Raw genomic sequence first — 57,671 nt, forward strand, 5'->3', positions numbered from 1 at the left:
CCGCCAAGACTTGCCCCGTTTGGCGTGGCGGAAACAGTGGGCGTAGTTGGCGATTGCTGGGCTGCTTGGCAATTGCTCAAGAGCGCTATCAATCCGCCGAGCAAAAGCATTCGATACACCTTCTGCATAACTTCCTCATTCATCAACGTCTATGGTTGTGGATAAACATAAATAACCTTAAAGACGTACAACCAAGTGCTGCGTACAATGCCGCTGAAACTGGCCAACGCCAACCAATGCTGATCAATGCGCTCGACAAGATACAAATCAGCATTCAGTTGCAAGGCTAAACGCTGGCCAAACCAATCGCTCTTGCGCAGCGTGAATTCATCAGCAAGCAGCAGTGATTCGCCCAACCGCCCTTGACGGCTCACACTAACCAAGCGTGAGTTAATCGCGTGGCTTTGGCCGATAAAGTAGACGTTACTATCGCCCGACCATTGGCCTTGAAATTGCCGCAACTGGTCGCGCCACAACTCCAAGCCCGTGCTGCTATCGAACATCAACAACGTGCCATAGCGCCAAGGGTAGCTTCGCTCAAACAGCATCATCGTTTGACCATCAGGCGCGATATCGATGCCAAGGGCCTTGGTATTACTGGTCGGCATCAGCATTTGGGCTTGGTGAGCCAAAATTGAATAGCTCTGAAGTTGATCGTCCCAATCGCGATAGACGACGGTGGGCGCACCAGCCATGTACCAAAGCTGGAGCATATCAGCCGAATCGAGCAAATGTGTGGCTTGGCTTGGCTCGTTGGCTGAGGCTTGCCACACCAAATAGCGATCATTCCCAAATCCAGGAGTGTAGCCAACAATCGTTGCCTGCTGCCCATCCCAGTAAATCGGTGTTAGGTAAGTTGCGTCGGGCAGCTCAGCAAAAATTCTGGTTTGGCCAGTTTGCAGATCGAAGGCAAGACATTGATTGAAGCGCGAATCTTCGTTCATATCGAAACGATAGCTGTAGCAGAGCAAAATACTGCGATTATCGGGCGCACTGACCCCTTCCAAATCACTCCAACCCAGAACATTAGCAAGCTCCAAATCAAGGGTGATCGTCGTTTGGTTAGTCGGGTCAAGAATCTGCAAGCTTGCGTCTGCCCGCGCAATTAACAATGGCGCTGCATTCCAACGGGCAAGGCTATAGATATTCGCTTGCTGCCAAATGCCACGCAAACCTTCAGTCGTAAGCTGCCTGGTTTGCTCCTCGTCGTTCAGCAACGCCAAGGGTTGGACTGCTAACGGCACAGGCGCAAGCGGAGCCTTAGCCGCAATCGCGCTATCGACGGGTTTGAGCGCCGGTGGATCGACTGCTGGCATGAGCGAGCGCTTAGGAATAAGCGCAAAACTCGCATAATTTGGTTGCTCAGCCATAGGGCTAGTCGCCAGATCCATGAAGAAGCTTTGGTCGGTTGCCAGCTCGATAATTTCAAAGAGGTCAGTGTTATGCAGCAGGATTAAATGTTGATTATCGAGAAAGCGAATCCGTTGCCTACCATCTCTATGCTCAGAATAATCCCCATAATAGACTAATGGGCGTTGCCACAAACCAAGCGGGTTGCCAGCCCGATCGTAGGCAAAAATCTCGAGCGCTGAACCCAGGGTGTCGGAGCTATCGATAACCACAACTACAGTCTTGAGGTCAGGCGAAACTACTAGCTGTTGAAGCCGATCAAGCTGTGCTAGGTGCGAAAATTCGGTTTGGTTGAGCGTTTGACGCTTGAGCAGATCGATCTCGCTGATTATGCCCGCGCCAAAAACCAGCGCCCGCTGCCCATCGGCTGCCACCGCAGCAAACTCTAGTTGGCTAAAGAATGGTTCGCCAAAACCATCACGAGCTGCATCAAAGCCAAACAACTGGCCATCGGCCAAGAGCCATGGGCCAGCAGCGGTTGGCAAGACCTGCGGTTGTTCGTGTACCAACGGCGCTTGATACTGGCGCAATACCACGCCACTGCGGCTATCCAGCCCGCGCAAACGTACCGTTGCAGGCTGAAATGGGTCATTGGTGGTTTGTTTTTCCAGCAACCAGACCAGCTGCGCAAAAGGATCATGAACCACATCCACAATCGTGGTTTCGAATTGGGCTGCTTGGCTGTGAATGGGCACGTGCCATAAACGCTGATTATCGCGCAGCGAACGGGCTTCGAGCCAAACAGAATTGCGACTCAACAGCACCTCACGCTCGCGATCAAGTGTGATCGTCACATTCCAAGCGGCGAGCGTGCCTCTGGGTTCGGGCTGATTAACGCCATCCCAAAATTTAAGCTCCGCCTTGCTGCCAACCAATAAGAGCTGCTGATCGCCCAGCGGCGTACTTGGGGTTATGGCTGCCTGTTGCGTTGGCTCGGGCGCTGGCGATGCTGGAGTTTGGGTGGTTAACATCAGTGTGATCAATAAACCAACCCCAGCCAGCACTGGCAATATGTACCAGTTGTGCCATGAACGACCAATTTTGGTGTGCTGCGAATGCTCTTCCATCAACAATCCTCTCAGGGTATACAGTTTTACGCATTGGCTTAGCGGGGATACACATAGCGTACCCTGCTTCTAGGCGTGGCTTCGAGTTGGATGCGCCAAGCAAGCTCCCAATCTGCATCAGTTAGCTCAAATTGGGCAATCGGTTGGCGGCGCTAAAGGCGCAGGAGTTGCCAAAGAGTCAAGCACATAATTTGGCGTGGGCGTTGGGTCGACTATTGCGTGAAACGCTGGGCCTAAAGGCTCAACCGCTGCCCCAACGACTTCGCCCAGCCAATAAATCTGTTGGGTATGCGCTTCAATCGGAGCTACGAAACTCTCAGTTGTGTCGGTTGAGCTATTCCAGCGATACACCAACGAGTGGTAAAAAAGCAGCTCTACGCTGGTCGGCGCTTCAAGCCATTGGTCAGCAATGCTTGCTGGGTAAAATAAGGTAGACGAATTCTGAAAACGCCGTGTTTGCAGTTCACCATCGGTTAATCGGTAGACCGAATAGTAATTCCGCTGTTGATTAATATCGACTTCTTTTGCATTTGTATCACTCTTAACCAGCAACATGGTCTGATCAAGCGCTAAGATACTCCCGAATATCTCGCCCTTGATCGGTTGCTTTAAGCGCACTCTGCGCTCGGCCCCAGTCGCCCAATTGATCAAGCCCAGCTCGTCGCTAGTGCGAAAAATAGCCAATTCAGTTTGTTGGCCATCGCCCATAAGCGTGTTGTTGTAGCTCATTCCAAAGCTGGTCTGCAGGTTGGTCGCCGTGTCTAAGCGATAGAGTTGGCGCTGCTGCACAAACCAAATCTGGCCAGCAGCGGTCACCACTGGCGCGCTATCCGGCTGAAACTGAAGATCGTTGCTTGGAGCTAACGCCCGACCATCAGCCAAGGCCAAATAGCTTAAGTGCCAAAGATTGGGCTGTTCGCCTTGCTCAAGCAAATACATGCCAGTTTTGGCCTGATCAAGCGCAAGCTTGCCGCCAAATTGATTGGGCAATAGCTGGTAGCGCCAGCGCTCACGCTTGCTCAGCAAATCGATTGCAATCAATTGCCGATTGCGGGGGATCAGCACAGTTTGCTGGGCTGGCAACAGCGCAACCAAGCCCTCGCTATTGGCATCAATCGCAGCAATTGGCACTAATTGATTGGGATCGGCACGGTTCAAATAAACCTGCGAGCCAGCAGTATCGCGATTGATTAGATAGATATGGCGCTCAAACGCAGGTTCTGGAATTGCGGTTACAGTTGGCAATGGCGAAGCAGTGGCAAAAATAGCACGGGTCGCGACCGCCAGCGGAACAGCATCTGGCTTAATCGGTTCGGGCTTAATCAGCTCAGGGTCAAGCGTGGCTAGTGGGCCAAGTTGGTTGATTGGCAGCGCTGTGCGAGCTTGAGCACTTGGCGTGGCACGAGGAGTTGTGCTTGGAAATAGAACAATCGTGGCGGTCGGGCTGGGTTTAATCGTGGGCGAGGCAGCAAGCGCCACGGCTGTTGGCTGCTTGGTAGGGCTAGGTTGGGCTTGATCAACAGCGCTTAAACCAAACAGCATACGCAGAACTAAGCCAAGCCCAATTACTGTGCAACTCAGCAGCAAAACCTGCCAACGGCGCACGTCATTACGAGCCTTGGCGGCAGAACGATCATCCATCAGCAAACCCTCTCACTCGTGCTTGACCATGGGGAATAGTACGATCAAGCCTAGCGTAAGCGTCATGGGTTGCACAATGATAGCAAGCTGATGCCAAGCTGAGTCGGGGGCTGAGGATCATAACCTGTGATCCAATCCCCAGCCCCTCTATTCAATTAACGTGGATACACATAATAAATCTCTTCGGAAAGGCCAACATCCTCGCTAATCCGCCAATCAATCTGCAATGCTTGGCCATCCCAGCTAAGTTGTTCAAGGCTTGGTTGCCACAAATGCTGGGCCAGTAGCGTTTTGCCATCGTTATACAAGGCTACTGGTTTTTTGAGCGGATCACGCTTTGTACTAAATACGAGGCTTGGTTGTTGGGCGTTATAAACGCCAAGCCGTTGTTCGCGGACAATATTCCCAAAATCCAGCAACAACCAACGGCCATCAGGCGACCATAAAAATGGGCTTTCGCTACTCTCGGAATACGCGCCTGAATCTAGTTGATACCAGCGTTGCTGCTCAAGCTGGTATAAGGCCGGAGCACTACTGCCATCAGCTGTTGGCAACATAAAAGCAAAGCTATTGCCTTCGGGCGAAAAACTCAGCGCATCGGCGGCTAATGGCAGCAAGGGCAGAGCAATATCGTGGCTCTGCTGCTTAACCAAATCGAGCACTCGCAGCAGCATCGTTTTATTAGCAGCCGCCAGCGGGTAGATGAGCCAGCGTTGATTGGGCGCAACATACACCCGGGCCAGAATCGCATTGCTCACATCAGGAATGTTGGCCACAATCGCGGGAATTTCAGCGATTTTTTCGGCTTGGAATGGCGGCCCGAGCTGCACCCGCCAAAGCGGTTGCGGGTTTTTGCTGGTTTGCAGAAAATAGATGCTATCGCCTTGCCAAGCAAGTGGCTTAGCCCATTTCAATTCTGGCCAGGTGCGTGAATCGGCGAGCACATTCCATTCGCCAGTTTGGGTATTGATTTGCAGCAGTTGACTTGCCCCGATAAATTGATCGTTGCTGCGCATATCTTGGCCTACCACCACCATGCTTTGATAATTTGGCGCAAGCATGCTGTCGATAAAACTTTCGTCGTTCAGAATCTTTTCAAATTTCCATTCGACAATTTGCTGGCTCACCGGATCAAGCAATTGCCATGTTGTTAATTTGGGGTGTTGCAGCACTAAGGGCGGCTGATTATAGCGCTCAAACAGCCTAGCGCCTTCCTCAACCAATACTTCAAGCGTTTGATCAGACGATAGCCGTTGCAAGCGTAAATCTAGGCCAAGCCGATCGCCAAAAATTGCCACTGGCTGAATGCTTGGAGGCTGAATCGTTGGCAAATTCGGCTGATCATACATTGGCACCATGGTTGGTAATGGGGTAACCGCCGCTTGATATTCGCTATTCGCCAGATTAATCGCCGGGCCAGCGATCTCACCCAGCCATGCGATGCGATGATCGCCCCACACTGAAGCCGGAACAACCTCGGTCAAGCTATTGGTTGCTACATTCCAACGGCTAACCAACCGCTGCTCACGCTCCCAATCGAAGCTTGAGATGAACCATTGATCGGCAGTTATGCCGGGATAGATTGAGCTAAGGCTGTCAAATTCGCTAATCCCAAGCAACTGCCCAGTTCGCAGGTTGTAGACCGAGCTGAAATACCGATCGTCAACGCGTGGATCATCGCTACTGATCATGCTCTTAACCACCAAGGTTTGTTGGTTATGCGAGAACATGGCGCTGAGCAGATTGCCTTGAAACGGCGGATTTAATGCTACTTGCTGCTCATTGCCACTCGCCCAATCGATCAGGCTCAACGTGGTTGGTGCACGAAACACGCCTAAGAATGGTTGTGTGCCATCACCAACAATCTCATTCTTATTAAGCGCACCAACATCGCGTTTAGCCATGGTTATGGGGTCAAATTGAAACAGTTTATCCTCTTCGATGCCCCAAATCTTGCCATCGCTGGTCATGATATGGCTATGGCCTGGGAGAGTTAATGAGCTTGGGCCAGCAAGCAGTTGAGCATCCTGAATTGTGTGATGGCTCCACGCCCAACTTGCATCAACGCTACTCTGATCAAGCACATAGACCCCGCTGCCAGTTTGATCGATCGTCAGCATCGCTTTATGTTCATACTGGTTTTTGGGCAATAATTGCATACTCCAACGCGGCTGGCCCGTTTTGATGTCAATTGCAAATAAGCTTTGATTGCGCGGCAGCAGCAAGGTTTGTTGCTCGGGCAACAGTGCCATAAAGCTTGCTGCATACTCATCGACGGTCGCAATTGGCACAAAGCCTGTGGCCGCAACTCGTACCAATTGATATTGCTCTGTATCAGCACGCACAATAATTGCATAGCTATGAGTTTGGCCAACTGGCGTAGCTTGCGCAGTGAGGGTTGGCAACGGCGTAGGCGTTTGAAGCCCAAGCGTTGCTGCGGGAATCGTCGTTGTTGGTTGTTGAATAACGGGCACAATCGTTGGCAACAACTCAGCATCATGCAGATCCTTGGTTGGAACGCTGGTGAATGCTGGCTCAATCGTCGCTAAGCGAAACTCGCCTGGGTCTGCTGGCAAAACTTGGATTGGCGGCGCTGATTGCTCTGGTTGCCAGGCAGGAAATGGTGCAGCGATCAAGGTCGGGCTAGGTTGAATACTTGGCGTAGCTGAACCAAGCAAGGCCACCGCACTCGCTTCAACATGCGCTTCATCAAGCGTACTTGGCATGAATGTGAGCACCAGCATCAAGCCAATTAAGCCCAGCGCACCAAGCACTGGCAATACCCGCCACCAATTACGATCCTTGCTCAGTTTCACTCGTTCCCGTTGTGGTTGCATCGATATTGCTCCTCTATTCAATCATGAGTGGCTATAGGCTATGGGCTTTGGGAACCGCGAAGCACACGAAGGTTTCCTTTTTTAGCCACGAATTGCCCGAAGCATAGATTGTAGTCACAGATTTTTTGCCTTCTGCCTTTTGCCTTTTGCCTTCATCCCCGATCCCCAACCCCCGATCCCCAACCCTCAACGCGGATACAGATAGCGAATCGTCTCAATATTGATTTCCATTGGAGCCATGCGCCACTCAGTTTGCCATTCTTGCTCCCGCCATGTCAACTGGGTAAAGGCCGGATTCCAAGGTTGGCCAGTTATGAGCGTTTTTCCATCGTTATCTAAGGCTAATAATCGATGCTCAGTCGGCTCAATCTGCGAACGCAAAGCTAGGCTTGGTTGCTGCGTATTATAGATGCTCAGGCGACGTTTAAGCCCAACATAACCAAAATTCACCGCTAGCCACTTACCATCAGGCGACCATAAAAACTGGTCTTGGCTATGAGCATAAAAGCCTGCATCAAGCTGATACCAGCGTTGCTGCGCAAATTCATACAAGCCAACATAGTGATCATGCTTGGGGTTCAAGCTTGGTAGAATTAACCCAAAACGCTCACCATCGGGCGCAAAGCTCAAGCCCACCAGATCGATCAATGGCAGCGTCAATTCATGGCTTTGTTGCGCGACCAAATCGAGCACCTTCACCAACATGGTTTGCTTATTCGCCGTTGCCAGGGGATAGAGCAACCAGCGTTGGTTGGGAGAAACAATGATCCTGGCATAGATTGGGGCACTTGTAACTGCTGGATCATTGGCAACAACGCTGGGAATTTCGGCCAGTTTTGTGGCTTGAAACGGTGGGCCTAATTGCACCCGCCAAAGCACCTGCGGGTTCGGCCCAGCTTGGAGAAAATAAGCGCTATCGCCGTGCCATGCAATTGGTTTAGCCCATTGCAACTCAGGCCATGTCCTTGAATCAGCGAGAATATTCCATGCGCCGGTTTGCACATTAATCTGAACTAACTGACTGGAGCCAGTAAATTGATCACTGCGCTGTAAATCTTGGCCCACAATCACCAGCAAGCTGCGATAATCGGGTGCCAGCAAGGGGTCAAAATCCAACTCACCAGTACTAACAATTTTTTCAAATTGCCATTCCACAGTTCGTTGGGTGCTTAGGTCGAGCATTTGCCACTGGCGTGATTGGGGGCGTTGTAGCACTAAGGGCAACTGATTGTAACGCGGAAACGTGCGCACCACAAAATCGGCAAGTAACTCCGTGTGCAAGTCGCTATCGATCCGCTGAATGCCACCGTTAGCAGCAATCAAGGCCACGGGCTTGGTCGTAGCAGGCACGATCGTTGGCAAAGCTGTCTGTTCATAGATCGAAACAGGGCTAGGCAAGGGCGTAACCGCTGCTTGAAATTCACTTGCAAGCGGTTCAATTGGCACACCGCTAACCTCGCCAAGCCACAGAATGCCATTATCGCCAATGATCGTTGGCTCAACCACTTGGGTCAACGTATTGGTTGCCATATTCCAAAGGCTAAGATCGCGTTTGGAACTCACATAATCAGGCGTGATTACTAACCATTGATCGGCACTATTGGTTGGATAGAGGCTGCTAAACATATCATGCTTGATCGTGGCAATCAATCGGCCAGTTTGCAGATCATAGGCTAAATAGTCATCATTTGCGCTGAACGAACTGGTAGGCGGAGCCGCACTATCAATAACTAAGATCGTTTGATCGTTGGATAAAAAGCCTGCTCTGGGCATCCACTCAAATGGGCTTGCGTCTAATTCAACTGAACGCTCATCGCCAGTTGCCCAATTGATCAGGCTCAATGTTGTTGGGCTACGAAATACGCCCAATAACGGTTGGCTGCCATCGCCCAAAATTGTAGCATTGGAGAGTGAACCAAATTCTTGGTAGGCTTGGGTTGCAGGGTCATAGTGAAATAGGGTTTCCGGTGTGGAAAACCAAATATGGCCAGTGCTAGTGCGCAACAGTTGATCAACTGCTGGCAATTTAAAATTTTGGGCTGGTTGCAGCAAAATTCCATCATTCAACCCAAGGTGACTTAAACGCCAGGTCATCGTTGCTTGATTAATTTCAATCAGATAGACCCCAGTGCCAGCCTGATCAAGCGTCAAGTGACTTGTATAATCAAGCGCCGTTTTGGGCAACAAACCATAGCGCCATAGTTCGCGACCAGTCGCCAAATCAAGCGCAACCAATTGCTGATTGCGCGGAATCAAGACACGTTGTTGCGCAGGCAACAAGGCCATAAAGCGGTCGGCATAGGCATCAACGGCAGCAATCGAAACCAAATTATTGGAGTCGATTCGCACGAGGTTATGGCCCGCAGGATTATGCACAATCGCATAGCGCTGACTTTGGCTGGCTGGCGTTGAGCGCGCAGTTGGCGCTGGCAACGGCGTAACGGTTGCGGCTGGTAGATTGGTTGGTGCTGGCTCAATCACTGGCACAATCGTAGGTAAGCGAGTCGGATCACCGGGCAAATTAGGAGGAACGGTTGTCAGCGCAAGTTCTGGTTGCACCGTCACCAAACGAATCTCGCCCAGTTTATCGGGCACGAGCCGAATTGATGGTGGCTCTGTAGGGCGGGTAGGAAACGGCGCAGCAATCAAGGTCGGGCTAGGTTGAATACTTGGCGTTGGCGAGCCAAGCAAGGCCACAGCGCTTGGTTCAATTGGTGGCGCATCAGGCTCATTGGGCATCAATGTCAGCGCCAGCATCAAACCAATTAAGCCCAGCGCCCCCACCACTGGCAACACCCGCCACCAATTGCGATCCTTGCCAAGTTTGACTCGCTCTCGTTGTGGTTGCATCGAAATTCTTCCTCTCTATTCAATCATGAGTGGCGATGGGCTATGGGCTTTTGGCGTTAACCATAGCCTGATCCCCTCACCCCCTAGCCCCCTCGCCCGCCCACGGGCGAGGGGGAACCACGCGGCACTTACTCCCCTCGCCCGCGTTCAGTGGGAGAGGGGCTGGGGGTGAGGGCATGCTACTTATTCCCAATCTAATGAACCCACATATAGCCGATAGCTCATAGCCCGATCCCCGATCCCCGATCCCCAGCCTCCATTCGCCTTACAAGCCTGCAAACAAATCGTGCTCGTGGCCGTTGGGGGCTGGCACAACCCGACTAAATTGCTCGCGGCCAAGAAAGCGCTGACGCAACAAACGTGGCAGTTTAAAGCTCAGCGCCATTTGGCCAAGTTGGCTGCGATGAGCCTGCCAAGCAGCAACTTTTTGGTCAATCACACTTGAGCAATCAACACTGGCGGTTGGCGGATTAACCGCATCCAAGATCTTTACAAAATCAACATCGCCATTATTGCCACCCTTACGTGGGTCGCGGCCCGAAAGTCGCCATGCCCGCACCATCAATTTAATCATCAAGGGATTAAAGGTCGAGTAATAGAGTTTGCGCGGAGTCCAAGTTGGCAAGCCAGCATCAAGTTGTTCGGGCAACCACGAGCCAGCGCCAGCGCGCTCGAAGGCCATATGGGTCGCATGGTGGATGGCAATATGATCGGGATGGCCATAGCCGCCATATTCATTAAAGGTAATCACCACCTGTGGTTGAATTGCTCGAATTGCGGCGGTTATTTTGGCGGCAACTGCTTCGACCGGGGCTTGCACCAAAGCTTCGGGGTGCTCGTTAGCGGGCGTGTTAGCCATACCCGAATCACGATAATTTAAAAAGTGATAGGCGGCCAAACCCATCGCATTAGCTGCATCGCCCAACTCGGTTGCCCGCAGCGTAGCAATATCGCCGTAGCCATGCAACAAACTTTGGTCAACATCGCCAGCCTCGCCACGGGTGGCACAAATATAATGCACACTAACCCCGTGATGGGCATAATAGGCAATCGTGCCAGCGTTGCCAAAACTCTCGTCATCGGGGTGAGCATAGACAAACAGCAAGCGGCGGGTCATTGGCGCAGTATTCAGCCAATGCGATTCAATCCCATAAGCGCGCAGATCGCATGGAAAATGCATGGGAGCGTTCCTCACACAAACAATAGGTATGGTCGGACGCTTTGGGCTGTTTGTCAAGAACGTGGCAATATTGGCCTGCAACGTATACCAAGCCTATAGTATACTTAAGCTACGCTGTTCTCCAACTAATCTAGCTTCGTTCCGGCCCAACATTGCTCAATTACGCTAGTTTCGTTCATCCTATGGTGAGAGTTATGCATTGGTGCTCGTTGATTCCAAGCACATTAAGCGATGCTCAAGCACGCCAACAGTTATTGCTGGTGATGCTGAGGGGTGTCTTTTTTGTTTTTACGCCCGTTCAAATTCTGTTAAGTTTGATGCAGGCAAGCATTAGCTGGCCCCGCCTAGCAGTCATTGGGGTGGTCAATCTGATCTGTGTTTGGCTCTGGAGCTTAGTCAAACGCAACCAGCTTGATCACGCAGCCAAGCTGTTTGTTGGCTTATTTTGGCTAGTATTTAGCGGTTTGATGCTCACCACTGGCGGAATTGCGTCGCCTTCGATCATTGCCTATTTTTTTGTTATTTTTGCTGCCAGCTTTTTGCTCAGCGAACGCGCTAGCTTGCTGGTTGCCCTGCTCAGTTTAGGTGTAACTTTAGCCGCAGTAGTGCTCGAAAGCCAGCAACTGCTGCCAAAGCCATTAATTGTTTATACGCCATTTTCGCGCTGGCTCAGCTATAGTTTTTACTTTGGCTTGATGCTGGTTTTTCAAATTGTCAGTGGGCGCTTGGTTTATAACGCCTTGCAAAAAGCCCAAACTGAGTTGAACGAACGCCAACGAATCGAAGCTGAATTACGCCATTCTGAAGCCCAATATCGCCTACTTTTCGAAACTACGCCAATTGGGATTGGTATGGCCAAAATGGATGGCACAGTCATCGCGGTCAATCCAACTGGCAGCCACATGCTGGGCTATAGCAATGAAGAATTTATGCAATTCAAGCTCGAACAGTTGTATGCTTATCCCAATCAGCGTGCCGACATCATTCAAATGGCCCAACAACACGGCAAAATTCGCGATTTTGAAATGGCGTTTCGCCACCGTGATGGTGATTTAGTGTGGGCCTTGGTCAATGTTGATCTGCAATCGATCAACGATGAGTTGGTGACCATTTCGACCTTGCGCGACATTACCGGCCAACGCACTGCTGAACAGGCTTTACGTACCAACGAGGCTCGTTTTCGCGCAATGTTTGAGCACGCAGCAATTGGCATTGTCCTAATTGATACCAATGGTGTGGCCTTCCGCGCCAACCCGACCGCCTGTATGTTGTTCAATTTTAGCGAACGCGATTTGCAACACGAGCCGTTTATCAACTTTACCCATCCCGATGACCGTGAATTTGAAATGAGCTTAAACCAAGAGTTGCTTGCTGGGCAGTGCGATTCGTATCAAATTGAAAAACGCTTTTTACGCTCCGATGGCGGGATTGTGTGGGGTCGTTTGTGTGCCTCGTTGGTGCAAGATAGCGACGATAACCCACTCTTTACCATCGCCATGATCGAGGATCTTAGCTCATACAAAGCAACCCGTGAGCAGCTCGACCTGCAAATGCAAACCCTCACTGCGCTCTACTATAGCTCGCAACGCTTAACCACCAAGCTCAAAGTCGAAGAACTGGCCCGCGATGTTGCGGATAGCTGTGTTAATATTTTTGGCGCGCAACGGGCTTGGCTCACGCTCAATCAAAGCGATCAATTGCTTGACCACACCAATCACAACGACCCGCAGCTCCCAAGCATCCAAATTGAAATAGAAACAGTCGAGCCGCTTGACGACAGTGTTAGCCAGACCATGGCTTTTCCATTGGTCAGCCATAATCACACCTTTGGCATGCTCAATTTGCAAAGCAACCAAGCCGATTTCTTTCAAGCTGAACGCAACGATATGCTGCAAACCTATGCCAGCCAAGTTGCCGCCGCCTTGGATAATGCGCTGCTCTTCCAGCATTTGCAACAGATCAATCATGAAGTTACCAGCGCCTACGATATGACGATTGAAGGCTGGTCGCGGGCCTTGGATCTGCGCGATCACGAGACCGAAGGCCATACCCAGCGCGTGACGTGGATGACCGAACAGCTTGCAGCAGCAATGGGCAAATTCAGCGCAGAGGAATTAATTCATGTGCGGCGCGGCGCGTTGCTCCACGATATTGGCAAAATGGGCGTGCCCGATGCAATTTTGCACAAGCCAGGCCCGCTCGATGATGATGAATGGGTGATTATGCGCCGCCATCCAGTCTATGCCTACCAGTTACTCGCGCCAATTCTCTATTTGCAAGGCTCGCTCGATATTCCGCATTATCATCATGAACGCTGGGATGGCACGGGCTATCCCAAGGGCTTGCAAGCAGAAGCGATTCCCTTGGCTGCACGGGTGTTTGCCGTGGTCGATGTTTGGGATGCCTTGCGCTCTGATCGTCCGTATCGCAAGGGCTGGTCGGATCAGCGGATTATGGAATATCTCGCAACGGAATCGGGCAAGCATTTTGATCCAATGGTGGTTGAGGTATTTTTGCAATTGCTTAAAACTATGAGCGTTGCCGAGGTACGCAACCCAGTCAGCGAGCAATGAAAAACAGGCGAGCTAGCACACTAGCCCGCCTGTTGAGCAAATTTTAGCCTAATGCTTCGAGCAAGAGCGCTGCTTCGTCGGCGCTAATCTTGCCACTTTGCACCATCTTCAAAATCGCCAAGCGTTCTTGGGTTTTATCAACTGCTGGAGCTTCGGCTGCTGGAGTTTCAGCTGCTTGGGCAACAGGTGCGGCCTGCGCTGCAGCTGCTGCTTGCTCTGGCGTAATCCGCACGGTATCGCCGGTGTAGGCCACGTGTTGGCTTGATGATGATCCATCATCTTCACTAATCGAGACGCGATGTGGCGCATTTGGCGCTGCTGGTGGCGCTGGCGCATTTGGCGCTGCTGGTGGCGCTGGCGGGCGTGGCGCATTTGGCCGAGCAACATTTTTCTCGATATTGCCCAAGGCTTGGCCAATCGCCTCGTAAGCGCGGCTAATGCCTTCATCAGCAGCTCGTTTGGCTTGCTCTTTCAAGCGCTCGATTCGCTCAGGGTCGAAACGATATTCGCGTTCGTTGATCCGCACGCTGACACGTTCGGCGGCTTTGGCAGCCCGTTCAGCAGCGCGTTCGGTGGCTTGGCGGGCGCGTTCAGCAGCCTTTTCGCCCTTGCCACCATGCCAATCGCGGCTGAGTTCGCTGAATTGGGCGGCAATATCACGGCCCATCGAGGCTAGGTCATCGGTGAAATCGCGAATTGCGCGGTTGAAATCATCGCTCTTCCAATTCCAGTTGCCGCCCCAATTGCCGCTGCCCACGCTCTTCGATTGGCCTGCTGCCGCAGCGCCACGAATGCTCAAATCGCCTTGTACATTGACTTCGAGCCGAGCCGAGCCATTGCCCCAGGTCAGGCTAATGCCACCAGGCTCACGGTCGGCCATGCCGGAAACATCGCCTTGCACAAAGCCGTTGACGGTCAAATTGGCATCGTCGGTAACTTCCAAAATCAGATCGCCACTCGCATTGGCGTGATAGACGTGCTCAGGGAACCAATTGACACCTAATTTCAAATCGCCATCAACGTGAATTGGCGCAAGGCTCTTGATTAGGCCACGCAAGGTTGCATCGCCACTCACCCGAGTAACTGCCACATCACCAGTAATATCGCTAGCGCTCAAATCGCCATGAATATTGCTAATCGTCAGGTTATGCACTTGGCCGATTTTTGCATCGCCATTGACATTTTTGACTACCACAGTATCAGCGTTCTCATAGATTTTGAGATCGCCATCAATGTTGGCGATGGTAATGTTGGCGCTTTTGGTTAATACCGCATCGCCCTGCACCGAAGCACCTTCGAAGGTTTGCACATCGCGAATATTAAGATCGCCTTCAATTTGGCGGGTGTGAACTGCCGCAATCCCACTAATATCCAGGTCGCCTTGCACTACTTCTAGGGTCAAGGTTGTGCCATGGGGCAAGCGCAATTCCAAATCATCGGAGCAGCGCTCGATCGAAAGATGGCCTTCTTGGGCGCGAAAACTAATCTCATCTTCAGCAACATCAAACCAGGCTTCGGCGAGATCGTGGGCAATAACCCGTAAGTTTCCTTCACAAATGCGAACCGCCACGGTTGGATTCGTACCAATATTAATACGTTGTTGCATCGCTCAGACTCCTTATTCAACCACAATTTCAATACGTTCGCCGTCTTCAAGATCTTCCATATCAACGATTTTGCCAGTCATACCGCCGCGAATTGCTTCCAACATTTCGTCAAAGTTAAGCGTCGTATGTTTGTTGGAAGCAAAGCGTGCACCGAGTTTCAAGCCAATGCTAATCAAGCCAACTGGAATATTGACATTGATTTTGTGATGGTTGGACTTCAAATCGGTTACCCGAATGCGCACCCATTGAGCACGCACTGGGCGAGAAATTCGATTGTTTGGCTCCATCACGCCAAGCAAACGTGCGCCTTCTTCGGCAGTCAATTGGCCATTTTCAATCAGGCGCAAAATGCGCATGCGTTCTTCGGTTGCCATTGAATACCTTCCTAGCCTTGCAGCAGTTTGAGCGCTTCTTCAGCACTCAGTTCGCCGGTTTCAAGTTGCCGCAACACCTCGCGCGAATCAGGTCGCGAAATTGAGGGCGGCGCACCCAAAGCAGCAGCGATTTCGTCCATGCGCATTCGCGCTGTCGTATACGACACATTCAACGAGCCTGCGACTTGGTTGACGTTGCCCCGATGTTGGGCCAAGAGTTCCACAAAGCTGAGTTGTTCGCGGGTCAAACGTCCCAAGCGCCCGAGCGTAAATTGGCCTTCAATCGCCGTGTTGCAAATTGCACATTCCAACCGAGTGCTGGTGAGTTCGCCCATACAAACTGGACATTGAGTCAAGATAGGATTCATCAATACCTCGCGAAGTATCAGTTCATCTACGAAAAAGTGTAACCTATCCTGATAATAATTGTCAATCTATCTTATATTAATTTTAGATTAGAAAGTTTTAGCTAAAAAATGGCTGGTATTAAGATCCCCTCACCCCAACCCCTCTCCCGCCCAGCAGGCGAGGGGCTTTAACCGCGTGGTTCTCTCCCAATTCCTTGGTGCATCACGGATGCTCTCCCTCGCCCGCATTCAGTGGATGACGAAACTTCAACTATTTCGCTCCCCCTCGCCCGCGTTCAGTGGGAGAGGGGGCTGGGGGGTGAGGGAATAAACCAAAATGAGACCTTCGATCGACTTGTTTTGAGGCCTAGAACAGGTATAATGGCAAAACATTTGAGCGACATCGAGCTTGCTAGCGAGGAGCATCTGTGGAACCGATATATATCGCCTTGGACTTGGAAACAACTGGCTTAGAACCAGGGCGCGATGAGATTATTGAAGTTGGGGCCGTTAAATTTCGTGGCAACGAGGTTCTCGAAACCTACCAAACCTTGGTCAAACCCAAACAGGTGCTACCAATCAAAATTGCTCGTTTAACTGGCATCGATGCTCACGAATTAACCACCGCGCCAAGCTTTAATAGCATTGGTGGCCAAGTAGCCAAATTTCTCAAAAGCTATCCAATTATTGGTCATTCGGTTGATGGTGATTTGCGCTTTTTGCAGCAACAAGGGCTAAAAGTCACCCAGCCGCATTACGATACCTTCGATTTGGCGACCTTGTTGATTCCGCAATTGCCCAATTATTCGCTTTCAACGATCGCCGAACATTTGCAAATTGCCCATCCTGATGCCCACCGCGCTTTGGCCGATGCCGAAGCGAGTCGCTTGGTGTTTACTGCGTTGCTCGATAAATTGGCTGAATTATCGGCTGCCGAATTGCATAACATCGCTCAAACTACCCAAAAATTGCAATGGCCGCTGGCTAAATTATTTGGCGAAATTGCCAAACGCCGCGTGCAAACGGTCTGGCAAGCACCAATTGAATTTCAGCCCAAACCAATTGTGCGTCCGATTGCGCTTGAACCAACTGGCAACCAACAATTGCTCGATAGCCAAGCGATTGGCGCAATGTTCGGGGCCGAAGGTGGCTTTAGCCGCATGTTTCCTGGCTACGAGCCACGCCAACCACAAATCGAAATGACGGTTGCTATCGCCGAAGCGCTCAATCAAGGCGATACCTTGATGATCGAAGCGCCAACCGGCACGGGCAAAAGCTTGGCCTACCTCGTGCCCGCCGCCCAATGGGCACGCCAACGCGGCGAACGGGTTGTCATCTCGACCAACACGATTAACTTGCAAGATCAGCTGTGTTCCAAAGATATTCCGACTGTGCAAGCGCTCTTGGCAGAGCATCCCGACCAAGCACCAGCGTTGCGCGCCGTGCAGCTCAAAGGTCGCAGCAACTACCTATGTTTGAAGCGCTACGAAGCCTTTCGCGCCCAACCAGACCACAACGAAGATCAAACCCGTGGCTTGTTGAAGTTGCAACTGTGGTTGCCATCAACCAACAACGGCGACCGCTCGGAATTAATGCTGATTCAAGGCGAACAGCAGGTTTGGAATAATGTTAATGTTGATCCCGACCAATGTTTGCGCCAACGCTGCTCGCTCTACAACGAATGTTTCTTCTTCAAGGCCCGCGCTGAGGCCGAAAACGCCCATATTGTGGTTGCCAATCATGCCTTGTTGATGGCCGATGTTAAATCGCCTGGCATTTTGCCACGCTACGATCATTTGATTATCGACGAAGCGCATAACCTCGAAGATGTTGCCACCGACCAATTGGGCTTTCGGATTTCGCAACACAGCTTAAACAGCTTGCTCAACGATATGCACAGCACAGGCGGCGCACGTTTAGCGAGCGGCGTGCTCAACGAGTGGCCGCAACTCTTCCGTTTGAGCACGGTCGACCATAAAGAGCAACGCAAACTCGAAGATATTAGCGCCGATGTGCGCCCGAATGTTGAAAAAGCCCGCGATGCAGCCCAACAATTGTTCAGCATTTTCAACGATATTATGGCCAAAGATCGCAGCGTAACCCAATACGATCCTCAATTGCGCATCACTACCAAAATTCGCCGCCATGCTGAATGGAGCCAAGTTGAGCAAACATGGGAAAATTTGAGCATTAATTTGCGCAAAATTGGCGATGGTTTTGGCAAACTCCAAGCAATTTTGGATAATCTCGAAGGCCGCGATATTAATGGCTACGACGATTTGGTGATGCGGGTCAAGGGCATTGTCAATGCCTGCGGCGAATTACAACGCCAATTTGATCTGGTGATTTATGGCAACGAAGAGACCGTGGCCTGGCTCACCGCCGATCAACGCCGCCGCGAATTGTTGGTCCAAGCAGCGCCAATTCATGTTGGGCCGTTGCTCACCGAAGATCTTTGGATGAAGAAACGGGCCAATATTTTGGTTTCAGCCACGCTTTCGGTCAGTAATAGCTTCGATTACCCCAAGCAACGCTTGGGCTTAGATGAAGCCACAGCCATGCAGCTCGATTCGCCATTCGATTACAGCAAATCGACCTTAATCTATTTGCCAACCGATATGCCCGAACCCAATGAGCGCAATTATCAACGCGCCATGGAAGACGCATTAATTAATTTATGTAAAGCGACTGGTGGCCGCACCTTAGCCTTGTTCACCGCCAATACATCGCTACGCCAAACCTACCATGGCATTAGCGAAAGCCTTGAGCAAGCGGATATTTCGACTTTAGCGCAAGGCATGGATGGCTCGCGGCGTTCGTTGATCCAACGCTTCAAATCTGACCCACGCACGGTTTTGTTGGGTACAGCCTCGTTTTGGGAAGGCGTGGATGTGGTTGGTGATGCCTTGAGCGTGTTGGTGATTACCAAGTTGCCCTTCAGCGTGCCCAACGACCCAGTGTTTTCGGCGCGATCCGAGGGGTTCGACGATGCTTTTGCTGAATACTCAGTGCCGCAAGCGATTTTGCGCTTCAAACAAGGCTTTGGCCGCCTCATTCGCTCCAAAGATGATCGCGGGATTGTGGTGGTGCTTGATCGGCGCTTGCTCAGCAAAAACTATGGTCGCCAATTCCTCGAATCATTGCCCGATTGCACCGTGCAGCGCAAGCCGCTTTCTGAGCTCGCAACTACTGCGGCCCGCTGGTTGGTTTAAATTCCCTCACCCCAACCCCTCTCCCGCCCAGCGGGAGAGGGGCTTTTCATATGTTCTTGCACAATTCCAAGGGTCAGCTCCCCTCGCCCGCGCCGTGGGAGATTGGTAAACAAGGGTCGGCTCCCCCTCGCCCGCGTCCAGTGGGAGAGGGGGTTGGGGGGTGAGGGAACTTATTTCACGCTCAATACACTGACGCTGCTGGTTACACGGTTGCCAGCTTGATCGATTGCTGTGGCGACAACGCGATAGGTTCCAGCTTGGGTTGGGCTAAAATCAAGGCTATAGGGCGCTTGATCGCGCATAAACACCTCGCCATTGACCGTCCACTCAACCTTGGCAAGCTGGCGATCATCTTGGGCGTTGGCTTGAAACTGCACTGATTGGCCGCGCAAGGCCGTAGCTGGCACCGTGATGCTAATTGTTGGTGCAGTTCGATCAAGATAGATCGTGACTCGTTGCTCGTTCATGCCATTGCTTTGCTCAACCAACAAACGCAAACTATACTCGCCTTCGGGCAAGCCATCAGCATTCCAAATTGCCAACAAGCCATTGGAAATCCCGCCAAAGCCTTCGATAATCGTCGTCCAGCTGCTAGGATTCGCGCCAGTGCCCCAAGCAACCGTATAATCGCCAGCAGCGCTGCCGCGAATGCGAATTGGCGCGGCTAAGGCTGCACCATCTGTTGGCTCGATCAAGGCAATTGGAACATTGGCGTTGCCTGCATTGGTTGGATTCACCAAAGCACAAGGCTTGGTTGGCGGAGTTCCCAAGCCGCCAGTTTCGCCCCAATTGCCCGCCTCATCGGGATAGATTGCAAACACCCGATCTTCGCCTGGCTGGTCGGGCAAGGCCACACAATCGCCACTTGGGCCAACCCGAATCGTGCGATAGACATTTTCGGTTTCGACTGGCTCAGTGCCATTAACAAAATATTCGCTGCGAATGTTGGGGCAGGCTTTCGATGGTTTGGTGCCAGTTGGAATACAAACTTCGTGCTCGGCAACATTCGCTGGTGGCGTAAATTGCTCGATTGGCAAGCCTTCGTGGAACTTGGTCATCAGGCGATTCCAAATCACGGCAGCACCAAATGAGCCAGGCACTGCATCCATTGGGCTATTATCGCTATTACCAACCCACGCGCCAATCACCACGCTCGGCGTATAGCCAACCGTCCAGCTATCACGGTCGTCGTCGGTCGTGCCGGTTTTGACCGCCGCAGGCCGATCGTTGGGCAATTCCATGGCATTGTCAGGCCCAAACATCCACTCGCGGGCTTGGTTATCGCTCAACATACTTGAAACAATAAACGCCAAACCATTGCCATCTGGCCCCAAGGCTGGTTGGCTTGGTGGTTCGCTCCAAGCTTCGAGCACTTCGCCCCGCGTATTGACCACCTTCAAAATCGTTGAGGCAGGTCGATAATTGCCCTCGTTGGCAAACACGCTGTAGGCAGTGGTCAATTCCATTAGGGTTACTTCGCCGCCGCCAAGCGCCAACGATAAACCATAGCGGGGGCGATCATCGAGGGTGCTGATGCCAACCCGCTGCATCAAACGCAAAAACTCATCAATACCCACATGATCGAGGGTTTTGACCGCTGGCACGTTGAATGAATTGGCTAAGGCAACCCGAATCGAAACTGGCCCATGGAAATTACGATCATAATTTTTGGGCGCATAGACTTCGCCGCCAGCAAAGCGATATTCGGTGGGCACATCCCAAAGCACGCTGGCCGCCGTCCAATCGCGCATCATCGCCGCCGCATAGACAAACGGTTTGAGTGCCGAACCTGGTTGACGTTCGGCCAAAGCCACATTCACTTGGCCATCAATCGCCGCATTGTTGTAATCAGCCGAGCCGACCATCGCCAAGACTTGGTTGGTTTTGCGATCAAGCATCACTACCGCGCCGTTGGTTGCGTTTTGGGCAGTAATTTCGCTGACCCGTTGCTGCACCTCTTGCTGAGCGGTTGCCTGCCATTGCGGATCAAGCGTCGTGGTCACTCGCAAGCCGCCACGATAGAGCAATTCGGGGCCATAGCGCGCTTCAAGCAATTGGCGCACATAAAACACAAAGTGCGGTGCAGTTAAATTCACTTGCGACGGCTTGACATACAATACTTCAGCAAAGGCTTGTTCAGCTTGCTGCTTGGTAATCATATTGTTGCGCACCATTGCTGCCAAGACGATCTCTTGGCGTTGTTTGGCGGCATCGGCATTAACCAAGGGATCAAGTTGCGATGGCGATTGAGGCAAGCCAGCCAACATCGCTGCTTGGGCCAAGCTTAAATCGCTCACGCTAACCCCAAAATAGGCTTGGGCAGCGGCCTCAGCGCCATAGGCATTATTGCCATAGGGAATTTCGTTCAAATACAAGGCCAAAATTTGATCTTTGGAATAGCGTTGGCTAATTTGATAGGCCAAAATTGCCTCGCGAATTTTGCGCTTGGGCGTTTGCTGGCCGCGTTCTTCTGGCGAAAGCAACACATTGCGCACCAATTGCTGGGTAATCGTCGAAGCACCGCCTTGGCCAGTTTCTTGGTCGGTCAAATTGGCCAGCGCTGCACGGGCAATCGAAGGCAAATTAACCCCAGGATTGGTATAGAAATTACTATCTTCGACCGCAATTGTGGCCTGTTTAAGATACTCGGAGAAGGCGCTGAACGGCACGACCGTGCGTTGGCCAGCGTTAGGATCGAAAATCTCATACAGCAAGGTTGTGCCATCGCGGGCATAGAGTTTGGTGGTTTCAAAGGCGCGATGCGTGCCCAAATTATCAATCGAGGGCAAATTGCGGCTAAAATACCAATAGCCACCCAAGCCAGCTGCAAGGATGCAAAATACCCCAATCAGCAGCAGTTGCACCAAAAGAATCAGTGCTTTGAGCCACCATGGGCGCGCTTGACGGCGAGCAGCCCGCGCCGAACGCCGTTCCTGCCGAGTAGTTAATTGTGGTTGATCGCTGTTTGATTGTGCCATAGTCGTTTGGGGAATGGTCGCTGGGGAATGGGGGCTGGTTAAAATCAGCATATTCCCGATCCCTGACCCCTAATCCCTGACCCCCACAAATAAATTTTGCGATAAAATTATAGCATGCAGCCTACACCATTTTCGGTGATTATGCAGAAAGGATGTTTTGCATGAAGCAACGCAGCATGCGTGTTTTGATTCCAGCATTTCTTATTCCACTAGGGCTTTGTATTCTGGGCAGTATCTTGATTTGGATTTTTGCGCCAAATGAGCAAGCAACTCCTGAGCAAAGTACAAATCCTAATACAACTCTGTCAGCTGAGCCAACGCCAGTTGCCGTCAGCCCGGTTAATACCACCCCAAGCAATGATCTTAGCGATGAGCAAGCTCGTATCGATTTGTACAAGCGGGTTGGGCCTGCTGTCGTGAGCATCGATACTGAAGTTGCTGGCGAAAGCAGCCAAGAAGTAACCCAAGAGGCGCTTGGCTCAGGCTTTTTGGTCGACGATCAAGGCCATATCGCCACCAACAACCATGTCATCGAAGGCGCTACCCGCATTTTTGTCACCTTCTCCGATGGTCGCCAAGTGCCAGCAAGCTTGCGCGGCGCTGATCAAGATAACGATATTGCGGTGATTAAGGTTGAGGCCGAGGAAGTAAGCAGCATCGCGCCCATGGTTTTTGGCAACTCGCGCGAGGTGCAAGTTGGCCAAGATACGATTGCAATTGGCAATCCTTTTGGCTTGCAAAATACCATGACCTTGGGGATTGTCAGCGCGGTCGAAGGGCGTTCGTTGCCTGGGCGCACCTTGGCCAATGGCGGCCAATTTCGCATCAGCCGCATCATTCAGACCGACGCGGCCATTAACCCTGGCAATAGCGGCGGCCCTTTGCTCAACAGCAACGGCGAAGTGATTGGCATCAATACCGCGATTCGGGTCAGCGATCCGACGGCTGCACCAGCCTTTGCTGGGGTTGGCTATGCTGTACCTGCAAATACGGTCAAAATCATTGTTGAAGATTTGATTAAAACTGGCAAGCACGATTCGGCCTATTTGGGCGTGAGCATGCTCACGATTAGCTCGCAATTGGCGGAAGAATTGAAATTGCCAGTCAATCAAGGTGCACTCGTCACCAATGTGGTTGTCGATGGCCCCGCCGATCAGGCAGGCATTCGCTTGGGCACCAACAGCATCCAAGTTGAAGGCGCTGAATTGATTATTGATAGCGATATTGTGACCGCCTTCAATGGCGAACGCATTCGCTCAAGCGACGATCTGATTGCTCATATCAACGATTCGCGGGTTGGCGATAAAGTTAATTTGACGATTATTCGGGGTGAGCAAGAGCAAACAGTCGAGGTAACCTTGGGGGCACGCCCTTAAAACGCAGTGGTTAGCCCAATCTTATCACCCCAAGGGGTGATCTTTCGAGATTCTGGATCGCGAGCCGTATCTTTTTTGCAGGCTGCACGGTTTCCCTTATGCCAGACCTCTCCACACAGCAAACACGGGCGGGTGCAATCGACTGATAGCACCCGCCCGATGTTTTTAGCTATTAACCCATATCAGCCCACGTTGCTGTTGCATGGCTAAAAGCGCCAGATTACGGATAAACGCTAAACCCAATGCCTCAAACGCCACATTCGGAAAATATTCTGCGCGCAAATCTTGATTCCAAAATGTTTTTAGGGCTTGCTGCATCGCTTCTAAGCTTGGTTTGATCGCTGGTAGCTCAAGTTTTGATAGGTGGTAGGCTAAACGTGCAGTTTCTGCTGGATCAAGCCAGCCATGAATCCCTTCTGCTGAGCCACCCCAACCATAGCCAATAACCCAGCCCCGTTGGCCCAAACGATTCAATAATTGATAGGCTGGATGTGCAGGCTCCATGCCTTGTTGCTCCAACCAAGCCTGATAAAAGCGCATGGTAACGGTGCGCCCAACAAACATGCTTGGCCCTAAACACAGCAGATCAACAACTTCAGCGAAGAGCAACATCAGATCATCAGCCACGCCCTGCTGCCGACTCGTGTGCAGCGGACATTGATTGATCTCAACACAGTTGCTTGAACGACAAGCACGCTCTTTCCATTCGACAAACCATGCTTTAGCGCTTTGATGCTGGCCATTCCAAGCCCAATCGTGATCAAGGTAGCTGCAATGCGCTTGGAAATCAGCGCCATGCAAAAATTTAGCCGCATAGTGCTCACGATAGGCAGGAAGCATCACGTTATTGCTGCCCTGAATAATCGCGCCCAGCCATGGGGCCGCAACGCCCGTTTTGATAAAGGCTTGGATAGCGGGCACAACCAATTCACGATAAACCTGATAATCAAAAAGATGTACCTCTGCATCAGATCCCATCTGCTTCTCCTTTCTAGCCGAGCAACCAATCACAAAAATTTGCCTAGCTTTTGGCGATTCTCGCGCTATAATTAAACACTCAAACGTCGCAACCTTGATCAGCCCAACGCCCAATTCCACCCTACGCGAAAACCCCTAACTAGCATCCTGGAGTTCATTATGCAGCATCTCCCCCAGTATTCGACCAGTTTAATTGGCCGCAGCCGCGTCGTTGCCGCCCTCGCTGACCTATTTCAACAGCAAGCTCAGCGCTTAGTTAGTTTGATTGGAGCCAGCGGCACTGGCAAAACGCGGCTTGGGCTTGAAGCTGCCGAAACTATTCGCGATAGTTTTGTTGATGGCTGCTACTTTATCAATCTTGCCCCAGTTGATGATGCTGTGTTTGTGCTGCCAACGATTGCCCACACTTTGGGCGTGCATGAAACCGCCAATCAATCGTTGCTTGATAGTTTGATTAATTTTTTGCAGGGCAAGCGGGTGTTGTTAATGCTCGATAATTTCGAGCAGGTTAAACAAGCTGCGACTGAGCTAAATCTCTTGATCGAAGGCACCGATCAAGCCCAATTTATGGTAACTAGCCAAGTGGCCTTGGGCTTGGCGAATGAATATGAGTTCAATGTGCCGCCGCTGGAAGTGCCCGACCAAGCGCAGCTGCCTGCAAGTGAATTATTGGCATATTCAGCAATTAGCTTGTTTGTTGATCGAATGCAAGCGATCCAGCCGCGCTTTGTGTTGAGCGATACCCAAGCCAAAGCTGTGGTCGAAATTTGTCGGCTGGTGCATGGCTTGCCCTTGGCGATTGAATTAATTGCCGCTCATAGCTCAGCGCTCTCACCAAGCGACTTATTGCTTTTGGTCCGCAACTATTTGGCTCTAGGGCGCGGCGCAACGATTGCCAAACCAAGCAGACATCATGTGCTTTATCCAGTGCTCGATTGGTGCTTTAGCCGTTTATCTGCGCCCCAACAAACCTTATTTAGTCGCTTGGGAGCCTTTAATGGCGGTTTTTCCAGCGATGCGGTGATGGCGCTGTACCAAACCGCAGGCGAATTTCCCACAGCGGTTGATTCGGGGCTTGCCAGTTTGCAGCAAAAACATTTGCTGTTGCAAGAAACAATGCCTGGCCAACAGCCACGCTACATCATGCTCGATGCAGTGCGTAAATATGCCCATCAGCGTTTGCGCAAACGCAAAGAGGCCCAGCAAATCGAACTTTATCACGCCACCTACTACCGCGATTTGAGCGTGAGCGCCAAAGAAGAGTTGGGCGGCCCCAACAACGAATTCTGGACCAATCGGCTGCTCAGCGAGATTCATAATATTCGGGCGGCGCTGCAATGGGCCTTGAGCCACAACCAAGCGAATCTGGCCTTGCAACTCAGCAGCAATTTGGTGCGCTTTTGGATTCGCCAAGGCTACTTAAGCGAAGGCCGGCGCTGGATCAGTACCGCATTGGAACAGCAAACCAATGCCGAGCCAGCGACGGTGCGCACAGGTTTGGCTTCAGTCGGCGCGATCGCTTGGGTTCAAGGCAGTTATCGTGAGGCCAATACCTATCTCGAAACCGCCTTAGCAATTGAATCAACTAATCAGCATGAAACCGCCCGTTTGCTCAATACCTTGGGTTTGGTAGCCTACAACCAAGGACTTCACGAGCAAGCTAGTGCCTATTTTGAGCAAACCTTAGCCCTCTATCTAGAACTCTATCGAGAACGTGATGATCAAGCAATGATTGGAATTACGCTCAACAATCTGGGCTTGATCGAAATTGATCGCGGCAATTTAGCGGCGGCGCGCCAAATTTATGCTGAAGTTTTAGCCCTTCTTCGCCCAGCCAATAACCCGTTTAATCTCATCATGCCGCTGAGCAACCTTGGCTTGATCGCGATTCTCGAAGAACGCTATGCTGAGGCCGAGCCATTGCTCGAAGAAGGCTTGGCGCTTTGCCGCGCGCATCGCGATTACAACGGCTTAGGCTATTTTCTGACCAACTTAGCTGCCTGTTTGGCTGGCCAAGGCCGCTTTGAGCGTGCGCGCGATTGTTTGATTGAAGCCTTGGTTGTGCGTAACAATGCACAATCACAAAGTGGCATCGTGGAGGGAGCCAAAACCGCCAGCGAAATCTTGCTTAAGGCTGGCTTGGCGGAAGCGGCAGCACTGGCATGGGGCTATGCCAGCGCCAGATTTGCCGAACTGCAAGCAAATCCAGTTTGGTACGACGAGCGCCAACAAACCATGATCGAAACTGGATTAACCACGACTCTTGGCAGTGAGCGCTTTGCAAGCCTCAAACACACTGGCGCGCAACAAACGATCGACGAGCTGATTAATCTGCTGCAAACTGCGAAGTTTATGCAGTAAGCAATGTTATGGGTGATAATTTAATGTTGTGCCATCAGCAAGCCAGCGACAACGATTCCATTTGGCTTTAATTGCTGCGACTTTTGGCTTATTAGGCACATATTCAGCATCCTGAATAAAATAAGCCCCAGTTGCATAGCATTCTTCGATTGCCGCCAACATCGTCGTTAATGAATCATAGATCTGTGCAGAACTATGATGGCAGAACCAGATTGAGCCATAAGCATCACGGGTTGCATCCATTTGAACCATATAGTATTCGCCCATAAAATCAAATAATGGGAATAAAAATGGTTCATAGGCTTCAGATCCAATTTCTCGATTGGTTTACATCAAGTCCTGATAAATTTGATAAGCAGCTTCGATCGAGAGAAAGTGATGATAATAGAATAATTGGGTATCTTCATTATTCGTTCCGTTATGCCAGGCATAGAGTTCGAGAATCTCTGCTGGTAGAAGAAACGGTATCACACTGGCAATTTGTTCAGGGCTATAGGCTGGCTGTAAGGCAGTTAATAATTCAGGATCAACTTGCGCCGTATAGTTGGTAATTGATTCAAGCAACTGTTGAATACTTGCTGTTTGCGCCATACTAGATCTCAACCTCCAGCGTTTGCATAACTTTGGCCTGCCCACCAGCCAATAAACTCTGAATTGCTCCATCAGCCAGTTTGATTTGCACTTCGATCACGCTTGGCGAAGCTGGTTGCATCAGCCAACCTTGCTCGATCAAAAAGTTGGTTTGCTGCAAGCCTAGTTTATCGTACAAATAACAGGCCAGCGGGCCAGCAGCCATGCCAGTGCCTGCCTCCTCGCGAATGCCATAGCGCGGCGCGAACATACGCGTGCCCGCCGAGCGGCCAGCCTGTTTGGTCGCGGGCGTAAACACATAGTAGCCAATCAAATCGAGTTGCTCGCTGATGTGTTGGATTTGCACAAAATTTGGTTGCAATTCGGCAAGGGTTTGCTCGCTCGCCAGCCCAATAATCAAAAAGCTATTGCCGGTATTGACCAAGGTTGGCAAACTCCCGCTCAGCAAGGCATCGCTGCCGAGATTGAGCGATTGCAAGGCTTGTTGCGCGATGGAGTCGCTTAGCTCAAACTGCTGGTAGCGCGGTGCTACTTGCTGCATAAAAGCCTGATCATCAGCCACAATAATCTCGCGCAGCCCATCGATGGTTTCTTTGGAAAGCTGGCCCGCAGGCACGCGTTTGAGCTGGCGCAAAAGGCTAAATGTGGCGATTGTGGCGTGGCCGCAATGGGCAATTTGGCGAGTTGGGGTAAAAAATTCAAGTTTAATCGTGGCAACATCCGATGCGCTGACAAAGGCTGTTTCCGATAAACCAACCTGCTGCGCAACCGCCAATTTCTGTTCGGTCGTTAGGCCATCGGCCTGCAACACGACCCCTGCTGGATTTCCGCCGCGAGCGCCATCAATAAACGCATTGACAATCTGAACTTCAAGCTGCATGTGGTTCCTCAATCAACACAAGAATTTTAAAATGAGTATACATCAAACGCACGCAGCCACGCCGATCTAGCCTGCGGCGCTAATCGGCGTGCGGCAATCTCCATTTTGAAGCTAGGTGGGTTTTGGCTAATGGCGGGTTTTGGTGGACGAAACGCTATTGATTGTGCGTTGCAAATCGCTGAGTGTAAATGGTTTTTGCAAAAAGCCAGCCAAACCGTCATTCAACAAGGGATCAAGCATCGAATCGACGCTATAGCCACTCATTAACACAATCGACACATCGTTGCGAATGGCGCGCAAGCCATGGGCCGTATCGATGCCATTAAAGTGGGGCATCGTCAGATCGAGCAACACCAACTGATATTCGTTGGCATGCTCGCGAAAGGCCTTAATTGCACTCTGGCCATCACCAAATCCGCGCACAGTTAGGCCTAAACGTTGCAGCATGCGCTCAGTGACCATCCGAACTGCTGGTTCATCGTCGATCAGCATAACCAGATTGTGCACTGATTGAACAACATCGTTCGATGCTGCGGGGGTTGGCTGTAAAATCGAATGTGGTGGTAATAACACCGTAACCTCCGTTCCCATTTGGGGTTGGCTCCACACGGCAATCGAGCCATGATGAGCGCGTACCATGCCTAAGACTGCGGCTAAGCCAAGCCCGCGTCCGGCAAATTTTGTGCTGAAATAGGGATCAAACATCAGCCCTTGGGTGTGGGCATCCATGCCAACGCCGTTATCACGAATACTCAGGGTGATATAGCTGCCTGCGGGAAGTTTGGGCAAGCCAGTAGCGGTATGCGGAGCTTGAGCATAGGTTTGGAGCTTGCTGGTAATTTGAATTGCGCCAAACCGATGATCGATCGCCTCAATACTATTTTTGAAGATACTCAAGATGATTTGGTTCATTTGATTAACATCGCCCTTGAGTAGCCCCAATTGATCATCAAGCTCATAGGTTATGTTGGTCGTCGGGTGCGCCTGCTCACTAAACGTCGGGGTTAGCTCACGCAGTTGCGCATTCAGATCGACAGGACTACTGACAAAGAGGCTGCTTCCGGTATAGGCGACAATTTGCTGGGTTAGCTCTGTAGCACGAATTGCGAGGGCTTCGATCTCTTGCAGTTGCTGGTAGATTGGGTGGGTTGGAATGAGATCGAGCAATCCTAGGCTAACATTGCCCCGAATGCCCATCAAAATATTATTGAAATCGTGGGCAATTCCGCCGGCGAGCAGGCCAAGACTTTTGCGTTTTTCGCGTTCGTTGGCAAGTTGTTGGGCAGCTTCACGTTGTTGGATGGCCGTATGATCGCGAATTACTATCTGTACCGCTGAGTTACCAGCAAAAGTTATGGGAATAATCGTCAACCTTAGGGGGATTTCTGAGCTTTTAGTTGGGTCGTAGCGCAGTTCATGGCTCAGCGGCTGTTTGGTTGCCAGTGCTTGCTCAAACAGTTTTTGCACGGTATTCGAGCTTGGTTCAAGCATGCGCGCGAGATCGCTACCAAGAATTTGATAGCAGTTTTCAAAGCCAAGCAAGGCGATGCCAATCGCATTGATATAGACAATTCGGCCTGCCTGTTGTACCACAATCCCATCGGGCATGGCATCGAGCATGGCCCGATAATGTTGGTCAATCAGGCTATTTGGTCGCCAGAGCGCCGCTTGACCAAGCGCATTGCTCACTTGGCGACACACATTGATCAACAGTGCAGCATCTGCTTGATTAAAGGTATCAACGATGCTCTCAATCATCAACACGCCCAATAATTGCTGTCCAACCATCAGGGGAACGCAAATCGACGATTGGATATGCGGATGACTGCGAATAAAATCGGGATCTTGATCAACATAGGCCACCAAATAGGCTTGTTTGGTGCGAGCGCAACGGCCAACAATCCCCTGTTGAAAGCTCAATTGCTCAGGATTATGGCCAAAACCATGCTGGCATTGGAGTTGCAGCATATCGGTGTGCGCTGCATAAATGCAAATGAAACTATTCGCAAAGCGCTCAGCAAGCACCGTTACAAGCTGGCGATAGAGCATATCCAACGGCAAGTTTTGACCTAAAATTGATTCAATCTGTTCCAGCAGTCCATTACGATCAACGTCGGGCTGAACAGCGTCGGCGGCATATTCATATTCATGGCGAGCAGGATTAGGATGTGGGGCTACAGTCGGCTGTTCGCTGGCGTGGTGCGAGTCCATACGTCCTCCCCAAATCAGGATGGGACACAACGACAGAGTATAGAGGCATGGTTCCCGACAGTCTATAGTTCTTTTAGTGAGTCTTACCCATGACTTATTTCGCCCCACGCTTGTTGTAAGCGCATCGTAATTGCCTGCCAATCGTAGTTAGCGGCCACGAAGCTGCGCGCAGCAATGGCGAGGCGTTGCGCCAATTGGCGATCGTGGAGCAGTTTGAGGGTTGCTTGGGCAAATGCAGGGGGCGTATCGGCCAGCAAACAATGCTGATTTGGCACTAAGCCAGTTACGCCATCAGCGCCCATGGTGGTGGAAACGAGGGGAGTTTCGGTGGCCAAGGCTTCGAGCAATTTGAGCCGCACGCCGCCACCCATGCGCATTGGCAGCACAAACACCGCAGCTTGGTTGAAATAGGGCTGCACGCTTGGCACATTTGGCATAATGTCGATCACGCCAGGCTGAGCCAGTTGCAACACCGCCGCAGTTGGTGCTCGCCCAACAATTACTAATTTGGTTGCTGGCCGTTCAGCGCGAATTAATGGCAGAACTTCCTGCACAAACCAGCGCAATGCATCGACGTTTGGCCGAAAATCTAAGCTACCAGTAAAAAGCAACGTATTCGGGTCGAATTCGCGGGGCTGGCTTGGGCTAAATTGCTGGCTATCAACGCCATTCGGAACCACATGCAGCTGCTTGGTAACGCCTATTTTTTGCAACATCGTGCGATCTTCTGGCGAAACCACATAGGTTTGATCAAGCTGGTTGCAAACCAGCCGTTCGTAGCGCGCCAATTTGCGCCATTGAATCGCCGAATAGAGCGCAGCATGCCAGCGCTTGGGCTGTTGGCGGTCGGTTTGGGCCGCACGTTGTTGCAACAGATATTCAGCATTCCATTGATCGAGGGTTGCGGGCACGCCCCAGCGTTGCGCTTGCAAAGCATATTGCGCCATTTCGATGCTTTCAGCTTGGACTAAATCGAAGCGATTGGTATTGAGCAAGCTGGCCAAGGCCGAGCGAAACATCGCCGAAGGCGCGCGCAAGGCCATATCAGGCAACGGTGAAGCGAGCGTCGTCCAAGCGCGTTTGGCAAGGCTGCGTTGCGGCGCAGGAATCAACGTTAAGTGGCAATATTGATTGAGTGGTTGGGAGGCGGCACTAGCTTTATGGCTTGGCGAGAGGCTTAAACACCATAATTCATGCTGGCTGCTCAGCTCGCGCATCAGCTGAAACATGCGTTGGGTGCCACCACTATTGGCGGGGTAAGCAGGATATGGCGTGAGAAATAAAATCCGCATAGGTTACTCTGGGGTATTACACAAAAAGAACTGACGATCGCGGCCTGCATGATAGGCAAATTGCTCGCCACCCACCTCTAACACCACGCGAAAACCAGGTGTAAGCACCGCCTTGCCAATCCCGCCATTATCGGCACAGCCAAGATTGCTCGCAGGCCAGGTAACGGCTTCATCAACCAGCACCTTAATTTGCGCGCTAGAAGCACCAAATTGAGTCTGATGCAGGCTGATCACAGTTTGCGAGTTAATAGACTCAGGCCCACTGGTCATGACTGGCTCCTGAATAGTAACAAATGGTGGGTTAATCGGTGGTAAGCGTTGATCAACATTGCCACAGCCAAATAAAAGCCATGGGCTTGCCAGCAGAGCGATGGTACAATTGAGTCGCTGTCGCCAACGACGAGAGCATGGATTTTTCATAGCCCAAAGGATACCACAAATGCGAAGTCATGCGATTGCCATTGCCAAAGCAGCAGGTCAAATTCTGCGCGATGGATTACGCAATGAGCGTCAAATTCAACATAAAAGTGCCAGCATTGATTTGGTGACCAATATCGATTTAGCCAGCGAAAAATTGATTGTCAGCAGCATCCACGAACACTTTCCCGAGCATCGGATTGTGGCCGAAGAATCAGGCGACGATGGCCGTAGCGCCGAATATTGCTGGGTGATCGATCCGCTTGATGGCACAACCAATTATGCCCACGGCTTTCCCTTCTTCGCGGTTTCAATCGCCTTGTTGCATAACAATCAACCAACAATCGGCGTGGTTTACGACCCCTGGCGCGATGAATGTTTTGTCGGCGAGCGCGGGGTTGGCGCATGGCTCAACGATCAACCATTGCATGTCACCAGCACCAACACGGTTGATGCAGCCTTGCTCAGCACTGGCTTTCCCTACACAATTCGCAGCAATCCCGATAACAATATCGCTGAATTTACCAAGATTGTGCTCAAAGCCCAAGCAATTCGGCGCGGCGGGGCAGCGGCCTTAGATATTTGCTACGTGGCGGCTGGGCGTAGCGAAGGCCATTGGGAACTTGGCCTCAAGCCGTGGGATACCGCAGCAGCAGCGGTTATTTTGACTGAAGCTGGCGGCAAACTCAGCACATGGACTGGCGCAGAATGGAATCCATGGATTGATCGCTTGGTGGCGACCAACGGCGCGGTGCATGCCGAGTTGGTTGGGCTGCTACAAGCTTAATTCAATATTTTAGCCGACAAAGCTCTTGCGCGGTGCAAGAGCTTTTTTATTTCAACCAAGCCTAATCACCGGAAAAGCCGATAAAACACAATTCATGCGGCTGCTCGTTTTCGTAGGCAGTGATGATAAAGCCTTGCCAGCGCTCGTGATGGTCTTAAATAGCCGACTCGTGGGCGATAATTTGGGCTTTGGTCGGGCGGGTCGTGCCAAAAATTTCGCGTTGGGCTATTAGACTATTTGTAATGGTTCATTTTAACGACGGTTTGCCCTCTCACCCCCTAGCCCCCTCTCCCGCCCGCGGGCGAGGGGGAACCGCTGAATCAGTGCTCCCCTCGCCCGCGTTTAGTGGGAGAGGGGCTGGGGGTGAGGGAATAACGTATTCAAGCTATTAAATTATTTGTTGTTCACGTTAAACTGTGCGATCATCGAGCGTAATGGTGATGAGATTTTCACTCTGAGGAGTTTGCATGCAGATTCAAGGGCAACGCTGTATGTTGCGCGATTGGCAGCTGAATGATTTGGCGCTTTGGGGCGATTGGCTACGGCCTGAACACGAGTGGCAACGTTGGGATGGCCCCTATTATCCAGGCCCAACGCTGGCTGAAATTCCAGAGTTGGTGGCCCAGAAGCGGGCAATAATTGAGGCCGCCGAATGGCCCAACCCACGCATGAATTTGGTGATCGCCGACCCAGCAACCGACCAATTGTTGGGCACAGTCACCAGCTATTGGGAAAGCATCGAGACCAACTGGCTGTGCTTGGGCATTGCGATTTACGATCCGGCGTGGTGGCAACGTGGGATTGGCCGCGAAGCCTTCGGCTTATGGATCGATTATCAATTTGCTCAACGCCCGGAGCTTGTGCGGCTCGATTTGCGCACATGGTCGGGCAACCAGCGCATGGTCAAATTAGCAACTACGCTTGGTTTTCGCCAAGAAGCCTGTTTTCGCAAAGCGCGGATCGTCGAAGGCCACTATTACGATGGCTTAGGCTTTGGCATCTTGCGCGAGGAATGGCACGATTTTATTAAAAGCATGTAAAAATAGTTCTAAAGATCTATAGCCAATTCAGCCTAGCTCTGTGATAGTACCCTGCATCATTCTTTATTCTTCAGGAGTATTTGTATGCAGGGTATTTCGGCTTGGTTGCGCGCAAACCAGCGTTGGGTCATTATTAGTGCGCTTATGTTTGGCTTGGTTGGTTCTGTTGCGGGACAAGCTCCACAAACGATTGCTGGCGGCAGCATGAACTATCTGCCAGTTGTCATGTCCAACCCGCTGCTTGATATTCACAATCGCCAATCAGTGGTCAATTTTTATACCAATTATTATAAAGTTGGCATGGCTACAGGCTGGACGGGCAATGCCAGCACCTGCACGCCTGGCACGACCAGCCAAGCCTTCCGCGACAATGTGCTAGCCCGCGTTAATTATTTTCGGCTTTTAGCAGGCATGGGCACTGTTACTTTTGATCCAGTGTTGAATGCCAAAGCGCAGCAAGCAGCCTTGATGATGAGCCGCAACCGCACCCTCAACCACTATCCGCCAAGCACATGGCTGTGTTATACGGCCGAGGGCAAAGAAGCAGCTGGTAAATCAAATTTAGCTGGCGGAATTACGGCCAATGGTGTTACCGCGATTGAGCTATATATGGACGATAGTGATGAGCCAACTGTGGGGCATCGGCGTTGGTTGCTGTACACGCCAACCCGCAAAATGGGCACTGGCGATGTCGATGGCCAAAACGGCACAATTGACGCTAACAGTTTGTGGGTCGTTGGCAATACTGGCCCGCGCCCAGCCACCCGCACCGAATATATCGCTTGGCCGCCGGCAGGCTTTGTGCCATTTAGCCATGTCGTCAAACGCTGGTCATTTAGCTTGCCTAGCGCTAATTTCGCCAATGCAACGGTTACGATGCAAAAAGCCAATCAACCGCAAGCCACCACGATTGTTTCGCGCAGCAGTGGCAGCGGTGATAATGCACTTGTGTGGGATGTTGCAGGCTATATCCACTGGCCTGCGCCTGCAACCGACGTTACCTACACGGTCAATGTAAGCAATGTGGTGCATAACGGCCAAACGCGCTCATTTAGCTACCAAGTCACCGTAATTGACCCAAATCGTTAGGGCAGATGGGCTATAGCCAAAATGCCAAATATTTGTCAAAATTCATTAACGAATCAATCAATGGAGGCATGGTATGCAAGTGGCACACGACAGGCCGCGCAAGCGCTGGCTGGGTTTGGTTATTGCAAGTTTGGTGTTTTTGGGCATCGTTGCCCCGCTTGCAGCCCAAGAACCCCAAGCAATTACTGGTGGCAGCAAAACCTATTTTCCAGTCGTCACCTCGAACCCTGAGCTTGATATTCACAATCGCCAATCGGTTGTCAATTTTTATACCAATTTCTATTTGCCCAGCAATAATGTTACCGATGGCTGGACTGGCAATCAAGCCACATGTGATGCTGGCACAACGAGCCAAGCCTATCGCGATGCGATTCTGCTACGGGTCAATTATTTTCGTAAAATGGCTGGCCTCGCCGCCGTCACCCTCAACGCAAGCTACAACAGCCAAGCTCAACAAGCAGCATTAATGATGAGTCGCAACAATAGCCTCAACCACAATCCGCCAACCTCGTGGGCTTGTTATACCACCACTGGCAAAAATGCCGCTGGTAAATCGAATCTCTATTTAGGCCAACTCGGGCCAGGCGCAATCACGGGCTATATGCTCGATCCTGGTGCTGGCAATAGCTCTGCTGGGCATCGGCGCTGGATTCTGTATCCCCAAACCAAATCGATTGGCACTGGCGATGTGCCAAGCCGCAGCGGCTACGCTGGCTCGAACGCCTTATATGTGATTACCAGCGATTTTGGCACAGCACGGCCTGCCACCCGCACCGAGTATGTGCCTTGGCCGCCTGAAGGTTTTGTGCCCTATCAAGTCGTGTTTGGGCGCTGGTCGTTCGCCTTGCATAATGGCAATTTTACCAATGCGACTATTAGCATGCGCCAAGGCAGCACGACGATTCCAGTTACCAAAGAAACCGTTGCCAATGGCTACGGCGAAAATACCATCGTTTGGATTCCGCAGGGCTATAACCATAGCTCAAGTTGGGGCAATCCGGGTGCAGACACAACCTACACAATTACAATTGGCAATGTGATTGTCAATTCGCAAACACTCAGCTTCACCTATAATGTGACCGTGATTAATCCAAATCAATAGTTACCTTTTCAAATTAAAATCGCCAATTCAGACCGACAGTAGCCATTGGTTGCTGTCGGTCGTGATCTATGTTGGAGGTAGGTGTGGCTGCTAAAATTGCCTTTATTCGCAAGGGTCGCTGGCCGCTGGCCAATGTGCGAACTGCCGAAACCTTACGTACTCAATTTCCCGAATATGAACTGCGTGAGATCGATTTAATTCCTATCATTCGTCGCAAGCCTGCACTGGTTGCATTAAACGGCTGGTGGACGTTACGTCAATACGCTGGCGATTTGGCCTTGCGTCGGCGCGGCCCCAAAGATGCCTTTTTAATTACCAGTTATATTTTTAAAGCTGTCAAGCATTTGGTTGCCGATTTGCTGCGCGATGATGAGTATGTATTCAGTTTTCAGATGCAATCATTATTTGATGCCAGCGTGCCAAATATCCCTCATTTTGTCTATACCGACCATACCTTGTTGGCAAATCGCCAATATCCGGGCTTTAATCCAGCCTCACTCTATCACCCAGACTGGATGAAATTAGAGCCAACAATTTATCAAAATGCCAAGATAGTCTTTACACGTTCGAATCATGTTTCGCGTTCGTTGATCGAGGATTATCATTGCGAGCCGGAGAAAGTGCGCTGTGTTTATGCTGGCAGCAATGCACCAGTCATCAGCGAAGCGCCAGATCCTGCGCGCTATGCTAGCCAAAATATCGTCTATGTTGGGATAGATTGGGAGCGCAAAGGTGGCCCCGAATTGCTGCAAGCCTTCGCCCAAGTGCGGGCGGTTTATCCCAATGCAACCCTGACAATCATCGGCGCAACCCCGCAAACCAACCAACCTGGCGTTGAGGTCATTGGGCGAATTCCGGTGGAGCAATTGCCGCAGTATTACCAACGAGCTGCCGTTTTTTGCATGCCCACCAAACTTGAGCCATTTGGGATCGTGACGATTGAAGCGATGAATTATTGGCTGCCGGTAGTTTCGACCAACCTTGGAGCCATGCCCGACTTTATTGAGCACGATCGCAATGGCTATTTGGTCGAGCCAGGCACCGTTGATCAACTAGCAACCGCCTTGATCAAGTTGGTCGGCGATCCTGAACGCTGTCGGCGTTTTGGCGCGCGCAGTGTCGAAATTGCGGCCCGCTATCGCTGGGAAGCGGTCGGTTCGGCCATGCGCGAGGCGATTATCCAGAACATAGAGCATAGAGCATAGAACATAGAACATAAACCGCGAAGGACACGAAGAGCACGAAGGGCGAGGGGTCAGGAATTTGCTTTTAACGCAGAGGCGCAGAGAGTAAGGATTGGGAGCTGGGGATCAGGGGTCGGGACGCTTGGCTATCGGCTTTTGGCTGAAGGCTATGGGATTAGGAGCCGGGGGTCAGGGGTCGCTTACAAGGGTAGGTTGTTAAGATCCCCTCACCCCAACCCCTCTCCCGTGGCGCGGGCGAGGGGCTTTAACGTGCTGGTTCTCCCACAATTCCTTGGCGAAACATGGTCGGCTCCCCCTCGCCCGCGTTCAGTGGGAGAGGGGGTTGGGGGTGAGGGAACGCTCCACTGCCGACCAATCGCTCAAAACCTACCCTTGTAAGGTCAGGGGTCGGGGATCGGGACGCTTGGCTTTGGGCGAACGGAAGCATAATCCCCATAATCTGTGGCGAAAAAAACTCATCCTTCGCGATCTTCGCGTCCTTCGCGGTTTCAGCCATGCGTGAATCAAAACTCCCTAGCCCCTGAATCCTGCTCCCTGAACCCTCGGAAAATCATCACTTGACAAACTGAAATCTGCCTGCTATGCTTCGGCGCAGAACTTTTGATTTGTGGAGTTTGTTGCTATGTTCAGTCAACAATTGATTCTGAACTTGAAAAAACGCAGCGCAAAGAAGCCAGGCAGCGAGTCTGGTTTATTGCGTCGCGTCTAAACAACACTCCACGCGCTCAATAAACTCAAGGCTCGCCGCCATAAACGGCGAGTCTTTTTTTGTACCAAACGTCGGTTTTGAAAGGATTTTCCCATGGCCACACTCAAGCAACTTAAACGGATTAGCCATCTTCACCGCCCTGCGGCAGTTCGCCCTGAATTGTTCACCGGATGTTCTTGCGGAAGGATTGTGCTTTCATGACCCGTCAGTTTGCAATTGTTGATACCACCTTGCGCGAAGGCGAACAATGGGCCAACGCCCACTTCAGCAGCGCAGATCGCCTAGCCATCGCCAATTTGCTGGTTCAGTTTGGCGTTGAATACATCGAAATGACCTCGCCCTGCGCCTCGCCGCAAAGTGCGGCAGATTTGCGCAGCATCGCAGCCTTGCCACTCGGCAATACCAAGCTGCTGACCCATACCCGTTGTAACCTTGAAGACGTACAGCTTGCTGCTGAATGTGGCGTTGCTGGCGTAAATATCCTCTTTGGCACCTCACCCTATCTGCGCCAATGGAGCCATGGTCGCTCAATTGAAGCGATTTTGGCCGAAGTTGGCCCGGTTGTGCGTTTCCTCCAAGAACGGCAGATCGAAGTCCGTTTCTCCTGCGAAGATTCTTTCCGCACTCCCTTGCCCGATTTGTTGCGCGTCTACCAAGCTGTCGATTTGCTTGGCGTGCAGCGAGTTGGCATCGCCGACACCGTGGGCATTGCCACGCCGCGCGATGTTGAGCGCGTGGTTGGGGCGGTGCGGAATGCAGTTCGCTGCGACATTGAATTTCACGGCCACAACGATGGCGGCTGTGCAATTGCCAATGCCTATGCAGCACTCGAAGCAGGCGCAACTCACATCGACACAACGATTCTTGGCATTGGCGAACGCAACGGCATCGCCGCCCTCAGCGGCCTGATTGCCCGCCTCTACCTCTCCGAACCTGAAAGTGTTGCAGGCTACGCCTTGCCAATGTTGGCCCAACTTGATCACACAGTTGCGGCAATCTTGGGCATTCAAGTGCCGTTCAATGCCTGTATCACCAGCGAAACCGCCTTTGCTCACAAAGCAGGCCTGCATACCAAGGCAGTTTTGGCCAATCCCAGCACCTACGAAGCGATCGATCCCAATGCTTTTGGGCGTGAACGCAACGTGCTTATTGGCCATCGCCTAACTGGCCGCCATGCTTTGCAAAGCCGCGCTAACGCTCTCGGTTTGGAGCTGAGCGACAGCACGATCGTCGCACTTGCAGCCCAACTCAAAGCTGCCGCCGATGATCAGCCGTTGACGCTCGACGAGGTGGATGCGCTGCTGCGCTCAAGCACCCTCCAAGCAGCCTAACGATTTTTCGAGCAGGTAATTGAAATTGCTATTTCAATGCCTTGGCTTGCTATACCTTGATGTGCCATTTTTCAGCAATTTTTGGGAGTTTTTGCAATGGGTCAGACATTTGCCGAGCAAATTTTGGGGCATGCTTCCGGTCGCAACGACGTGCAAGCAGGCGATATGGTAGTAGTCAATGTCGATTTGGTGATGATGCACGATAGCCTCTCGCCAAGCATTATCGAGACCTTGCACAACGAATTGGGCGCTGAACACGTGTGGGATCGCGACAAAGTTGCGGTGGTCATCGACCACGTTGCGCCAGCCGCCACCGTGCGCCAAGCAGAACAACAACAACATGTGCGACGTTGGGTCGCGCAACAAGGCATTTCGCATTTGTTTGATGTTGGGCGTGGCATCTCACACCCTGTTTTGATTGAAGAAGGCCTTGTGCAGCCGGGCATGCTGGTAGTTGGCAGCGATTCGCATAGCACTGGCTATGGCGCGGCGGCGGCATTTGGCTCCGGCATGGGCACAACCGACATCGCACTGGCGCTGGCGACAGGCCAAACATGGTTTCGGGTGCCAGAAACGGTGCGGGTTAATGCAGTTGGTAATTTTCAACCAGGCGTAAGCGTCAAAGATTTTGGCTTGTGGGCGGCGCGCACGCTACGAGCTGATGGCGCAACCTATCAAAGCGTCGAGTGGCACGGGGTTGATTTTCTTTCGTGGCGCGAACGCATGACCTTGGCAACCTTGTCGATCGAGGTCGGAGCCAAGGCCGGAATTGTTGCACCAACAGGCTTGGGCGCTGAACATCCAGTACCAGCGTGGTTGCGAGTCGAGAATGATGCAAGCTATAGCCGCGTGGTTGAATGCGATTTGAGCACCCTTGAACCCCAAGTCAGCGTGCCACATTATGTCGATAACGTGGTCAATTTGGCTGAGCTTGGGCGAGTCGCGGTCGATGTGGTTTATCTTGGCACCTGCACCAACGGCCACTACGAAGATATGGCCGCCGCCGCCAGCATTCTCAAGGGGCGGCGTTTGGCTCCGAATGTGCGCATGATTGTGGTGCCAGCTTCGAGCGAAAGCCTGCACCGCGCCGCCAGCGATGGCACGTTGGCAACCTTAATTGCTGCAGGGGCGACGATCGGCACGCCTGGTTGTGGCGCATGCATTGGGCGGCATATGGGCGTGTTGGCTCCCGATGAGGTGTGTGTTTTTACTGGCAATCGCAATTTCCGCGGACGGATGGGCAGTCCAGGGGCCAACATCTACTTGGCCTCGCCCGAAGTAGCCGCCGCCACCGCCATCACCGGCTACATCACCCACCCGCGCAATGTGCTGCAAAGCACTGAGCAAGCAGTTTTCGCCTAATTTTTGCAATTGCACAGGAGTCAGCACTATGCCACGGATTTGGGTTTTTGGAAATGATGTCAACACCGACCAGATGGTTCCAGGCCGCTATGCCCCCTACATGCTGGGCGCAAACGACGATGTGCGGCGCTATGCCTTTATCGAAGCGCGGCCCGATTTCGCTCCCAATGTTCAGCCAGGCGATTTGATTATTGCTGGGCCAAATTTTGGCTGTGGCTCAAGCCGCGAGTATGCGCCCTTGGCCTTGAAGCGCTGCGGAGTTGGTGCAGTAATCGCTCCACTGTTTGCCCGCATTTTCTTCCGCAACGCCTTGAATTTGGGCATTCCCTGCTTTACCGCCGATATTCGCGAGCAAGTTGCCGATGGCGATGTTGTCGATTTTGATTTGGCTGCTGGCATGATCAGTAACAATGGCAGCCAGATTCAATTGCCACCACCAGAAAGCTGGATGCGTGAAGTTTGGGCTGAAGGCGGAATTGTGCCGTTCTATCGTCGCCATGGTCGCTTTCCGACGACAGGAGCCTAAGCATGACCAGCTTGTGTTTGATTGCCGGCGATGGGATTGGCCGCGAAGTGGTGCAGGCAGCGCGTCAAGTGCTCGAAGCGTTGGCAGTTCCTGCTGAATTTGTTGAGGCCGAAGCAGGCTGGGAAACCTTCCAGCGCACTGGCAACGCCTTGCCCGAACAGACTTTAGCCGCTGTCCAAGCGGCCAATGCAACCTTGTTTGGCGCGGTTAGCTCGCCATCGCAACGAGTTGCTGGCTATCGCAGCCCAATCGTTGGCATGCGCAAAGCGCTTGATTTGTATGCCTGTGTGCGGCCAGTTCAAACGCCGCCGTTGGCCAATGCGCGGGCTGGAGTTAATTTGGTGGTGGTACGCGAAAACACCGAAGGGTTGTATAGCGGCCAAGAAACCCGCGAGGGCGATGAACGGGCAACAGCGCAACGGATTATCACGTGTGAAGCCAGCGAGCGGATTGTGCAATGGGCAGTGCATTATGCTCAGCGCACTGGCCGCCGCAAAATCACCATCGTGCACAAAGCCAATGTGCTACGCGAAACCTGTGGTTTGTTCCGCGAAACCGCGCTGCGGGTGTTGTCCGATGCGCCCGATTTGCAGGTTGAAGAAATGTTGGTCGATAACGCAGCCTATCAATTGGCGCGTGCTCCCGAACGTTTTGAAGTGCTGGTTACCACTAATTTGTTTGGCGATATTCTCTCGGATGTAGCCAGCGTGTGGGGTGGCGGGCTGGGCTTAGCAGCATCGGCCAATTATGGCACCCGCACGGCGGTGTTCGAGCCAGTGCACGGCAGCGCCCCAGATATTGCCGGCCAAGGCAGCGCTAATCCATTGGCAACGTTGAGCGCTAGCGTGCTGATGCTGGAATTTGTGGGATTGAACAGCTACGCCAAGCGTTTGCAAACCGCGATTCAAGCAGTATTGGCCAATGGGCCACACACGCCCGACCTTGGTGGCACAGCCACGACGGCTGAGGTGGTGCAAGCAGTGATTGACCAGTTTTGATCCACGAAGAGCACGAAGAGGGTACGAAACCACGAAGAACGCGAAGAGCACGAAGAGGATGAGGCTCTAGGCTTTTGGCTAGCGGAAGAATTAACTCCCCTCGCCCGCGTTCAGTGGGCGAGGGGCTGGGGGTGAGGGGAATTCTAGCTCCCTACCACTACCCTTGAAACCACGAAGAACGCGAAGAGCACGAAGATGATGAGGCTCTAGGCTTTTGGCTGTTGGCTAGCGGAAGAATTAACTCCCCTCGCCCGCGTTCAGTGGGGGAGGGGCTGGGGGTGAGGGAATATCACCCCTAACTAATAAAGGATTACAAACAATGAGCGCACAATGCCCAGAATGTGAAGGAACGATCGTGTTGGCGGCAGATATTTTGGATGGCGAGATTGTGCCATGCCCCGATTGTGGCGCAGAACTCGAAGTCGTCAGCCTGAACCCAGTTGTTTTGGAATTAGCACCCGAAGTCGAAGAAGACTGGGGCGAGTAAGGGAGTTATGGCAATGCGTGTGGGTATGTTATGTTCCCGAATTCGGGTTGAAGAAAAGCTGCTGATCAATGAATTTGAGCGGCGCAATGTCCAATTTGAACGAATTGACGATGATCAGACATGGTTTGATTTGAATGCTTTACAAGCTAATCGTCAAGTGCGCGCGCAATTTCCTGATGTGATTATTGAGCGTTCGTTGCACCATGGTCGGGCCTTGTACACCCTCAAAACCTTGAACGATGCTGGCATTCCAACGGTCAACAATTATAACGTGGCCTTGACCTGTGGCGATAAATTTTTGACGACCCAAGCCCTGTTGCGCAACGGCGTACCATCGCCGCGCTGTTTGCTGGCCTACACCCAAGAATCGGCGCTCGAAGCGATCGAAAGTTTGGGCTATCCGGTGGTGTTGAAGCCAGTTATTGGCTCGTGGGGTCGCTTGGTCTCGAAGATCAACGATCGCGAAGCAGCCGAAGCAGTGCTTGAACACCGCGACACCTTGGGCAATTATCAGCACGCAATTTTCTACATTCAAGAATATATCAACAAACCAGGTGGCCGCGATATTCGCGCTTTTGTGGTTGGTGATGAGTGCATCGCGGCGATTTATCGCACCAGCGGCCACTGGATCACCAATACTGCACGCGGCGGTGAGGCTTCCAATTGCCCAATTACGCCAGCCTTGGCCGATATTTGCATCGGTGCGGCCAATGCGGTTGGTGGCGGCGTGGTTGCAATCGATGTTTTCGAAACAGCCGAAGGTCGCTATTTGGTCAACGAAGTTAATTACACCATGGAATTTCGCAACAGCATTAGCACAACTGGGGTGAACATTCCTGAACGCATTGTTGATTATGTGCTAGCTCAAGCGCAATAGTTGGCGCGCTGTAGCCAAATTGAGGTTGTTATGCTTTCAGTTTCGATCGTTGGTGGCTCTGGCTATGTCGGTGGTGAATTGCTGCGTTTATTGTTGGGGCATCCCCACGTCGAGGTGCGTCAGGTCACCAGCGAACGCTTAGCAGGCCAATATGTCTACAGCACCCACCCCAATTTGCGCGGGCGCAGCGAGTTGCGCTATAGCCCACAAAGCACGTTGGAGCCGTGTGATGTGTTAATTTTGGCCTTGCCGCATGGCTCTGCTGCCAAAAACATTGAGCATTATGCTGGCCTTGGCCAAGCAATCATCGATTGTTCAGCCGATTTCCGCTTGCGCGACCCAGAAGCCTATAGCCGTTGGTATGGAGAAAAACACCCAGCCCCGCACTGGCTTGAGCGCTTTGTCTATGGCTTACCGGAGCTGTATCGCGAGCAAATTCGCGCAACCCGCTATGTCAGCGGTGTGGGCTGTAATGCAACAGCGATTAACTTGGCCTTGTTGCCTTTAGTCAAGGCTGGATTAATTGATCAAACCAAGCCAGTGGTGGCTGAAGTCAAAGTTGGTTCGTCCGAGGCGGGCGCGGTTGCCAACGATGGCAGCCATCATGCCGAACGCTCAGGCGTGGTGCGCTCGTTTGCACCAGTCGGCCATCGCCACACCGCCGAAATTGTACAAGCGCATGGGCTTGAAAATGTGCATATTTCGATCACGTCGGTGGAAATGGTGCGCGGTGCTTTAGCAACATGCCACGTTTTTACTCAAGGCTCAGTCAACGAACGCGATCTCTGGCGAGCCTATCGGGCAGCCGCCGCCGAACAACCATTTTTGCGCATTGTTCATGATCGCACTGGCTTGCACCGCCATCCTGAGCCAAAAATCTTGGCTGGCAGCAATTATGCCGATATTGGCTGGGCGCTCGATGAAACCACAGGCCGCGTAGTTGCGCTCTGCGCACTCGATAACTTGATGAAGGGTGCAGCCGGAGCCGCCATCCAATGCTTGAATTTGATGCATGGCTTCGACGAAAGCGTAGGGCTTGAGTTTAGCGGCTTGCATCCGGTTTAAGAACATAGAACATAGAGCATAGAACATAGGGGTCGGGGGTCAGGGGCTGGGGATCGGTGGTCGGGGATCAGGGTTTCGAGGATACTAAGCTGGATTTTAACGCAGCGGCGCAGAGAGGGAGAATAATTATGAAGGATGAGAGATGAAGGGTGAAGGGATATGCTCTCCACATTGAGCTTGACGTGCTTCGTGCCCTTCGCGTGCTTCGTGGTTTCATTCTTGGGAATCTTTGCGTCCTTCGCGGTTCCTAGCCTTAGCGTGCTTCGTGCTCTTTGTGGATCAAAAAGGAACAACATGTTTGTGATAAAAATTGGCGGCGCGGCGGGCATTGATTATAGCAATCTTTGCGCTGATATTGCCCAGCTTGCCGCCCAAGGCCAACCGATTGTGCTGTTTCATGGTGGTTCGGATGGAGCCAACACACTTGGCGAGCAACTTGGCCATCCGCCGCGCTTCATCACCTCGCCGTCGGGCCATACCAGCCGCCAAACTGATCGGCGCACGCTCGAAATTTTCATGATGGCGACAGCCTTGCTCAATCGCCAGCTGGTTGAGCACTTGCGGGGCTTGGGAGTCAACGCTTTCGGTTTATCGGGCCTCGATGGAGGCTTGCTGCAAGGCACCCGCAAAACCAATGTTCGGGCGGTCGAAAACGGACGGGTGCGCGTGATTCGCGACGATTGGACAGGCAGCATCGACCAAGTTAATCGTGGATTATTGCAAATGTTGCTGAGCGCTGGCTATCTGCCAGTCATCGCACCATTGGCGGTCAGCGCTGCGGGCGAACCATTAAATATTGATGGAGATCGCGGCGCGGCCAGTGTGGCAGCTGCACTCGAAGCCGAAACCTTGTTGCTGCTAACCAATGTGAGTGGCTTATATCGTAATTTTCCCGACGAAAGCAGCTTAATCGCGCATTTGCCGCGCACAGAATTAGCCCACGCCAGCGAAAAACTCGCCCAAGGCCGCATGAAGAAAAAATTGCTTGGAGCACAAACCGCGCTAGAGGCTGGCGTGCGCCGCGTGATTATCGGCGATGGCCGCAGCGAGCAACCAGTCAGCGCAGCGCTCGCAGGCAATGGAACAATCATCGAATAGGATTTGGCAGGAACAAACAATGACTGAACAACAACCTTTTGCCAGTTTGGAAGCTGCTCATAGCGCGGGCGTGTATGCCAAGCGCCCAATTACCTTGGTGCGCGGCAGCGGCGCAACCCTCTACGACGATCACGGTCTGGCCTATCTCGATTGTGGCTCAGGGATTGGGGTTGCCAACATTGGCCATTGCCATCCAACAGTGGTGCAGGCAATTGCCGAGCAAGTAGCAACCCTAACGGTTTGCCCAGAAGCCTTTCACAACGATCAACGCGCCTTGTTACAAGCCGAATTGGTGCAATTATTTCCTGCCGAATTTCAACGGGTATTTTTGTGCAATAGCGGCACCGAAGCCGTCGAAGCAGCCTTGAAATTTGCCCGCATGGCCACAGGCCGCACGGCAATCGTCGCAGCCATGCGAGGCTTTCATGGCCGTACCTTTGGAGCCTTGAGCGCAACCTGGGAGAGCCATTATCGCGAGCCGTTTATGCCGCTCGTGCCCGATTTTAGTCATATTCCCTACAATAATATCGAGCGTTTGCAAAGCGCTATAACCGAACAAACCGCCGCCTTGATTATCGAAATTGTCCAAGGCGAAGGCGGAATTCGGCCTGCAACCGCCGAATTTTTGCAAGCAGCCCAAACAATTTGCCGCGAACGCGGAGCCTTGTTGATTCTCGATGAAGTGCAGACTGGCTTTGGCCGCACGGGGCGCATGTTTGCATTTGAACATGTTGGCTTGCAGCCTGATTTGGTCTGTTTGGCTAAGGCCTTGGGTGGCGGCATGCCAATGGGCGCGGTCGTGATCAACCAGCGAGTTGGCGAATTGGCGATTGGCACGCATGGCTCGACCTTTGGCGGCAATCCCTTGGCATGCGCGGCGGCGCGGGCTGCGCTCAGCGTGATTCGCACCGAACAATTGGTTGATCAAACTGCCGAAAAAGGTGCGTGGTTATTGGCTCAATTGCAAGCGATTCGTTCGCCCAGAATTCGCGAAGTGCGTGGCTTGGGCTTGATGATCGGCATTGAACTCAAGGAAAAAGTTGCGCCCTATCTGCAAAAATTAATGAACCAGCATCAGATTATTGCGCTGAATTCTGGCAGCAACGTGTTGCGCCTGCTCCCGCCGCTGGTCATTTCGTGGCCAGAATTAGAACGCGTGGTGGCAACCCTGCGCAGCATGTTTGAGGAGCCAGCAGCATGAACGATCAACAAGCTTTGCAATTAATTGAGGCCATGGTGGCAACACCCAGCGTTTCTGGCGACGAGGCCGCGCTGGCCCAACTCTTGGTCGAGCAGATGCACCACGCTGGCTTTGATGCGCACGTTGATGCGGTTGGCAACGCAGTTGGGATGATTGGAGCTGCTGCTGAAACCGTCGTGCTGCTTGGGCATATGGATACTGTGCCAGGATATATTCCAGTTGAAGTGCGCGCTGGCGAGTTGTGGGGGCGCGGTTCAGTTGATGCCAAAGGCTCGTTAGCGACGTTTATTGCTGCTGCCGCCCGCGCTCATGCTGAGCAACGCTTGGCCTATCGGGTGATTGTGGTTGGCTGCGTCGAAGAAGAAATTGCATCATCCAGAGGTGCGCATTTTATAGCCCAAACCATGGCCGCGCCAACGTGGTGCATTGTCGGCGAGCCAAGCGGCGCAGACCGCCTAACCTTGGGCTACAAAGGCAATTTGCGGGCACAAATTCGCATCGACCAGGATGCAGCCCATTCGGCCCACGCCAGCCAGACCGCCGCCGAGCATGGCTGTGAATTGTGGAAAAGCATCGCCCAGCACGCCAATGAGTTTAACCAAGGCCGCGAGCGAGCCTTCGATCAGCTGCTACCAAGCCTTGTGCGCATCGAATCTGGTGGCGATGGCCTGCGCGATTGGTGCGAGTTGCTGGTCAATGCCCGCTTGCCCTTGGATCTTGATCCGGCGGCCTATACTGCGCTGCTGCAACAACTATTGCCCAATTATGCCCACTTGAACATTAGCGGCGCAACGCCTGCCTACAGTAGCGAGCGCACATCGAGCATAGCGCGGCGTTTTGGGCGAGTATTTCGCGCCAAAGGCCAGCAACCGCGCTATGTGCAAAAAACTGGCACCGCCGATATGAACGTGGTTGGGCCAGCCTGGGGTTGCCCTGTTGTTGCCTATGGCCCAGGCGATGCCGCGCTCGATCACACGCCACACGAGCGTTTGCCGTTGGCCGAGTATTTACAGGCGATTAACGTGTTGACCGCTGTCTTGAGCAACGAGTAATTATTCTTGAATGAGCTCCAAACTATTGCCATCGGGATCAGCGACAATTGCCGCTTTGATGCCGCCCTCAGTTGGCGGAGCGACGATGGTGCCACCATGCTGCACAGTTTTTTCGAGCGCTCTGGCTAAATCGGGCACACACACGTGAAATTGCAAGCGGCTTTGTTCGGCCACAACTCCAGCAATCGCGTTTGGGCAAAGCAACAAAGGAATATTAACCAAAAAACCTTCATAAAAGGTATGTTCGCCATGCTTAACCTTGCGAAAATTGGTAAACAACACAGCATTATAAAAGGCCGCCATTTGTTCAATATTGGTAGCAGCAAGCGTTAATTGGGTAAATGAAATTGGTGAATGCATGTAAATCCTCATATAATTGTCTTTTGCTACTGCCCATGCTACCATAGGCCAAGCCCAAACCCGCTATGACAGCACTCCAGAACGACTTTTGCAGCAGCAAGTCTGATTATTTCTAGCCGCATTAATTTCAAATAAACGCTATTTTTATTGTTTCGATTGCAGACCTAGAGTGGCAACGTATGTGGAGGATCGACGATGTTTAAAGAGTTCAAGGAATTTGCTTTCAAAGGCAACGTGCTCGATTTGGCAATCGGTGTAATTATTGGGGCTGCCTTTGGCAAAATTGTCACGGCCTTGGTCGATAATATTTTGATGCCATTAATTGCTGCTTTCTTTGCTAAACCTAACGTTGCTGAGTTGCAATTTATGGTTGGAAAAACTCCAATTGTCTATGGCGTATTTGTCCAATCAGTCATCGACTTTTTGCTCGTCGCTATCGTCTTATTTGGGGTTGTCAAAGCAATTAACATTACCCGTCGCAAGCAAGAAGCCGAAGCGCCAGCCGCGCCACCACCAAGCGAAGAAGTGCTCTTGCTGCGCGAAATTCGCGATAGCTTGCAAAAGTAAGATTCCCCTCACCCCAACCCCTCTCCCGTCCAACGGGCGAGGGGCTTTCATGCCGTGGTTCTACCTCAAGGCGTGGTAAAACGTGGGATAGGGGCTGCTTACGAGGGTCGGTTGTTAAGATCCCCTCACCCCAACCCCTCTCCCGTCCAACGGGCGAGGGGCTTTTGGTTGTGTGGGTTTGGCATGATTGGTGGTGAACATTGGTGCTCCCCCTCGCCCGCGTTTTCGTGGGAGAGGGGGCTGGGGGGTGAGGGAATCTTTATGGCTCAAGCTCAATCTGCCAAATTGCCCCTTCATGCAACAGTAAAAACTCAGTCTGATTCAACGCCTGCAAATCAGTAACCAAGCGTGGTTGGCCAGCAGCATCATTAATTGGATAGACCTGGGTTGGCGACCAATAGACCAAACTATTGCTATCCAAGGCCCGCACCAAAACCCCATCGCGATACCACACCAATGGCTCGACCCCCAAATTGGTGGCTTGAATCGAATTCAGGCTTGGCTCGTAGATCCGAAAATCATCGCCCAGATAATAGGCTAAGGCTCCGCGCTTGTTCCAGAGCATTCTAGGTATGCTCGTGCCACGCTGGCTTTGATCGAGCAGCTGAATTTGATTGGTTTGCAGATTATAGAGGTGTAACTCTAAAGCAGCTTGGTCGCGCACTTGCACCAACAAAGCCAGTTGATCGCGATTAGGGCTAAGTTGCAAGCCACCAGCTACCAACTGCCGCTGGGGCAGGCGAATAATCACTTGCTCTTTGCTCGTACCACCAACTTGCATAATCCGCAGGTCGTTATCACCCGCTGCATAATACAAGGCACTTTGGGTCATCAAGGCTGCTTGCACCAAGCCATTGGTCGAAGTCAGCACGTGCAATGCTTGGCCACTAAATGGCTCGATCGCTTGCAGCAGATCAGGCTCCTGTTGCGAACGCCACAAAAGCAAAGCCCCATCACTTGACCAACTCAGCGCTTGGCCTTGATAGCGACGACTAAGCTCGATAAAATTCAAACCTGGCGCATGCAATTCAAACTGATCTTGGCTAATCGATTGGGTAATGAGCCATTGTTGGCTTGGCGCAAGCGGGCCAAATTGAGCACGAATAACGCCATTCGCCGCCACCAACAATTGATCGCTAGGGCTAAGTGCAGTGGTCGCGCTGGCGGTTGGCTTGAGCAACGGCGTTACCGTCGCAGGATTGCTGCTCGGCGTTGGACGAGCGGTGGCCCGCACCACGAAGCTTGGCGTTGGCCGCAACTCCAAGGTCGGAATAACCACAGCGGTTGGTTGCTGCTGGGCCAAATCACACCCATACAACAGGCCAATTAGTACCAAAACAATATAGAATCGTTTCATATCACCATGCTATAATAAATGCTGGAAACGGTTATCAGCAACAGGCAGCCTATGACGAATGATCCAATCATTGCGACCGCACCACGACTTATAATTCGTCGCTGGCAACGGGTAGATTACCAAACCATGGATCGCTGGCCACCTTTCACCGAACCTTTAAGCAGCATTTGGAACTTACCAGATCGGGTGACGGTTGGCGGCGATTGGATGAACGACATCCGGCGAACCTATGCGATTGTTCTGCGTGATAATACCCTAGTTGGGCGAATTACGTTACGCAACATTGATTCGGCTAGTGGCTCGGCACGGCTTGGGATTACAATTGGCGCACCCTATGTGAGCCAAGGCTATGGCACCGAAGGCTTAGCCGCCTTTCTCCAAGCATTTTTCAGCACCCTTGGCTTTCAAACCATGGTGCTCGATGTGGCTTCAGTTAACGAACGAGCTGTACGCTGCTATCGGCGGCTCGGCTTCCAATATAATGGTCATCATTGGCGTGATGCTGGCTGGCGTTTTATGCAAACGCTCGATCAAGCCACCCGCGAACGCATCGCCCCCTTTATCAAGGAAGGCCGTCACGGGGTGTGGGTACAATTTTACGACATGACGCTCGCCCGCAGTGATTGGCAAGCGGCTCAACATCGGTCAGTTATCCACGTTAATCAATAAAAGAGGAAGCAGTATGTCGCTGATTGCAGGAAACTTGGCAGTTGTTCAAAAACTACTCGACGGTGCGCAAATGGCGTGGGGCATTTATGGCGGAGCCGCAGCTCACTTCTATGGCAGCCGTCGCCCAATTAATGATATTGATATTGTGGTGCCAGCCAACATGCTGAGCGAAATTGCCCGCTTGTTGCAGCAAGGCCAAAAGGCAGTGCAGTACGATGGTGGGCGCATTTTATGGCGTGGGATTATTCTGCAAGAGGATCTGACGATTCGCCAAAATGGTGCTGTTTACCCGTTTGTGCTCGATCAACCAATGATCGAACGCCTACAACGCAAGCCATTGCTTGGCTCACGGGTGCTCTTTTTGGCTCCCGAAGATATTTTGGTCCACAAATTAATTTTGTATCGTGGTTCAGACCAACAACGCTTCGATATTGTCGATTGCGAAGGCATTATCAAGCGCCAACAACTCGACCTTGAATATCTGAGCCAACGCCTGCAAAGCAGCAACGCCACTGCCCTCGTTACCCCACGCATCGCCGAAATGGGCGTAACGCTGTAAGTTTAAAGGCATTGTGGGTGCATTGCTCAGAATGCCTTTTTGATTGAACCCTGACCGATAGAACATTGCTTATGCTAAAAACAACCCAACCTCAACATCCGATCGCCTGGACTTTAGGCAATTGCTTGCTCTTTTGCGGCATGTATTTGTTGTTGTATGTTGGCGGCATGTACGCCGACGATTTTTACAATCAACAAGCAGCGCGCGGCGATAGCACGCTGCCAATCGCTGCGCCCATCATTGCAACTGCCGAGCCTGAACTTGGCGCCTTTCAAGCCCCCCAATTAAACGCCAATCCGCTCAGCGACCAACCTAATGCCAATGTTCCAAGCGAACATTCAAGCATCAGCCGGATTCAAATTCCACGGATCGAGGTTGATCAGAAGGTGATCGAGGTTGGTTGGGAGTTAATCGATGGCGTGGCAACATGGCAGGTTGCAAAATACGCCGTTGGCCATCATCAAGGCAGCGCCAACCCCGGCGAAGCAAGTAATATCGTCTTGGCGGGCCATGTTGGCGGCTCGGCGCCCGTGTTTGATCGCTTGATTGAAACCCAGCCAGGCGACCAAATTGTGCTCTATAGCAATGGTCAGCAATATCTGTATGTGGTGCAATCGAATGAGCGTGTGCAAGAAGTTGGCATTTCGGCAGAACAACGCCTGACCAATGCTGCCTATATGAACCCAACTCCTGCTGAAACCATTACCTTGATTACCTGTTGGCCGCCAACTGGCCCCAATGCCTTCGATCAGCGGATTATTGTGCGAGCCGTTCCCTACACCAGCGCTTCGGAGCAACCAGCAGGTAGCAATTGGCAGATGCGCTAAATCAAGCTGCAACAAAATTTTATAGCCTATCGTCAGATGAACAGCTATTGACAATTCTGTGTCATCACGAAGGGGCTACACCATGACAAAACGAACTTTAGGCTTGCTATTGATTGGAGCAGGGATTATTGCCCTCTTCAGCAACATTGGGAATGGCTTGTTTGGCCGCGACCACGATTATCGTGAGTACGAAGTGCGTCAAGCAATGCATTTTCAAATGCATGAAGATTTTGCCCAGCCCGAGGTCGAATTTAACGAAGGAATGGCTGATTTTCAGGCCGAGATGAGTGATATTCAAGCAGAAATCAGCGAGGCTGTAAACTCACATTGGCAAGATAATGCTGCCGAATTCCACGAAGAAATGGCCAACCTGCGCGCCGAAATGCAAGATGCGCAAGCTGAAATGTATGAGGCCCAAGCTGAAATGCATAGCGCAATGCCAGCCAACGGCTTTGCAGATTCACGCTTCGAGCACGGGCCACGCCATCGCGGTGCACCATTCGGCTTCTTGCTGTTTCCCTTATTAATTGGTGGTGGGATATTCTTGTTGGTTCGTCGCCGCCGCATGGTTGTGCGCCGCCACCAAGTCCAGCACTTCTAATTAGCGCTTCGAGTCTATTCAAAAGCCCCTGCAATGACGGTTGCAGGGGCTTTTTTTGCGCTTAGAAAATAATTGATCAGGCTGGCAAATTAGCCAAGCACGCGGTTAAGGTTAGCTTCGAGTTTTTGGCGTAAATCACGGCGCACTTGCTCGCCAGTTGCAGGCGTGGTCAGTAAACCAGCCACAATCCCCAAAATAAATGAGCGCAGGCCGGTGCGTGCGCGGCGGCCTTTGCGGCCAACCTCGGTGGTTACTTCACCAGTTTTATGGGCGATTGTTTGGGCTGCTTGCTGGGTCGTTTCGCCAACGATATGCGCAGTTTCTTTGGCGCGGCCACCAACAACCGAGGCAGCATCTTTAGCGCGCTCGCCAACAACCGAGGCGGTTTCTTTGGCCCGCTCGCCAACTACAGTTGCAACATCCTTGGCCCGTTCGCCAACCACTGAGGCCGTTTCTTTGGCGCGGCCACCAACAACCGAGGCTGCGCCTGCAACTGCTGGAATAACCGTTGCGCTTACATCTTGGGCCTTGGCGCTCACGGTTTGGGCAACCGAACGCAAGGCATCGGGCGCATGCTCACGAGCTTCTTTAGCGCGTTCGCTGGTTGTTGCCAAAAATTCTTGCACAATGCCACTCAAGCGTTGCACCAAATCGCTGGCTTGATCACGAGCATCAGCGCCTTTGCTGCTCGCCACATCAACCGCGCGATGGCGTAAATCGTCTGCTTGTTCAAGTACAGTTTCGCTGCTGCTGCTCAAACGATCGCGTACTTCATTCAAAATGGTTTTAGCCTTATCAGCCAAGGTTTCGCCTTGATCCATCGCCTGTTCGCGCACATCGGCCAAACGGCTACGGGCATCGGCGCTTTTGCTGCTTGCAGCTTTCACCGTCTGATGGCGCAAGTCGTCGGCTTGCTCAAGCACGGTTTCGCTGGTGCTGCTCAAACGATCGCGCACTTCATTCAAGATATTTTTGGCTTTATCGGCTAAGGTTTCACCTTGATCAACTGCTTGATCGCGTACATCGGCCAAACGGCTTTTGGTTTGGTCGCCCAAATCGTTGGCCCGATCGCGGCTGGCGGTAGCAACCGCAGCTAAGCCAGCAGTTGCAGCGCTCAACAACGAACTACCTTTATCGCGACCTTGAGCGGCTTTTTTGCCAAGTTGGTCAACAGCATGTTCAACTTGATCGCGGCCAGTTTCCAAGCTCGCATTCAAGCGTTGATTGGCGTTCTTGCCAGCTTTGCGCAATTTCTTTTGCTCGCGTTTCAGTTCTTTGCGGGCTTGTTTGCTGAGGCTATGCAAATAGCTATTGGCATCGGCAGCCCGATGTTCAACTTGATCGCGGAGATTTTCGGTGAGCAAGGCGACTTTTTCGCCCAAGCTGGTTGGATGATTGCGGCGGCTGCGTGCGCCCAATACCCCACCAATCACACCACCAGCAATCAGTGCGGCAGTCAATAATGGTTGTTCTTTTTGCTCATTCATAATCAATAACTCCTTTGCTCTACGATTCGAGCACGTATCTGCCAAACCTATAGCAAACCCTATACCAAGCGTTTGATCCACGAGGGGTCAGGGGCTAGGGATCAGTTACGGAAACCACAATGAGGGATCAGGGGTCAGAGGTTAGGGATCAGTTATGGAAACCGCGAAGGACACGAAGATCGCGAAGTTATTTTTTGCCTCAGATTGATCCACGAAGCACACGAAGAGCACGAAGAACCGGAACCACGAAGGACGCTAAGATCACGAAGTTATTTTTTTGCCCAGATTTCCCTGATTATATTTACAATAACCCATCGCCCAAAGCCAATAGTCAAGAGCCTTTCATCCCTCATCCTTCATAATTCGTCCTTAAAAGAAAGAGGATCGAGCTACTACTAGCCCAATCCCCTATGCTCTACTCTATGTTCTATGTTCTTAGTTCGTTACGGTTGGAACAGGGCTGCTTGGTGGACTGAGCACACTTGCAGCAACCCAGCCACGGCCTGTGCCATCGGGCAACTGAATTTGATACCAATCGCCTGATTGACCAAGCACTTGCACGCTATCGCCAGCCTTGAGCTGGGCAATCGGGTCGTTATTGGTATTTGGCGCAGGCCGCACATTGGCGGTTGGAGCGGTTACGCTAGCGGTTGCTGGAGCCACGGTTGGCGTAGCAGCAGTATCCACGGTTGGCGTTGCCTCAGCCTCATCATCTTCTGGGTCTTCGCCCTCAGCGGTATCTTCGCTAACCGGAGTTGCAGTGGGCAAAATTGGCGTAACCGCCGTGCCCCACGCTGCATGATTTGATTGATTAAGTGCGCCACGCACGGTCGTAATTCGTTCATTGGCCCAAAATAAGGCAATAAACGCTACTGCAACTAATAACGCAATCCGAATTGGGTCAGAAAGCCGCAGGATGGTGCTACTGCGTTGCATCTCACGCAAGGCGGCAGCAGCGCTGGCGGCAACTGGCTCGCCCCAACTGGTGCGGCTGCGATCATCGCGGGCAACCCGCCGCAAGGCCAGCAGGGCCCGACCATCGCCAACTTTGCCCAAAGCGCGCACCGCAGCCCAACGCACGTTGCTGTTGGGGTGATTGAGTGCTTGGCTCAAGGGGCGGCTGGCCCGACCATCGCCAATTTGGCCCAAGGCTTCGGCGGCTCGATAGGCCCGCAACCACGGATATTTTGGATCAAGCGCTTCGATCAGCAAGGGAACTGCTTGCGCCCCCAAGCGAATCAAATCGTCTTCTGCTCGTTCGTGGTTGGGATCGTTGGCATTATCTAAGGCAACGACCAACTGGCGCAATTGCGCATCGGCAACCTGTGGCGGAGCTGCTTCGGGCCGGGCCTGCGATGGCTGCGGCTGGCGCGGCTGTGATGGTGGTACTTGATCAGTCATATCAGCGAATCTCGAATATGCATTAATTAATAAGGATGGTGTTGCCAGCACTCAGGCCAATTGCAACCCTCGCATTGTACCAGAGAAAGCAAGTTCAAATATCCACAGCACAATCCTGACCAGCAAACCAATCAGCAGCTGGTCGCTTTGCCAATTGAATCAAATGGGCTATCCAAAGCGAATATGGTACAATTGATCTATATGCAGCCCGTTGGCGCGTTCGCAAACGGCTGTTTTTTTAGGGCAAACACGAGAGTTTATGCTGCTAGAATTATTTATTGCCGATTTCGCAATTATTGACCAAGTACGCTTACAATTTACCCCAGCATTTAATGTGCTGACTGGTGAAACCGGAGCCGGTAAGTCAATTATGATTGATGCCCTCGGCATGTTACGTGGCGAACGGAGCGATCCGAGTTTCGTGCGTGCTGGTAGTAATCAAGCTCGCGTTGAAGGCATTTTCACGCTCGCCGATCGCCCAGATATTCTGCCAATTTTAGCGGAATATGGCCTTGATGGTGCTGATGATGATCAGATTATTCTGACCAGAGAAATTCACGGAGCCAGTGGCCGGAGCGTCGCTAGGATTAATGGTCGTGCCGTGAGTAGCGCTGTGCTGCGCGAAATTGGCGGGCGTTTGGTCGATATTCACGGCCAAAACGATAGCCAAACCTTGTTTAATGTGCGCACCCATGCCGAAATGCTCGATCGCTATGCAGGTGTGGTTGCTGATCGTGAGCAACTGAGCCAACAGGTGATCGCGGTCGAAGCAGTGCGCAGCCAAATTACAACCTTGCGCAACGCCGAAGCCCGCCGTATCGATCGCATCGAAGAATTAACCTTCTTGGTCGAAGAATTGACCAATGCCAAACTGATTGCTGGCGAAGAAGCAACATTAACCAATGAGCGCAGTTTGTTGCAAAATAGCGCCAAAATTACCGGCATGGTCGATACGATGTATCGTTTGCTGCGCACTGGCACGCCTGCGAGCGAGCGTCGCACTGCAACCCGCTCGATTGTCGATAGCCTTGATGATGTGACGAATGTGTTGAGCGAGCTGTTGCGGCTTGACCCAAGCTTGGCAGCGCTCAACGAGCAAACCCTCGAAGTACGCTATCGGCTCGACGATGTGATCGAGGGCGTGCGGACGTATCGCGATCGTTTGGAATTTGAGCCAGGCCGGCTGGAAATAATTGAAGATCGCTTGGCTGAGCTGCGCGATTTGGCCAAAAAATATCGCGCCGCCGATGCTGCCGAATTGCTCGAACGCTTGACCAACGCCAGCGAAGAACTTGAAACATTGCACTATAGCGCCGAGCATATTGCTGAATTGGTGCAGCAAGAGCAACAACTGCTAGCCAGCATTGGGCTTGCAGCCGCTGAACTGAGCAGCCGCCGTCGCCAAGCAGGCGATGAATTGGCCGAACGGATTGCCGCTGCCATGGCCGATTTGGCCATGCCGCATGTTAAATTCCATGTGCAACTCTCGCAGCGACCAGACCCACATGGCGTTTTGATCAATGAGCGCCATTTGGCCTTTGATCGCACGGGGATTGATCAGATTGAGTTTTTACTCAGCCCCAATCCTGGCGAGCCGCTCAAATCATTGGCCAAAATTGCCTCTGGTGGTGAATCGGCGCGCTTGCTATTGGCCATGAAATCGATTCTTTCGGCGGTTGATAGCGTACCAACCTTGGTTTTTGATGAAGTTGATGTGGGCGTTGGCGGTCGG

The 57,671-nt window shown here is 52.0% G+C and carries 46 protein-coding genes (2 of these 46 only partly in view); 25 read left to right on the plus strand and 21 right to left on the minus strand.

Going from position 1 to position 57,671, the window contains the following annotated elements:
* The 6 genes from ACFMKP_RS11130 to ACFMKP_RS11155 all read right to left on the minus strand — a co-directional run.
* Positions 1-128 carry the beginning of a hypothetical protein gene (locus ACFMKP_RS11130; protein WP_382291802.1) on the minus strand. The gene continues 2,185 nt to the left of window position 1, outside the view, so the window shows 128 of its 2,313 coding nt (coding positions 1-128); it begins with the start codon at positions 126-128; the stop codon falls past the left edge of the window.
* Positions 129-149: 21 nt separating this feature from the next.
* Positions 150-2,477 (minus strand): hypothetical protein, encoded by a 2,328-nt coding sequence (locus ACFMKP_RS11135; RefSeq protein ID WP_382291804.1) that lies wholly within the window; start codon positions 2,475-2,477, stop codon positions 150-152.
* A gap of 126 nt (positions 2,478-2,603) precedes the next feature.
* Positions 2,604-4,118: a hypothetical protein gene (locus tag ACFMKP_RS11140; protein WP_382291806.1), complete on the minus strand. Its 1,515-nt coding sequence runs from the start codon at positions 4,116-4,118 to the stop codon at positions 2,604-2,606.
* Positions 4,119-4,273: 155 nt separating this feature from the next.
* Positions 4,274-6,955 carry a hypothetical protein gene (locus tag ACFMKP_RS11145; protein WP_382291808.1) on the minus strand — a complete coding sequence of 894 codons (2,682 nt, stop codon included), beginning with the start codon at positions 6,953-6,955 and terminating at the stop codon, positions 4,274-4,276.
* Between the two features lie 186 nt (positions 6,956-7,141).
* Positions 7,142-9,805 carry a hypothetical protein gene (locus ACFMKP_RS11150; protein ID WP_382291810.1) on the minus strand — a complete coding sequence of 888 codons (2,664 nt, stop codon included), beginning with the start codon at positions 9,803-9,805 and terminating at the stop codon, positions 7,142-7,144.
* 265 nt (positions 9,806-10,070) lie between these two features.
* Positions 10,071-10,985, minus strand: a complete 915-nt coding sequence (locus ACFMKP_RS11155; protein ID WP_382291812.1) for a PIG-L family deacetylase — start codon at positions 10,983-10,985, stop codon at positions 10,071-10,073.
* Positions 10,986-11,179: 194 nt separating this feature from the next.
* On the opposite strand from ACFMKP_RS11155, the gene ACFMKP_RS11160 reads away from it, so the two are divergent.
* Positions 11,180-13,558: a PAS domain S-box protein gene (locus tag ACFMKP_RS11160; RefSeq protein WP_382291814.1), complete on the plus strand. Its 2,379-nt coding sequence runs from the start codon at positions 11,180-11,182 to the stop codon at positions 13,556-13,558.
* A 43-nt stretch (positions 13,559-13,601) separates the two neighbouring features.
* On the opposite strand, the gene ACFMKP_RS11165 is transcribed toward ACFMKP_RS11160, so the two are convergent.
* From ACFMKP_RS11165 to ACFMKP_RS11175, 3 genes are read right to left on the minus strand one after another with little or no spacing between them, the layout of a single operon-like run.
* Positions 13,602-15,164 (minus strand): hypothetical protein, encoded by a 1,563-nt coding sequence (locus tag ACFMKP_RS11165; protein WP_382291816.1) that lies wholly within the window; start codon positions 15,162-15,164, stop codon positions 13,602-13,604.
* Between the two features lie 12 nt (positions 15,165-15,176).
* Complete coding sequence (locus ACFMKP_RS11170) at positions 15,177-15,539, minus strand: hypothetical protein (protein WP_054532368.1); 363 nt, start codon at positions 15,537-15,539, stop codon at positions 15,177-15,179.
* 11 nt (positions 15,540-15,550) lie between these two features.
* Positions 15,551-15,907 (minus strand): DUF2089 domain-containing protein, encoded by a 357-nt coding sequence (locus ACFMKP_RS11175; RefSeq protein WP_054532367.1) that lies wholly within the window; start codon positions 15,905-15,907, stop codon positions 15,551-15,553.
* A gap of 407 nt (positions 15,908-16,314) precedes the next feature.
* Here ACFMKP_RS11175 and ACFMKP_RS11180 point away from each other — a divergent pair, with 407 nt between their 5' ends.
* Entirely contained in the window at positions 16,315-19,098 is a 2,784-nt protein-coding gene (locus ACFMKP_RS11180; RefSeq protein ID WP_382291819.1) for a helicase C-terminal domain-containing protein, read from the plus strand.
* A 170-nt stretch (positions 19,099-19,268) separates the two neighbouring features.
* Here ACFMKP_RS11180 and ACFMKP_RS11185 read toward each other — a convergent pair whose 3' ends face one another.
* On the minus strand, positions 19,269-22,127 hold the full coding sequence (locus ACFMKP_RS11185; RefSeq protein WP_382291821.1) for a penicillin-binding protein: 2,859 nt from the start codon (positions 22,125-22,127) through the stop codon (positions 19,269-19,271).
* Between the two features lie 110 nt (positions 22,128-22,237).
* Here ACFMKP_RS11185 and ACFMKP_RS11190 point away from each other — a divergent pair, with 110 nt between their 5' ends.
* Complete coding sequence (locus ACFMKP_RS11190; RefSeq protein ID WP_382291823.1) at positions 22,238-23,452, plus strand: S1C family serine protease; 1,215 nt, start codon at positions 22,238-22,240, stop codon at positions 23,450-23,452.
* A 165-nt stretch (positions 23,453-23,617) separates the two neighbouring features.
* Here the strand turns inward: ACFMKP_RS11190 and ACFMKP_RS11195 are convergent, their stop codons facing one another.
* The gene (locus tag ACFMKP_RS11195; RefSeq protein WP_382291825.1) at positions 23,618-24,430 is read right to left on the minus strand and encodes a hypothetical protein; all 813 of its coding nucleotides are present in this window, start codon (positions 24,428-24,430) and stop codon (positions 23,618-23,620) included.
* A 159-nt stretch (positions 24,431-24,589) separates the two neighbouring features.
* Here ACFMKP_RS11195 and ACFMKP_RS11200 point away from each other — a divergent pair, with 159 nt between their 5' ends.
* A complete protein-coding gene (locus ACFMKP_RS11200; protein ID WP_382291827.1) occupies positions 24,590-26,791 on the plus strand; it encodes an ATP-binding protein in 2,202 nt (733 codons plus the stop codon).
* Between the two features lie 6 nt (positions 26,792-26,797).
* On the opposite strand, the gene ACFMKP_RS11205 is transcribed toward ACFMKP_RS11200, so the two are convergent.
* The 6 genes from ACFMKP_RS11205 to ACFMKP_RS11230 form a co-directional block, all read right to left on the minus strand.
* Complete coding sequence (locus ACFMKP_RS11205; RefSeq protein ID WP_382291829.1) at positions 26,798-27,043, minus strand: hypothetical protein; 246 nt, start codon at positions 27,041-27,043, stop codon at positions 26,798-26,800.
* 75 nt (positions 27,044-27,118) lie between these two features.
* Positions 27,119-27,382 carry a hypothetical protein gene (locus ACFMKP_RS11210; RefSeq protein ID WP_382291831.1) on the minus strand — a complete coding sequence of 88 codons (264 nt, stop codon included), beginning with the start codon at positions 27,380-27,382 and terminating at the stop codon, positions 27,119-27,121.
* A gap of 1 nt (position 27,383) precedes the next feature.
* Positions 27,384-28,262 (minus strand): PhzF family phenazine biosynthesis protein, encoded by an 879-nt coding sequence (locus ACFMKP_RS11215; protein WP_382291833.1) that lies wholly within the window; start codon positions 28,260-28,262, stop codon positions 27,384-27,386.
* A gap of 126 nt (positions 28,263-28,388) precedes the next feature.
* The gene (locus ACFMKP_RS11220; protein ID WP_382291835.1) at positions 28,389-30,473 is read right to left on the minus strand and encodes a response regulator; all 2,085 of its coding nucleotides are present in this window, start codon (positions 30,471-30,473) and stop codon (positions 28,389-28,391) included.
* A gap of 83 nt (positions 30,474-30,556) precedes the next feature.
* Entirely contained in the window at positions 30,557-31,765 is a 1,209-nt protein-coding gene (locus ACFMKP_RS11225) for a glycosyltransferase (protein WP_382291837.1), read from the minus strand.
* Positions 31,766-31,768: 3 nt separating this feature from the next.
* Positions 31,769-32,185, minus strand: a complete 417-nt coding sequence (locus ACFMKP_RS11230) for a hypothetical protein (RefSeq protein ID WP_382291838.1) — start codon at positions 32,183-32,185, stop codon at positions 31,769-31,771.
* 19 nt (positions 32,186-32,204) lie between these two features.
* Between ACFMKP_RS11230 and ACFMKP_RS11235 the strand changes: the two genes are divergently transcribed.
* The 15 genes from ACFMKP_RS11235 (at position 32,205) to ACFMKP_RS11305 (ending at position 48,111) form a co-directional block, all read left to right on the plus strand.
* Positions 32,205-32,969, plus strand: a complete 765-nt coding sequence (locus ACFMKP_RS11235) for an inositol monophosphatase family protein (protein ID WP_382291840.1) — start codon at positions 32,205-32,207, stop codon at positions 32,967-32,969.
* Positions 32,970-33,436: 467 nt separating this feature from the next.
* Positions 33,437-34,009, plus strand: coding sequence for a GNAT family N-acetyltransferase (locus ACFMKP_RS11240; protein WP_382291842.1), 573 nt, complete (start codon positions 33,437-33,439; stop codon positions 34,007-34,009).
* 84 nt (positions 34,010-34,093) lie between these two features.
* A complete protein-coding gene (locus ACFMKP_RS11245) occupies positions 34,094-35,098 on the plus strand; it encodes a CAP domain-containing protein (RefSeq protein WP_382291844.1) in 1,005 nt (334 codons plus the stop codon).
* A gap of 73 nt (positions 35,099-35,171) precedes the next feature.
* Positions 35,172-36,200 carry a CAP domain-containing protein gene (locus tag ACFMKP_RS11250; RefSeq protein ID WP_382291846.1) on the plus strand — a complete coding sequence of 343 codons (1,029 nt, stop codon included), beginning with the start codon at positions 35,172-35,174 and terminating at the stop codon, positions 36,198-36,200.
* A gap of 83 nt (positions 36,201-36,283) precedes the next feature.
* The gene (locus ACFMKP_RS11255) at positions 36,284-37,405 is read left to right on the plus strand and encodes a glycosyltransferase family 4 protein (protein ID WP_382291848.1); all 1,122 of its coding nucleotides are present in this window, start codon (positions 36,284-36,286) and stop codon (positions 37,403-37,405) included.
* 906 nt (positions 37,406-38,311) lie between these two features.
* Positions 38,312-39,445 (plus strand): homocitrate synthase, encoded by a 1,134-nt coding sequence (locus tag ACFMKP_RS11260; protein WP_382291851.1) that lies wholly within the window; start codon positions 38,312-38,314, stop codon positions 39,443-39,445.
* A 96-nt stretch (positions 39,446-39,541) separates the two neighbouring features.
* A complete protein-coding gene (locus ACFMKP_RS11265; protein WP_382291853.1) occupies positions 39,542-40,807 on the plus strand; it encodes a 3-isopropylmalate dehydratase large subunit in 1,266 nt (421 codons plus the stop codon).
* Between the two features lie 28 nt (positions 40,808-40,835).
* Positions 40,836-41,333 (plus strand): homoaconitate hydratase, encoded by a 498-nt coding sequence (locus ACFMKP_RS11270; protein WP_382291855.1) that lies wholly within the window; start codon positions 40,836-40,838, stop codon positions 41,331-41,333.
* A 2-nt stretch (positions 41,334-41,335) separates the two neighbouring features.
* Positions 41,336-42,331 carry an isocitrate/isopropylmalate dehydrogenase family protein gene (locus ACFMKP_RS11275; RefSeq protein ID WP_382291857.1) on the plus strand — a complete coding sequence of 332 codons (996 nt, stop codon included), beginning with the start codon at positions 41,336-41,338 and terminating at the stop codon, positions 42,329-42,331.
* Positions 42,332-42,650: 319 nt separating this feature from the next.
* Positions 42,651-42,818 carry a lysine biosynthesis protein LysW gene (gene lysW, locus ACFMKP_RS11280; RefSeq protein WP_382291859.1) on the plus strand — a complete coding sequence of 56 codons (168 nt, stop codon included), beginning with the start codon at positions 42,651-42,653 and terminating at the stop codon, positions 42,816-42,818.
* 13 nt (positions 42,819-42,831) lie between these two features.
* A complete protein-coding gene (lysX, locus tag ACFMKP_RS11285; RefSeq protein WP_382291915.1) occupies positions 42,832-43,695 on the plus strand; it encodes a lysine biosynthesis protein LysX in 864 nt (287 codons plus the stop codon).
* A 30-nt stretch (positions 43,696-43,725) separates the two neighbouring features.
* Positions 43,726-44,760 carry an N-acetyl-gamma-glutamyl-phosphate reductase gene (gene argC, locus ACFMKP_RS11290; protein WP_382291861.1) on the plus strand — a complete coding sequence of 345 codons (1,035 nt, stop codon included), beginning with the start codon at positions 43,726-43,728 and terminating at the stop codon, positions 44,758-44,760.
* A gap of 294 nt (positions 44,761-45,054) precedes the next feature.
* A complete protein-coding gene (locus tag ACFMKP_RS11295) occupies positions 45,055-45,858 on the plus strand; it encodes a [LysW]-aminoadipate kinase (protein WP_382291863.1) in 804 nt (267 codons plus the stop codon).
* A 19-nt stretch (positions 45,859-45,877) separates the two neighbouring features.
* Positions 45,878-47,059 carry an aspartate aminotransferase family protein gene (locus ACFMKP_RS11300; protein ID WP_382291865.1) on the plus strand — a complete coding sequence of 394 codons (1,182 nt, stop codon included), beginning with the start codon at positions 45,878-45,880 and terminating at the stop codon, positions 47,057-47,059.
* Positions 47,056-48,111, plus strand: a complete 1,056-nt coding sequence (locus tag ACFMKP_RS11305; RefSeq protein WP_382291867.1) for a [LysW]-lysine hydrolase — start codon at positions 47,056-47,058, stop codon at positions 48,109-48,111. The genes ACFMKP_RS11300 and ACFMKP_RS11305 overlap by 4 nt, the downstream gene beginning before the upstream one ends.
* Here ACFMKP_RS11305 and ACFMKP_RS11310 read toward each other — a convergent pair whose 3' ends face one another.
* Entirely contained in the window at positions 48,112-48,471 is a 360-nt protein-coding gene (locus ACFMKP_RS11310) for a VOC family protein (protein ID WP_382291869.1), read from the minus strand.
* 195 nt (positions 48,472-48,666) lie between these two features.
* Here ACFMKP_RS11310 and mscL point away from each other — a divergent pair, with 195 nt between their 5' ends.
* Complete coding sequence (gene mscL, locus ACFMKP_RS11315; protein ID WP_382291871.1) at positions 48,667-49,038, plus strand: large conductance mechanosensitive channel protein MscL; 372 nt, start codon at positions 48,667-48,669, stop codon at positions 49,036-49,038.
* Between the two features lie 259 nt (positions 49,039-49,297).
* Here the strand turns inward: mscL and ACFMKP_RS11320 are convergent, their stop codons facing one another.
* Positions 49,298-50,395 carry a hypothetical protein gene (locus ACFMKP_RS11320; RefSeq protein ID WP_382291873.1) on the minus strand — a complete coding sequence of 366 codons (1,098 nt, stop codon included), beginning with the start codon at positions 50,393-50,395 and terminating at the stop codon, positions 49,298-49,300.
* Between the two features lie 51 nt (positions 50,396-50,446).
* Between ACFMKP_RS11320 and ACFMKP_RS11325 the strand changes: the two genes are divergently transcribed.
* The 4 genes from ACFMKP_RS11325 (at position 50,447) to ACFMKP_RS11340 (ending at position 53,051) form a co-directional block, all read left to right on the plus strand.
* Positions 50,447-51,064, plus strand: a complete 618-nt coding sequence (locus ACFMKP_RS11325; protein WP_054536878.1) for a GNAT family N-acetyltransferase — start codon at positions 50,447-50,449, stop codon at positions 51,062-51,064.
* A gap of 13 nt (positions 51,065-51,077) precedes the next feature.
* Positions 51,078-51,623, plus strand: coding sequence for a hypothetical protein (locus tag ACFMKP_RS11330; protein ID WP_382291876.1), 546 nt, complete (start codon positions 51,078-51,080; stop codon positions 51,621-51,623).
* A gap of 71 nt (positions 51,624-51,694) precedes the next feature.
* On the plus strand, positions 51,695-52,450 hold the full coding sequence (locus ACFMKP_RS11335) for a sortase (protein ID WP_382291878.1): 756 nt from the start codon (positions 51,695-51,697) through the stop codon (positions 52,448-52,450).
* An 82-nt stretch (positions 52,451-52,532) separates the two neighbouring features.
* Positions 52,533-53,051, plus strand: a complete 519-nt coding sequence (locus ACFMKP_RS11340) for a hypothetical protein (RefSeq protein WP_382291880.1) — start codon at positions 52,533-52,535, stop codon at positions 53,049-53,051.
* Between the two features lie 89 nt (positions 53,052-53,140).
* Here the strand turns inward: ACFMKP_RS11340 and ACFMKP_RS11345 are convergent, their stop codons facing one another.
* The gene (locus ACFMKP_RS11345; RefSeq protein WP_382291881.1) at positions 53,141-54,538 is read right to left on the minus strand and encodes a hypothetical protein; all 1,398 of its coding nucleotides are present in this window, start codon (positions 54,536-54,538) and stop codon (positions 53,141-53,143) included.
* Between the two features lie 435 nt (positions 54,539-54,973).
* Positions 54,974-55,939 (minus strand): SH3 domain-containing protein, encoded by a 966-nt coding sequence (locus tag ACFMKP_RS11350; protein ID WP_204757487.1) that lies wholly within the window; start codon positions 55,937-55,939, stop codon positions 54,974-54,976.
* Positions 55,940-56,198: 259 nt separating this feature from the next.
* Between ACFMKP_RS11350 and recN the strand changes: the two genes are divergently transcribed.
* On the plus strand, positions 56,199-57,671 hold the 5' portion of the coding sequence (gene recN, locus ACFMKP_RS11355; protein WP_382291883.1) for a DNA repair protein RecN. The gene runs 291 nt beyond the window's last position; 1,473 of the gene's 1,764 nt are visible here — the first part of the coding sequence; it begins with the start codon at positions 56,199-56,201; the stop codon falls past the right edge of the window.

The organism is Herpetosiphon sp. NSE202, from assembly GCF_042688385.1.
GTDB lineage: Bacteria > Chloroflexota > Chloroflexia > Chloroflexales > Herpetosiphonaceae > Herpetosiphon.

Excerpts from the sequence above, each read along its gene's own strand:
- ACFMKP_RS11265 (WP_382291853.1), top strand. The coding sequence starts at position 39,542 with ATGGGTCAGACATTTGCCGAGCAAATTTTGGGGCATGCTTCCGGTCGC.
- ACFMKP_RS11270 (WP_382291855.1), top strand. The coding sequence starts at position 40,836 with ATGCCACGGATTTGGGTTTTTGGAAATGATGTCAACACCGACCAGATG.
- lysX (WP_382291915.1), top strand. The coding sequence starts at position 42,832 with ATGCGTGTGGGTATGTTATGTTCCCGAATTCGGGTTGAAGAAAAGCTG.
- ACFMKP_RS11345 (WP_382291881.1), bottom strand. The coding sequence starts at position 54,538 with ATGAATGAGCAAAAAGAACAACCATTATTGACTGCCGCACTGATTGCT.
- ACFMKP_RS11260 (WP_382291851.1), top strand. The coding sequence starts at position 38,312 with ATGACCCGTCAGTTTGCAATTGTTGATACCACCTTGCGCGAAGGCGAA.
- ACFMKP_RS11150 (WP_382291810.1), bottom strand. The coding sequence starts at position 9,805 with ATGCAACCACAACGAGAGCGAGTCAAACTTGGCAAGGATCGCAATTGG.
- ACFMKP_RS11245 (WP_382291844.1), top strand. The coding sequence starts at position 34,094 with ATGCAGGGTATTTCGGCTTGGTTGCGCGCAAACCAGCGTTGGGTCATT.
- argC (WP_382291861.1), top strand. The coding sequence starts at position 43,726 with ATGCTTTCAGTTTCGATCGTTGGTGGCTCTGGCTATGTCGGTGGTGAA.
- ACFMKP_RS11200 (WP_382291827.1), top strand. The coding sequence starts at position 24,590 with ATGCAGCATCTCCCCCAGTATTCGACCAGTTTAATTGGCCGCAGCCGC.
- ACFMKP_RS11335 (WP_382291878.1), top strand. The coding sequence starts at position 51,695 with ATGCTAAAAACAACCCAACCTCAACATCCGATCGCCTGGACTTTAGGC.
- ACFMKP_RS11225 (WP_382291837.1), bottom strand. The coding sequence starts at position 31,765 with ATGCGGATTTTATTTCTCACGCCATATCCTGCTTACCCCGCCAATAGT.
- ACFMKP_RS11145 (WP_382291808.1), bottom strand. The coding sequence starts at position 6,955 with ATGCAACCACAACGGGAACGAGTGAAACTGAGCAAGGATCGTAATTGG.
- ACFMKP_RS11160 (WP_382291814.1), top strand. The coding sequence starts at position 11,180 with ATGCATTGGTGCTCGTTGATTCCAAGCACATTAAGCGATGCTCAAGCA.
- ACFMKP_RS11310 (WP_382291869.1), bottom strand. The coding sequence starts at position 48,471 with ATGCATTCACCAATTTCATTTACCCAATTAACGCTTGCTGCTACCAAT.
- mscL (WP_382291871.1), top strand. The coding sequence starts at position 48,667 with ATGTTTAAAGAGTTCAAGGAATTTGCTTTCAAAGGCAACGTGCTCGAT.
- ACFMKP_RS11195 (WP_382291825.1), bottom strand. The coding sequence starts at position 24,430 with ATGGGATCTGATGCAGAGGTACATCTTTTTGATTATCAGGTTTATCGT.
- ACFMKP_RS11240 (WP_382291842.1), top strand. The coding sequence starts at position 33,437 with ATGCAGATTCAAGGGCAACGCTGTATGTTGCGCGATTGGCAGCTGAAT.
- ACFMKP_RS11340 (WP_382291880.1), top strand. The coding sequence starts at position 52,533 with ATGACAAAACGAACTTTAGGCTTGCTATTGATTGGAGCAGGGATTATT.
- ACFMKP_RS11205 (WP_382291829.1), bottom strand. The coding sequence starts at position 27,043 with ATGGTTCAAATGGATGCAACCCGTGATGCTTATGGCTCAATCTGGTTC.
- ACFMKP_RS11190 (WP_382291823.1), top strand. The coding sequence starts at position 22,238 with ATGAAGCAACGCAGCATGCGTGTTTTGATTCCAGCATTTCTTATTCCA.
- ACFMKP_RS11300 (WP_382291865.1), top strand. The coding sequence starts at position 45,878 with ATGACTGAACAACAACCTTTTGCCAGTTTGGAAGCTGCTCATAGCGCG.
- lysW (WP_382291859.1), top strand. The coding sequence starts at position 42,651 with ATGAGCGCACAATGCCCAGAATGTGAAGGAACGATCGTGTTGGCGGCA.
- ACFMKP_RS11210 (WP_382291831.1), bottom strand. The coding sequence starts at position 27,382 with ATGGCGCAAACAGCAAGTATTCAACAGTTGCTTGAATCAATTACCAAC.
- ACFMKP_RS11330 (WP_382291876.1), top strand. The coding sequence starts at position 51,078 with ATGTCGCTGATTGCAGGAAACTTGGCAGTTGTTCAAAAACTACTCGAC.
- ACFMKP_RS11140 (WP_382291806.1), bottom strand. The coding sequence starts at position 4,118 with ATGGATGATCGTTCTGCCGCCAAGGCTCGTAATGACGTGCGCCGTTGG.
- ACFMKP_RS11165 (WP_382291816.1), bottom strand. The coding sequence starts at position 15,164 with ATGCAACAACGTATTAATATTGGTACGAATCCAACCGTGGCGGTTCGC.
- ACFMKP_RS11220 (WP_382291835.1), bottom strand. The coding sequence starts at position 30,473 with ATGGACTCGCACCACGCCAGCGAACAGCCGACTGTAGCCCCACATCCT.
- ACFMKP_RS11305 (WP_382291867.1), top strand. The coding sequence starts at position 47,056 with ATGAACGATCAACAAGCTTTGCAATTAATTGAGGCCATGGTGGCAACA.
- ACFMKP_RS11215 (WP_382291833.1), bottom strand. The coding sequence starts at position 28,262 with ATGCAGCTTGAAGTTCAGATTGTCAATGCGTTTATTGATGGCGCTCGC.
- ACFMKP_RS11170 (WP_054532368.1), bottom strand. The coding sequence starts at position 15,539 with ATGGCAACCGAAGAACGCATGCGCATTTTGCGCCTGATTGAAAATGGC.
- ACFMKP_RS11350 (WP_204757487.1), bottom strand. The coding sequence starts at position 55,939 with ATGACTGATCAAGTACCACCATCACAGCCGCGCCAGCCGCAGCCATCG.
- ACFMKP_RS11325 (WP_054536878.1), top strand. The coding sequence starts at position 50,447 with ATGACGAATGATCCAATCATTGCGACCGCACCACGACTTATAATTCGT.
- ACFMKP_RS11230 (WP_382291838.1), bottom strand. The coding sequence starts at position 32,185 with ATGAAAAATCCATGCTCTCGTCGTTGGCGACAGCGACTCAATTGTACC.
- ACFMKP_RS11235 (WP_382291840.1), top strand. The coding sequence starts at position 32,205 with ATGCGAAGTCATGCGATTGCCATTGCCAAAGCAGCAGGTCAAATTCTG.
- ACFMKP_RS11275 (WP_382291857.1), top strand. The coding sequence starts at position 41,336 with ATGACCAGCTTGTGTTTGATTGCCGGCGATGGGATTGGCCGCGAAGTG.
- ACFMKP_RS11320 (WP_382291873.1), bottom strand. The coding sequence starts at position 50,395 with ATGAAACGATTCTATATTGTTTTGGTACTAATTGGCCTGTTGTATGGG.
- ACFMKP_RS11185 (WP_382291821.1), bottom strand. The coding sequence starts at position 22,127 with ATGCTGATTTTAACCAGCCCCCATTCCCCAGCGACCATTCCCCAAACG.
- ACFMKP_RS11135 (WP_382291804.1), bottom strand. The coding sequence starts at position 2,477 with ATGGAAGAGCATTCGCAGCACACCAAAATTGGTCGTTCATGGCACAAC.
- ACFMKP_RS11155 (WP_382291812.1), bottom strand. The coding sequence starts at position 10,985 with ATGCATTTTCCATGCGATCTGCGCGCTTATGGGATTGAATCGCATTGG.
- ACFMKP_RS11250 (WP_382291846.1), top strand. The coding sequence starts at position 35,172 with ATGCAAGTGGCACACGACAGGCCGCGCAAGCGCTGGCTGGGTTTGGTT.
- ACFMKP_RS11295 (WP_382291863.1), top strand. The coding sequence starts at position 45,055 with ATGTTTGTGATAAAAATTGGCGGCGCGGCGGGCATTGATTATAGCAAT.
- ACFMKP_RS11175 (WP_054532367.1), bottom strand. The coding sequence starts at position 15,907 with ATGAATCCTATCTTGACTCAATGTCCAGTTTGTATGGGCGAACTCACC.